Genomic DNA, 55,545 nt, shown 5'->3' on the forward strand with positions numbered 1-55,545 from the left:
GCGCTGGCCGACGGCTACCCGGGGGTCGAGGCGCAGGCGAAGGACGACTGGATCACCACCCAGACCAAGCAGGTCGACCAGCTGCTGATGCTCGTCTACGCGCTGCTGGCGCTGTCGGTGATCGTGGCCGTCTTCGGGATCGTCAACACGCTCTCGCTCTCGATCGCCGAGCGGGTGCGCGAGATCGGGCTGCTGCGGGCGGTCGGCGCGACCCAGGCCCAGGTCCGGCGGATGGTCACGATCGAGGCCCTGATCACGGCCCTGCTCGGCGCCGCGCTGGGGGTGGTGCTCGGGTTCGTGCTGGCGACGGCGGTCGGGGCGACGCTCGACGGCTTCGCGCTGACGGTGCCGGTCGGCTCGGTCGCGATCCTGGTGGTGGTGGCGGCGCTGGCCGGGGTCCTCGCCGCCCGCCCGCCGGCCCGGCGGGCGGCCCGCACCGACGTGCTGGTGGCGATCGCGGACGAGTGAGCGGGTCGGCCCGCTGGACGGGCGTCGCAGCCCTCGGCCGGACGGCTTCGACCGTTCGTCCGAGGGCCCGACGACCCCCCGGACGGCGGTGTCTCCGAGTTGTCGGACGCCCGCCGGAGCGCTACCGTTCTCCCCGTTGGCGCCTGACGGTCTGGTCCCCCGCTGGGCGGGTTCCGACGCATCGACGAGCAGCGCGGCTCGATGGGAGCCGCGCACCCAACAAGGGGGGAAATCCATGTCCAGGAAGTTCACGCGCGGGATCGCCGTCGCCCTGGCGACCGCGTTCGCGGCGGCGGGCGTCACCTCGACCGCCTCGGCGGCGCCGGTGGCGACCACGTTCAAGCTCCAGCCCTCGGTCCTCGTCTTCGGACCGTCGACGCTGAAGATCCCGCTCGAGTTCCGCGGGACCCTGACCGAGCGCGGCACCGGCGCGCCGGTCGTCGGCCGCCAGGTGAAGATCACGATCGGGCAGGGCATCGTGACGGTCTGCAAGACCCAGACCGACCACGTCGGCGGCTTCGTCTGCCACGGCGACCTGCTGAACATCCTCGCCTCGGTCCTGCAGGTCGGCTGGGACGCGTCCTGGGGCGGCGACGCCACCTACGCGCCGGCCACCGGCCACGCCCCGGCGATCAACGTCAACCAGGAGCCGATCCTCTAGATCGGCCGGGCGCCGATCCTCCAACCGTCCCGCGCGCCTCCCCGGAGCGTCGGTCCCCGTTCGCGGGGGTCGGCGCTCCGGTGCGCGCCGACTCAGGCCGGCTCGACCAGCGCGAAGCGCGGGGTCGGCACGCCGTCGACCTCGACGGTCTCGGCGAACATCGCCGCCGGGCGCACCCACAGCCCGCGCTCGCCGTAGAGCTGGCGGTAGACGACCATCAGCTCCTCGGTCTCGCTGTGGCGGGCCTCGAACAGGACCTCGTACTCCGGCCCCTTGTAGTGCCGGTAGCGCCCGGGGACGATCATCGCGCCGCGGCCGCCCGCCGCCGGTAGACCAGGTAGAGCAGCCCGCAGAGGACCAGCGCCGTCGCCCCGTAGCCGACCTCGGCCCGGACCAGCTTGTCGTCGACCGGGGCGGTCAGCATCCAGGCGACGAACAGGCCGGCGGCGACCAGCCAGGCCGCCGCGGCCGTCGCCGCGTGGCCGCGGGCCAGCGCCGCTTGGTTCAGCGTCCCCGCCACCAGGTGGGCGCCCATCCCGACCGCCACCACCGCCAGGCCGACCCGGCCGTAGTCGTGGTCGGCGCCGAAGACGACGCCCATCGCCCACGGGCCGATCGCCAGCAGCCCGACCGCGACCACCGCCGCGAAGCCGACGATCGCCAGCACCGTCAGCCGGATCGCGCGCGAGAAGGCGGCCTGGTCGCTGGTCGCGTCGAGCTGCGAGAGGTGGGGGAGGAGCGACGTCTGGACCGCCTGGAACAGCTGCAGCGGCGCCCGCGTGACCAGCAGCGCGTTGAAGATCACGCCGGCCAGGACCTTGTCGTTGGCCAGCAGCGTGCCGGCGTTGACCAGCGTCTGCTCGCCGAGCTGGATCAGCGCGACCGCGACCGCGAAGCCGCCGCCGGCCCGCAGCGCGTCGCCGCGGCCGCTCGCCTCGGGCGCGGCGCCGCCGGCCGCGATCCGGCCGTGGGCGCTGCGGATCGCCCACGGGACCACCAGCAGCGAGGCCAGCGGGGCGGCGACGATCCCCAGCGCGACCGCGATCTGACCGGTCGCGACGCCGAGCAGGACCGCGATCGGGAACAGGATCCGGGCCAGCGACTCGAACAGCACCAGCCCGCCGTAGAGCCCGAACCACTGGTGGCCGGCCACGAAGCCGCGCGCGAAGTAGCTGGCGGCGTAGGCGGCCGCGGCCCCGATCAGGACCCAGAAGAGGCCGCCGTCGCCGAGCCGCTCGGGATCCTCCAGGAAGCCCTTGGCGGCGAACGCGGCGGCCAGCAGCGCGACCGCGAAGCCGAGCTGGATCAGCAGCGGCTCGCGCAGCGACGGGTGCTGCTCGCCGCGGGCGCGGGCGGTGGCGATCTGGCGCGACAGCAGCTGCTCCACCGGCCGGTAGAAGACGCACATCGCCACGAACAGGATCGACCACAGCAGCGCCACCGGGCCGTAGCGCTCCTCGCCGAGGGCGTGCGAGCCGGCGGCGAAGAAGGCGAAGGTGAAGAGCCCGGTCGACGCGATCCCGATCGACAGGATCCGGGCGCCGCGGGCGTAGGCGTCGCGTCCTTCGGCCGCCTCCTCGACGGCCTCGATCAGCGCCTCGTCGGCGACCGCCCCCGCGGGGTCGAGCGCCGGGTCGGGCGGCAGCGCCCCCGGCGGCGGCTCGTGGTGCTCGCTCACGCGCTCGGGGGTCGGGGACGGCGGCTCAGTCGCCGACGCGGACGAGCAGCTGGGTCCAGGGGAACGGCTTGCGGACCTCGACGACCTCGCCGTGCTGGCTCAGCAGCCGCTTGAAGGTGTTGGTCGACCAGTGGTTGAGGTGGCCGGGGGTGTTGCCCAGGTCCTTCAGGTACGCGCCGCGGGCCATGTTGACGCCGCGCCAGATCGGCTCGCGGGGGACCGACACCAGCAGCCAGCGCTTGGCCACCCGCGCCATCTCGGCGACGGTGTGCTCCGGGTCCGGCACGTGCTCCAGGACCTCGATCGCGGTCGCGACGTCGAACTCGTCGTCGGCGAACGGCAGGTTCTCGGCCTTGAGGATCTGGTACTCCAGGTTCGGCGCCTGGCGCTGGGCCCAGCCGGCCTGGATCGACTCCTCCTCGAGGTCGATCCCGACCACGCGCTTGTCGCCGAGCCGCAGCGCCCACTCGTGGACCAGGACGCCCTCGCCACAGCCGACGTCGAGCAGGCTCTCGGGGGCCGCGCGGACGAACAGCTGCTCGAGGTTGCGCTCGAAGCCGGCCATCAGCTTCTTCACGACCGGGTTGGTCGAGCCGTACTTGTCGTACGTGTTGCCGGTGACGATGCCGTCGCCGCTGGTGGTGACCGGCGCCCCGCCGGTCCCGCGCTTGGTCTCGGTGCTCACGGTCGGATCGCCTCGCGTTCCTCGGTGGTGGAATGCCCGCTCGACCCGCCGGGGCCCGCGTGGGCGCCGGTCGTGGCCTCCTGGCCGGTCGGATGGGCGCCGGGCTCGTAGTGGCTCGGCGGCACGCCCAGCTGCAGCTCGATCCGGCGGACCCGCTCGAAGACCCGCTGGGTGAGGATCCGCTGGCCGTGCAGCAGGTCGCCGATCACCGCCAGCGCGCCGACCATCACCGCGGCGGTGAAGAGCACGCCGCCGAAGATCAGCGACTGGACGTGGCCGGCGCCCTCGCCCTGGACCCAGCTGATGAAGAAGCGGATCCACGGCACGCAGGCCAGCAGGAAGAGCACGGTCGAGAGGGTGGAGAACACCCGCATCGGCTCGTACTGGGCGTAGATCCGGAAGATCGAGACCGTGTTGCGGCGGACGTACGCCCACATCGACGGGAACAGCCGCGACTCGCGCAGCTTCTCGTTGGTCGCGACCGGCACGTGGGTCGTGGCGACCAGCAGCTTGCCGGCCTGGATCAGCGACTCGAGCGTGTAGGTGAAGCGCGAGACGACCGCCAGCTGGATCGCGGCCTCGCGGTTGTAGGCCCGGAAGCCGGAGGTGGCGTCGGCGATCTCGGTCTCCGACGCCCGCCGGACGACCGCCGAGCCGAGCTTCTGGAGCCGGACCTTGAGCGGCGAGAAGTGCTCGATCGTGTGGACCTGGCGGTCGCCGACCACCATGTCGGCGGCCCCGTCGACGATCGGCTTCACCAGCGCCGGGATGTACGAGGCGTCGTACTGGTTGTCGGCGTCGGTGTTGACGATCACGTCGGCGCCGAGCTTCAGGCAGGCGTCGAGCCCGGCCTGGAAGCCGGCGGCCAGGCCGCGGTTGTTGGTCAGCTTGACGATGTGGTCGACCCCGCCCGCGCGGGCGACCTCGACGGTCCGGTCGACGGACCCGTCGTCGATCACCAGCCACTCGACCTCGTCGAACCCGGGCACCTCGCGGGGCAGGTCGGCGAGGGCGATCGGGAGCGTCTGCTCCTCGTTGAAACAGGGAATCTGGATGATCAGCTTCATGGGCTTCGCCGGAGGTCGAGCGCTGCGGGCTGCTGGATCGCCGCGGACTCGGCGGCGACCGGAGCGGCGGTCGACGACCGGGGTGCGTGGGACGCCGCATCGCCGCCGTGAGCAGGGGCGAGTATTCCAGAGGCGCGCGAACCACGGCACGCTCGCCCTCGCCGGTACGGCATGCTGCACACCTTGGGCCGCCCCGACGACACGCCGACCACGCGCCTCGCCGACCGCGTGCCCTCCTTCGCGCTGCTCGCGCTCTGCGCCGGGCTGCTGGTCCTGTTCCTCGCCTATCCGACGTACCCGAACTACGACAGCTACTACGCGCTGCTCTGGGCGCGCGAGCTGTGGGACGGCCAGGCGCCGGTCTTCGACGCCTTCCGGGCGCCGACCGAGCACCCGCTGGCGATCCTCTTCGGGATGGGGCTGACGCCCTTCGGCCGCGACGTCGACCGGATCCTGGTGCTGGCCGCGATGGCCTCGGTGGCCGCGCTCGCCGCCGGCATGTACCAGCTGGGCAAGGTCGCGTTCAACCGCTGGGTTGGCCTGGCCGCCGGCGCGCTGCTGGTCGTCAACTGGGACCTGATCCTGCTCGCCGTCCGCGGCTACCTGGACGTCACCTACATGGCGCTGGTGGTCTGGGCGGCGGTGCTCGAGGCGCGTCGCACCCGCCGCGGCTGGCCGGTGCTGCTGCTGCTCGGGCTCGGCGGCCTGCTGCGGCCCGAGGCGTGGGTGCTGTGCGGGCTCTACGGCCTCTGGATGGCGATCGGCCCCCACGGCGGCCCGCAGCCGACCGCCGACCGGATCCACTGGCGCAACGCGCTGCGCCCGCGCGGGCTGCTGTGGCTGGGCGTCAGCGTCGTCCCGACCCTGATCTGGGTCGCGACCGACTACGTCGTCACCGGCCACCCGCTCTTCTCGCTCCAGCACACCTCGGGCCTGGCCGAGGAGCTGGGCCGGACCCGCGGGCCGCTGGAGATGCCGATGGCGACGATCTCCTTCCTCAAGTCGCTCGACGGGCTGCCGCTGTTCATCGCCGGCCTGGTCGGGCTGGTCGGGGCGGCGATCGTGGTCCCGCGGCGGCTGGGGATGCCGCTGGTGCTGCTGGTCGCCGGCGTCGCCACCTTCCTGGCGATCGGCGTCGGCGGCTTCTCGGTGATCGACCGCTACCTGCTGGTGCCGGCGGTGCTGCTGCTGATCTTCGCCGCCTTCGTGCTCGTCGGCTGGACGATGCTGCCGGACGGCGGGCTGCGGCGGTGGTGGTCGCGGGCGGCGATCCTGGCCGCGATCGGCACCGTGATCGTCGGGATCGGCAACGTCGACCCGGGCTCGATCGACAACGACCTGCGCTTCCGCGGCGGCGCCCACCACGACCTGGTCGAGGTCCTCGACCAGCCGGCCGTCCGCCGCGCGCTCCGCTGCGGGCCGCTCTGGACGCCGAACCACAAGCTGGTGCCCGACGCCCGCTGGGTGCTCGACGCGCCGGCCACCAAGGTGCTGCCGCGCTCGGTCCTGCGCGACCTGGCGGCGAAGCCGAACGGCGACCCCAGCGCCGACCGCGACGCCGCCCGCGCGGCCGTCCCCGACGCCGCCCGCGGCGGCCAGCCGCGCAGCGGGGTGCTGCTGCTGCCGACGTCGCGCCAGGCCCTGGTCCGCCAGGCGGTCGTCTTCGAGAACATCGACAAGCCGGACGACGCGATCGCGCTGCCGGGGTTCCAGCGGATCGCCACCAGCACCCACTACGCGGTCTACGCCCGCTGCCCGGGGGCCGCCGGGTCCTAGATGTCGCTCGATCCCCGGATCGTCAAGGACGACGCCTGGGGCGGGCGGCTGCCCGGCTCGGAGCGGCTGCGGTGGGGGATCGCCGTCGGCCTGCTGGTGCTCGGCGGGCTGGTGCTGCGGCTGTGGGGCGCCACCCACGGGCTGCCGTGGGCCTACAACGCCGACGAGAACGGGCACTTCCTGCCCCAGGCCGTCGGCATGTTCCGCGGCGACCTGAACCCGCACTACTTCGTCAACCCGCCGGGCTTCACCTACGCCACCCACCTGCTGCTGTGGCTGCGGTTCGGGGGCGCCGACCAGGTCTGGTCGGCCTACGCCAACGACCCCGGCAGCGTGATCGTCGTCGGCCGGATCGCCTCGGCGCTGCTCGGCGTCTCGTCGGTCTGGCTGATCTACCTGGCCGGCACCCGGCTGCTCGACCGCCGCACCGGCCTGCTGGCCGCGGCCGTGCTGTCGGTCGCCTTCCTGCCGGTCTTCTACGGCCACCTGGCCCTCAACGACGCCCCGACGGTGGCCCCGATCGCGCTCGGCCTGTGGGCCGCGGCCGGGGTCCTGCGGCTCGGCCGCGACCGCGACTACCTGGTCGCCGGGCTGGCGGTCGGGCTGGCCGCCGCGCTCAAGTACACGGGCGGGATCGTGCTGGTGCCGCTGGTCGCGGCGGCCGCCGTCCAGGCCGTCCAGCCGGGCGGGCGGGTGCCGGCGACGCGGGGGATGATGCTGGCGCTGATCGCCTTCGCGATCGGCTTCGTGGCCGCCAACCCCTACGCGCTGCTCGACTTCGACGACTTCTGGTTCGGGATCTCCCACCAGTCCTCGGCGGCCGGCGAGGGCACCACCGACAAGCTCGGGATGACCCAGGACAACGGCCTGGTCTTCTACGTCTGGTCGCTGACCTGGGGCTTCGGGATCGTGCCGCTGATCGCGGCGATCGGGGCGCTGGTGCCGCTCTGGCGCGACGAGCGGCGGGTGCTGCTGGTGCTGCTGCCGGCGCCGCTGCTGTTCCTGCTCTTCATGAGCACCCAGGGCCGCTTCTTCGCCCGCTGGCTGCTGCCGGTCTACCCGATGCTGGCGCTGCTGGCCGGCTACGGGATCGCACGGGTGGTCGGCTGGTGCGCCGAGCGCCGGCCCGACCTCCGCCACGTCGCGCTGGTGGTGGCCGGGATCGTGCTCTGCGGCCAGGGACTGCTGGCCAGCGTCCACGTGGCGGCGGTCCTCTCGCACCGCGACACCCGCAACGAGACCCGCGACTGGATGGTCGCCCACGTCCCCGCCGGCTCGCGGATCGTGCTCGAGCCGGTGGTGCCGACCGAGTGGCTCTCCGACCCCGGCCGCCCGAGCGGCGAGCAGAACGGCCAGCGCTGGCAGCGGTTCCCCTTCAGCCGCAGCAAGTTCGACTTCGCCGGCCGGCCGGCGCCGAAGCCGGGCCAGGCGGTCTACCTGGAGAACTACGTCCGCTCGCTCTACCCGGCGCTGATCGACGAGTACGAGCGGCGCGGCTACTGCTGGGTGATCACCGGCTCGACCCAGCGCGGGCGGGCCGAGGTCGAGCCGCAGGAAGCGCCGCGGGCGATCGCCTACTACCGCGAGCTGGAGCGGCGCGGGACCAAGGTCTTCGAGGCCTCGCCGTACCGCCCCGGCGCCGACCCGGTCGACTTCGACTTCGACTTCTCGTTCGACTACTACCCGCGGGCCTACGAGCGCCCCGGGGCGACGATGATCGTCTACCGGCTGCACGGCGGCCGCTGCGCCCCGCCGACCGCGCCCGCGGCTGGCGCCACGGCGGCCCCGCCGGCCGGCTGAGCGGCGGAGCGGGGGCCGCGCGACGGGCTCCCTATCCTTGGTGCCCGATGCCGATCGATGCGCGCGACGAGGCCCTGCTGGAGCGGGCGGTGGAGCTGGCCGAGCGCGGCCGGCGGCACGTCAGCCCGAACCCGCTCGTCGGCGCCGTCGTCTCGCGCGACGGCACCACCCTCGGCGAGGGCTGGCACGCCCAGGCCGGCGGGCCCCACGCCGAGGTCGCCGCGATCGCCGCCTGCGGGGGCGCCGACCTGACCGGGGCCACGATCCACGTCTCGCTCGAGCCCTGCTGCCACACCGGCCGCACCCCGCCCTGCACCGACGCGATCCTCGCCGCCGGGCTGCGGCGGGTGGTGGTCGCCGCCGACGACCCGTCGGCCAAGGCTTCGGGCCGCGGGCTCGGGATCCTCCGCGACGAGGGCGTCCAGGTCGATGTCGCCGGCCGCGAGGGGGCGGGCGCGGCCGCCGGCCGGCGCGCGCGGCGCCAGAACCAGCCGTTCCGCAAGCACGCCCGCACCGGGCTGCCGTGGGTGATGCTGAAGACGGCCACCAGCCTCGACGGCCGCCTGGCCACCCACGCCGGCGACTCGCGCTGGATCAGCGGCGGCCCCTCGCGCGACCTCGCCCACGGCTGGCGGGCCGAGGTCGACGCGGTGATCGTCGGGATCGGCACCGCGCTGGCCGACGACCCGCAGCTGACCGCCCGCGTGCCCGACGTCCCGCGCCAGCCGCGGCGGGTGGTCTTCGACTCCGAGGCGCGGCTGCCGCTCGACGGCAAGCTGGTGGCGTCGGTGGCCGAGGCGCCGGTGACGGTGATCGCCAGCCGCGCCGCCAGCCGCTCGGCGACCGACGCGCTGCGGGCCTCCGGGGTCGAGGTGATCGTCGTCTCGGGCCAGAACGAGCACGGCCGGGTGCGGGCGGGGCTCGAGGAGCTGGGCCAGCGCGACGTCACCTCGGTGATGCTCGAGGGCGGGTCGCACCTGGCGGGCGCCTTCTTCGACGCCGGCGAGATCGACGAGCTGCGGATGTTCGTCGCGCCGATCGTGCTCGGCGGCCGCCAGGCTCCGGGGATTCTCGGCGGCGAGGGGGTCGAGCGGATCGCCGACGCCGCCCGCCCGCTGGAGATCACCCGCGAGCCGATCGGGGAGGACCTCTTGACCATCGCCCGACTGAAGGAGTGGTGAGCGCGTGTTCACCGGCATCGTCCAGGACCTGGGGACCGTCGAGACGGTCGAGGAGACCGCCGACGGCGTGCGGCTGCGGGTCGCGACGCCGCTGGCCGGCGACCTGCGACCGGGCGACTCGATCGCCGTCAACGGCTGCTGCCTGACCGCGGTCGGCGAGAGCGCCGACGGCGCCGCCCCGTCGTTCCTGGCCGAGGTGATGAACGAGTCGCTGCGCCGCACCAGCCTCGGCGCGGCGGCGACCGCGGGCGCGCGGGTCAACCTGGAGCTGGCGATGGCCGCCGGCGAGCGCTTCGGCGGCCACATCGTGCAGGGCCACGTCGACGCCACCGGCCGGGTGGTCGAGACCCGCCCCGACGGCTTCTCGCGGGTGGTCCGGATCGCCCCCGACGACCCGGCGCTGCTGCGCTACGTGGTCGAGAAGGGCTCGATCACGATCGACGGCGTCTCGCTGACGGTCTCGGCGATCGACGACGCCTGGATCGAGGTCTCGCTGATCCCCGAGACGCTGGAGCGGACGACGCTCGGCCGCGTCGCTCCCGGCGACCCCGTCAACCTGGAAGTGGACGTGCTGGCCAAGCACGTCGAGAAGCTGCTCGCCCTGAAGGAGCGACCGTGAGCCAGACCGCGCCCCGCACCCTGGAGAAGCCGTTCGACCGCGTCGAGGACGCGATCGAGGACATCCGCCAGGGCAAGATGGTCATCGTCTGCGACGACGAGGACCGCGAGAACGAGGGCGATCTCGTGGTCGCCGCCGAGTTCGCGACGCCCGAGGCGATCAACTTCATGGCCAAGGAGGGGCGCGGCCTGATCTGCCTCTCGCTGACCCCGGAGCGCTGCGACGAGCTCGGCCTCGACCTGATGGCGGCCAAGAACGAGTCGCCGTTCGAGACCGCCTTCACGCTCTCGATCGAGGCCCGCGAGGGCGTCACCACTGGGATCAGCGCCGGCGACCGGGCGCAGACGATCAAGGTCGCGATCGACCCGATGTCCGGTCCCCGCGACGTCGTCGTGCCGGGCCACGTCTTCCCGCTGAAGGCGAAGCCGGGCGGGGTCCTGGAGCGGACCGGCCAGACCGAGGCCTCGGTCGACCTCGCGCGGCTCGCCGGCCTCAACCCGTCGGGCGTGATCTGCGAGATCATGAACGAGGACGGGACGATGGCGCGGGTGCCCGACCTCGTCCCCTACGCCGAGAAGCACGGCCTGCGGATGATCACGGTCGCCGACCTGATCGCCTACCGCCGCAAGCACGACCGGCTGGTCGAGCGGGTGGTCGACATCCAGCTGCCGACCGGCTTCGGCGAGTTCACCGCGGTCGGCTACCGCTCGCTGGTCGACGACAAGCACCACATGGCGCTGGTCAAGGGCGACGTCGACGGCCAGTCCGACGTGCTGGTGCGGGTCCACTCCGAGTGCCTGACCGGCGACGTCTTCCACTCGCTGCGCTGCGACTGCGGCGAGCAGCTGGAGTCGGCGTTGGCGATGATCGAGGAGGCCGGCCGCGGCGTGCTGCTCTACCTCTCGCAGGAGGGGCGCGGGATCGGCCTGCTGAACAAGCTGCGGGCCTACAAGCTGCAGGAGCAGGGCTACGACACCGTCGACGCGAACCTCAAGCTGGGGCTGCCGGCCGACCTGCGCGACTACGGCATCGGCGCCCAGATCCTGGTCGACCTGGGGCTGTCGTCGATCCGGATCCTGACCAACAACCCGAAGAAGATCCGCGGCCTCGAGGGCTACGGGCTGTCGGTCACCGAGCAGGTGCCGATCCAGCACGCCGCCAACCCGCACAACGAGGCCTACCTGCGGACGAAGCAGGAGAAGATGGGCCACATCCTCCACCACCAGGGGCTCGACCTCGACGGCAAGATGCTCCAGGAGGAGCACAACCGCGACGCGGCCGGGGCGCCCGATCCGCACGCGCCCGACGCGCCGGAAGCGCCCGGTGGGCCGGAGCCGGAGGCCGGGGCATGAGCGCCCGCTACGCGATCGTCGCGGCGACCTTCTACCGCGACCTCGCCGACCGCCTGATCGCCGGCGCCCAGGCGGCGTTCGCCGAGGCCGAGGAGGGCCTGGTCGCCGCCGGCCCGGCCGACGTCTTCGAGGTCCCGGGCGCCTTCGAGCTGCCGCTGGCGGCGAAGTACCTGGCCGAGACCGGCCGCTACACCGGGATCGCCTGCGTCGGGGCCGTGATCCGCGGCGAGACCGACCACTACGACTGGGTCTGCGCCGAGACCGCGCGGGGGATCCAGGACGTCCAGCTGAGCACCGGCGTGCCGGCCGCGTTCGGGGTCCTGACCGTCGACACGATGGAGCAGGCGCTGGCCCGCTCGGGCGGCGACAAGCGCGACTCCGGGCGTCACGCGGCCGACGCCGTGCTGGCCCTGGCGCGGATCCGCCGGGGGCTCGCCGGGGCCTGACGGCGGGCGGTGGGCAGGGGCCTCGACGGGCGCTAGCATCGGGGACGTGGACGGCGAGGCTGTCGCACTGCTGGTGATCTTCCTGCCGCATGCGGTGGGAGGCGCCTTCCTGGGCTGGCGGCTGATGCCGAAGAGCGCCCGCGAGGAGCTGCGCGGCTGGTGGCGCGACGCGGGCGACGACGGCGGCGGGGGCGGCCCCGGGCTGCCCCGCAGCGCCGGACCACGTCCCGGGGGCGGCGGCAGCGAGCCGCCGCTGCCCGACGCGACCCCCTCCCACGTCCGCCTGCGCGAGCCGGGCCGGCTCTCCGAGCGGGTCCCGAACCCGCCGCGGCGCCCCGCCCATCCGGCCCGCCCCGAGCGGACGCCGGAGCGCGAGCCGCGCTGAGCCGCGGCTGGGGGAGGCGCCACGCGTCGGCGGCGCCGGATCGCTACCCTGTTCGGTCCTATGGCGAAGGTCTGCATCTCCTGCGGCAAGGGCCCGGCCTTCGGCCAGAGCCGGAGTCACTCCATGCGCGCGACGAAGCGCCGCTTCGACGCCAACCTGCAGAAGGTGCGGCTGCTCGTGAACGGCGCACCGACGCGTGAGTACGTCTGCACGCGCTGCCTGAAGGCCGGCAAGGTCCAGAAGGCCGTCTAGCGCCTGTCCGGCGCTACCGGATCCAGGAGACGCCCGGCGGTGCCGGCCGCGGATCCCAGCATCGTTCGCTTCCGCCACATCGTGGCGGGGGCCCTGGCGCACCTCGAGTCGCGGCGCCAGGAGATCAACGACCTCAACGTCTTCCCGGTCGCCGACGGCGACACGGGCGACAACATGGCGCTGACCATGCGGTCGGTGCTCGACGAGCTCGACCTGATCGTGGCCGACGACTGCTCGCTCGACGAGCTCGGCCGCGAGGAGCTGGTCCGGCGGCTGGCGCGGGCCGCGCTGCTCGGTGCCCGCGGCAACAGCGGCGTGATCCTCTCGCAACTGATCCGCGGCGCGGCCGAGGAGCTGGTCGCGCGTCCGGGCGAGCTGATCCGGCCGCCGCTGATCGCCGCCGCCCTCGCCGGGGCCGCCCGCCGCGGCTACGACTCGGTCCGCCAGCCGGTCGAGGGCACGGTCCTGACCGTCGTCCGCGAGATGGCCGGCGCCGCCTCGCACGCGGTCGCGCTGTTGGAGCCGGGGCAGCTCGGCGCGCTGGCCAGCGAGGAGGAGCAGTCGGCCGCCCTCGCCGCCGTGATCGCGGCCGCGGTCGGGGCCGGGCAGCAGGCGCTCGACGAGGGTCCCGAGCTGCTGCCGGTGCTGAAGGAGGCCGGCGTGGTCGACGCCGGCGGCTTCGGGCTGCTGGTGCTCTTCGCCGGCGTGATCCGGGTGCTGCTGGAGGACCGTCCCGGCGGCGACTTCGACATCCGCCACTACGACGCCGCGCAGCTCTCCGACGACGCCGCGCACGCGTCGGAGACCTACCGCTACTGCACCAACTTCGCCGTCACCGGCCCGGCGCTCGACGCCCGCCGCGCGCGCCGCGAGCTGGCCGAGCTGGGCGACTCGATCATCGTCGTGGTCGGTGACGAGCAGACGCTGAAGATCCACGTCCACACCGACGAGCCGGACCGGGCGATGGCGCTCTTCGAGGGCGAGATCTCGCGGGTCGACGTGGCCGACATGGACGCCCAGGTGGCGGCCCGGGTCGAGCGCGGCCTCGCCGCCCGCAGCGCCTCCGCCCCCGACGGCGCGCCGGATGATCCCGGTGAGGTCGCAAGCGGCGCGATCTCGGGGACGGCGAGCGGCCGCACGGCGCTGATCGCGGTCGTCGCGGGGGCGGGGATCGCCGAGGCGTTCCGCTCGCTCGGCGCGGTCGTGCTCGACGGCGGCGCGACGATGAACCCCTCGACGGCCGACCTGCTGGCCGCGGTCGAGGCCGCGGGCACCGACGAGGCCGTGCTGCTGACCAACAACTCGAACGTGCGGATGGCCGCCGACCGCGCGGCCGAGCTGGCCGAGCGGCCGGTGGTGGTGGTCCCGACCCGCTCGCAGCAGGCGGGGCTGGCGATCGCCGTCGGCCACGACCCGGCCCGCGCCGCCGGCGAGAACGCCGCCGCCCTCGGCGAGCTGCTCGACGAGCTGGCGACCGGTGGCGTCGCCCCCTCCGCCCGCGAGGACCCGCAGGGCCGCTTCGCCGTCGGCGACGCCCTCGGCTACGTCGACGAGCAGCTGGTGGCCTGGGGCGCGCCCGAGCCGACCCTCCGCGCCGTCCTCGACCGGCTGGCCGAGGACCGTGAGCTGCTGACCGTCCTCTCCGCCGACGACGCCCCGCTCGACGAGGCCGCCGTCGAGGCCCTGGCCCCCGACGGGGTCGAGCTGGAGCAGCGCCCCGGCGGCCAGCCCGCCTGGTGGTGGCTGGTCGCGGCCGAGTAGGCGGCCGATCCCGGCCCCACCGCCCACGCATCCGCCCGGTGCGCCACGATCCGGGGCCGTGCCCGCCGCGTCCGACCCTGAGCCGCCTCCGCCGTTCGCCGGCGACGCCGAGCTGCCGGCCGACCGGGCCGGGCTGGCGGCGGCGCCGCTGCGGCGGCCGCGGCCCTCGCACTGGGGGCGCGACAGCGGCTTCAGCGGCAAGAAGGCGCTGGCCGCCGCCGCCCACCTGGGGATCGAGACGATCGGCGGGCTGCTCGCGCATCTGCCGGTCGAGAGCGGCGAGGTGACGACGATCTCGCGGCTGCGGCCGGACGAGCGGCAGACGGTGATCGTCGAGGTCCGCAGCATCCGCAGCCGACCGGTCCGGCGGCGGGGGATGCGGCCGCTGGTCGAGGCGCTGGTCGCCGACGGCACCGGCACGCTCAACGTCGCCTTCTTCAACCAGCCGTGGCTGGTCGAGCGCTACCCGCCCGGCACCCGGCTGCTGCTGAGCGGGACGCCGAAGGGCCCGCGCGGGTTCTCGGTCGCCCAGCACGCGCCGACCAGCGACCAGGTCGCGGCCGCCGAGCCGGTCGACGCCGGGCCTGCGATCGCCCGCTACCCGACCACCGAGGGGCTGACCTCGATCGAGATCATGGCCCGGGTCGGCGAGCTGCGCGAGCACCTGCACGACGCGCTCGAGCCGCTGCCCGCCCGCCTCCGCCGCGACGAGCGGCTGCCCGACCGGGTCGCCGCGCTCCACGCCGCCCACTTCGGCGACCACGAGGCCGGCCGCCGCCGCTTCGCCTTCGACGAGCTGCTGCTGGTCCAGCTCGAGTACCTGCGCCGCCGGCGCCGCCACGGCCGCGGCCGCCGGGCCCCGCGGCTCGACGGCCCCTGCGAGCTGACCGACCGCTGGGTCGAGGAGACCCTGCCGTTCCCGCTGACCGGCGACCAGCGGAAGGCGATCGGGGCCAACCTCGCCACGCTCGCCGGCCCGCCGCCCCCGTCCGACGACGACGACCCCGCCGCGCCGGGCGCCACCCCCCTCCAAAGGCTGCTGATGGGCGAGGTCGGCTCGGGCAAGACGGTCGTCGCCCTCCACGCGATGCTGCGGGCGGTCGAGTGCGGCCACCAGGCGGTCCTGATGGCCCCGACCGAGACCCTCGCCGAGCAGCACTTCCGCACGATCCAGTCGCTGCTGCCCGACGCGCTGGTGCCGGTCGGGCTGCTGACCGGATCGACCCCCGCCGCCCGCCGCCGCCCGCTGCTGGAGCGGCTGGCCAGCGGCGAGCTGCCGCTGATCGTCGGCACCCACGCGCTGCTGGAGGACCCGGTCGCCTTCCGCTCGCTGGCCGTGGCGGTGGTCGACGAGCAGCACCGCTTCGGCGTCCGCCAGCGCCAGGCCCTCGAGCGCAAGGCCCCCGGCCCCGAGTGGACCCCGCACGTGCTGCACATGACGGCCACGCCGATCCCGCGGACGATGGCCCTCTTGGCCTACGGCGACCTCGACGTCGTCGCCCTCCGCGAGCTGCCGAAGGGCCGGCGGCCGATCGCCACCCACGTCTGCGCCAGCGACCGCGAGCGGGCCCGCGCCTACGCCCGGATCCGCGAGGAGGTCGCCGCCGGTCGCCAGGCGTTCGTCGTCTGCCCGCTGGTCGAGGACTCGGAGAACCTGGAGGCCCGCTCCGCCGTCGCCGAGTACGAGCGGCTGCGCAACGGCGAGCTGCGCGACCTGCGGCTGGCCCTGCTCCACGGCCAGATGAAGCCGGCCGAGAAGCAGCAGGCGATGGAGGCGTTCGCCGCCGGCCAGGCCGACGTGCTGGTCGCCACGACGGTGATCGAGGTCGGGATCGACGTCCCCAACGCGACCGTGATGCTGGTCGAGAACGCCGAGCGCTTCGGGATCAGCCAGCTGCACCAGCTGCGCGGCCGCGTCGGCCGCGGCGAGCACCAGGCGATCTGCCTGCTGTTCGGGCCCAAGGGCGCCGCGCGGCTGCGGGCGCTGGCCGAGCACGTCGACGGCTTCGCGCTCTCCGAGGTCGACCTGGCCCTGCGCGGCGAGGGCGAGCTGCTCGGCACCCGCCAGTCCGGCCTGGCCCGTTTCGCCACCGCCCGCCTGCCCGACGACGAGGACCTGCTGCTGCGCGCGCGCCAGGTCGCCGAGGCACTGGAGCGGGAGGATCCGGAGCTGGAGGACCCGCGCCACCTGCCGCTGCGCGACGCGCTCGACCGCTGGCGGGCGACGATCGCCGACGCCGGCGACGAGGCGATCGCCGCCTGAGCCGCGGCGCCCGCTACCGTTCGCCACGATGCGGGTGATCGGCGGGCGATTCGGGGGCCGGCGGCTCGACGCGCCACCCGGCACGGGCACCCGGCCGACCGCCGACCGCGTCCGCGAGTCGCTGTTCTCGATCCTCGGCCCGCTCGATGGCGAGCGGGTCCTCGACCTCTTCGCCGGCAGCGGCGCGCTGGGGCTGGAGGCGCTCTCGCGCGGGGCCGAGGCGGTCACCTTCGTCGAGCGCGACCGCCGCGCCGCGGCCGTCCTGCGCGACAACCTCGGCCGGCTCGGCGTGGGGGAGGACGAGGCCCGCGTCGACGCCGCCGACGCCGTCAGGCACCTCCGGGACGCAGCGACGCGCGGCGATGCATACGATCTCGTCCTGCTCGACCCGCCCTATCGCGACGCGGACCGGCTCGGACCGATCCTCGACGCGGGACTGCGGCCGCTGCTGCGGCCCGGGGCGCGGGTGGTGACGGAATCCGACCGCCGCCATCCGCTCGCCCTGACGCTGCCGTTGACGGACGAGCGCCGATACGGGGACACCCTGATCCGCATCCACGGAGCATGAGCAGCCAGAAGCGCATCGCCGTCGTCCCGGGCAGCTACGACCCGGTCACGTACGGCCACCTGGACATCATCAAGCGCGCCGCGGGCCTGTTCGACGAGGTCGTCGTCGCGGTCGTGAACCAATCGGTCCGCAAGAGCAAGGCGATGTTCACCATCGACGAGCGGCTCGGCTTCATCGAGGACGCGCTCCAGGCGGAGGGGATCACCAACGCCCGCGCCGACCCGTTCTTCGAGCTGGTGGTGGCCTACGCCCGCCGGATCGGGGCGACGGCGATCGTCAAGGGCCTGCGCCAGGCCTCGGACTTCGAGTACGAGATGCAGATGGGCCACCTCAACCGCCAGCAGGCGGAGGAGATCGAGTCGGTCTTCGTGATGGCCAGCCCGCAGTTCGCCTTCCTCTCGTCGAGCTGGGTCAAGGAGCTGGCCCGCTTCGACGGCCGGATCGACGGGCTGGTGCCGCCGCCGGTCCAGGCCGCGCTCGCCGAGCGGGTCGCGACGCTGCGCGAGCAGGGCTGAGCGGCCGCCGTCCGGTCCGCCGGTCGCGGCGGGCGGTGGGCGCCGTCTTGCACGCTCGCGCCCGCCGATTGGCGGCACGTACGCGATCCGTCACCATGTCAGCAGTTCCGCTGTCCGCGGGATTCGCGTCGTCGGGAAGGAACTGACGCCGCGACCGCGAAACGGAAGGCTGCCATGGACGTTCTGGTCCTCATCGACAAGCTCGACGATCTCGTTCACAACGCGAAGCCCGTTCCTCTCACGGATCAGGTGCGCGTCGACCGCGAGGAGATCTTCGACATCCTCGACCAGATGCGCGCGACGATCCCGGAAGAGATCAAGCAGGCGCGCTGGATCGTCAAGGAGCGTCAGGAGATGCTCGCCGAGGCCAAGCGCGAGGCCGAGCGGATCATCAAGGAGGGCAAGGAGCAGCAGGTCGAGCTGGTCTCCCAGCAGGAGGTCGTCAAGCTCGCCGAGCGCGAGGCCGACGACATCGTCGACGAGGCGCGGGCCCGCGAGCGGGAGATCCGCCTGGGCGCCGAGGACTACGCCGACGAGATCCTCAACACCCTCGAGGTCAACCTGATGAAGTTCATCGCCGCGGTCCGCCGTGGGCGTGAGCGGCTGCAGGGCAAGGACGACGCCGAGCTGGAGCCCGCCGAGCGCTAGCCGCCCGGCGGTGCGCGGCCCGGCCGCGCGCCGCGAAGAGCGAGGGGGACACGGATCCCCCGTACGGGCGGTCGTCGGCCGCCCGTCGACGTTCTAGGGTCGGCAACCTCGAACCGTTCCGACCCGAGGAGGGGCCCCGTGGCTCCACGATTCCGGACGCGCCGCGGGGGGACCGTCGCGGCGCTGCTCGTCTCCGCCGCCGCGCTGGCCGCCGTCCCGGCACCGGCCGGCGCGACGCTGGTCTACACCAAGGGCACCGCCCACCAGTCGGTCTGGGTCGCCGCCGACGACGGCAGCGGCGCCCGCCGGATCGCCGCCGGCTCGACCGCCCACGTCTCCGACGACGGCAGCCTGGTCAGCTGGGCGACGCCGATGACCAGCGCCGGCGACGCCACGCTGCGGGTCGCCCCGGCGGCCGGCGGCCCGGCCCGCGACCTGCTGCCGCACTTCCAGTGGGGCGCCTTCGCCTGGTCGCCCGACGGTCGCTGGATCGCGGCCACCACCGGCCGCGAGCTGGGCCGGCGGCGGCTGGTGCTGGTCGACGTCGCCAGCGGCCGCCGGCGGACGATCGCCCGCGGCTGGTTCAGCGGCGCGTCGTTCTCGCCCGACTCGACCCAGCTGGTCTACGACCTGCGCACGCGCGACGACAGCTTCCCGCGCTCCGACCTGCACGTGGCGACCGTCGCCGACGGCCGCTCGCGGCGGCTGACCAGCGACGGCCACAGCCAGGTGCCGGTCTGGGGCCCGACGGCGATCGCCTACGCCCGCTGGGCGCGCCCGACCGGCCGCCACCGCCACGAGGACGGCCCGAAGTACAACCTGCGGCTGATCCGGCCCGACGGCAGCGGCCGGCGGACCCTGACCCGGCAGCGGATCCCGTGGCTGCTCTCGGGCCTCTTCCCGACCGCGTTCTCGGCCGACGGGCAGCGGCTGCTGGCCGAGTTCGGCGGCCAGGACACCTCCTACGCGGTCGCGGTCGACGTCGCTAGCGGCCGCACCCGCCGGCTCGGCGACGAGCGCGGCCCGATCGGCGGCGGGCTCTCGCGCGACGGCTCGACGATCCTCGCCGTCGAGGGCGGGCTGGAGGACACGGCGACCGCCCGGGTGGTGGCGATCCCCTTCGACGGCGGACCGCGGACGCTGCTGGCGCGGGGCGGCTACGACCCCGACTGGAACCGCTGAGCCGGCCTCAGCCTGGATCCACCGGTGGTCGGTTGAGCCTCGGCGTGGAGGGCCAAGACGGTGGTCGGGCCGCAGGTGATGACGGTCGGTGACCATCAGATCCTGTGGCGTGGCCACCGTCGCCGGTCATCCGCGGCGAGGCGACCCGAGGATCGGTGGATCCAGGCTCAGGCCGCGCGCGCCGACCACCACCGCACCAGGTCGGTGACCTGGTGGGGGAGCGGGTCGGCGCCGCGGCGGCGGGTCATCACGACCCGCAGAGCGCCGAGCGGGTCGAGCCCGTCCTGCTCGGCGAGCGACGCGGCCGCGGCGACCACCGACCGCTGCCAGCCGGCGCGGCAGTGCAGGTAGACGACATCGCCGGCCTCGCGGGCCTCGCGGACCAGCGCCGCGGCCCGCTCCAGGTGACCGGGCAGCAGGTGGCCGAAGTCGGTCACCGGCACCCGCTGCTCGGCGATCCCGTGGGCGGCGTAGGCGGCGGCGACCGCCTCGTGCTCGCCGTCCCCGTACTCGGGATCGTCGACCAGGCTGACGACCCGGGTCACGCCGCGGGCGGCCAGCTGCGCGACGTCGTCGCCGTCGCGGGGCAGGGCCCCGACGTGCAGCCCGTCGGCGACCTCGTCGAGGCCGTACTCGGTGAACCAGCGCGACACGCGAAGGACGCTAGAGCACCGCGGGCGCGGACGCCGCATGCGTGGCCGGACGGACCAGTCCTCCGGCGGCTACCTCCGAGTAGGATTCGGCGCCATGGCTCTCCCCGCCCCGCTCGAGAAGGTCGCCGCGTCCGCCGGCAAGACGGCGTTCACGCTCCAGCAGCTCACGACCGCCGGGGTCGTCGGGCCGATGGCGCCACAGAAGGTGCCGAAGATCCTGCGGGCGCTGCGCGGCTTCGGGCCGACGCCGGCCGCCGGCTACACGATGAACGCGGTCCGCCGGCCGGACAACCTGGCGCTGATCGACGAGACCGGCTCGCTGACCTTCCGCGAGGTCCACGAGCGCTCGAACGCGCTCGCCCACGAGCTGCGGCGGCTGGGCGTCAAGGAGGGCGACAGCCTGGCGGTGATGTGCCGCAACCACCGCGGCTTCGTGGAGACGATCGTCGCGGCGTCGAAGCTCGGCGTCCACCAGCTGCTGCTGAACACGATGTTCAGCGGCCCCCAGATCAAGGACGTCCTGGCCCGCGAGAAGCCGGTCGTGGCCGTCTACGACCAGGAGTTCCAGGGCCTGGTGGCGCCCGGCGCGGCTGACCTCAAGCGGGTCGTCTGGACCCACGCGAGCGCCGGCGAGCACACCACCGGCGAGCCGACCGCCGAGCAGCTGATCGCGCGCGGCGACCGGGGCGACCTGGCCCCGCCCGGCGAGCGCGGCCGGATGGTGATCCTCACCTCGGGCACCACCGGGACCCCGAAGGGCGCCGCCCGCCAGCAGCCGAAGTCGCTCAACCCGGCGGCCCAGATCCTCTCGCGGATGCCGCTGCGGTCGGAGGAGCGGACGATGCTCGCCGCCCCGATGTTCCACTCCTGGGGCTACCTGCACTTCACGATGGGCTTCGCGCTCGGGTCGACGCTGGTGCTCCAGCGCCGCTTCACCCCCGAGGCGACGCTGGCCGCGATCGCCGAGCACCGCTGCCAGGTGCTGCCGGTGGTGCCGGTGATGCTGCAGCGGATCCTCGAGCTGCCGGACGAGGAGATCGCCAAGCACGACCTCTCGTCGCTGCGGATCGTCGCGCTCTCCGGCTCGGCGCTGCCCGGCGAGCTGGCGATCCGGGCGATGGACCGGCTCGGCGACGTGCTCTACAACCTCTACGGCTCGACCGAGGTCGGCTGGGCGACGATCGCCGACCCGGTCGACCTGCGCGCCGCGCCGGGCACCGCCGGCCGCGCCCCGCAGGGCACGCTGGTGCGGCTCTACGACGACCAGGGTCGTCAGGTGACCGCGCCCAACACGGTCGGCCGGATCTTCGTTGGCAACGACATGAAGTTCGACGGCTACACCGGCGGCGGCGGCAAGGACGTGATCGACGGCCTGCTCTCCTCGGGCGACGTCGGCCACTTCGACGACGACGGCCGGCTGTTCGTCGACGGCCGCGACGACGACATGATCGTCTCGGGCGGGGAGAACGTCTTCCCGCGCGAGGTCGAGGACCTGATCGCCGACCTCGACGGGGTCAAGGAGGTCTCGGTGCTCGGCGTCCCCGACCCGTCGTGGGGCGAGCGGCTGCGGGCGTTCGTGGTCCTCGACGAGGGCGCCAGCCTCGACGAGGAGGCGATCAAGGGCCACGTGAAGGCCAACCTGGCCAGCTTCAAGGTCCCGCGCGAGGTCGTCTTCCTCGACGAGCTGCCGCGCAACGCGACCGGCAAGGTCCTCAAGCGGGAGCTGAAGGAGCTGCCGGTCGCCGGCGACTGAGCGGCGGCTGGCGCGCCCCCGCTCATCCGGCCCGGTCCGTCGTCGGGCTGTGCCAGGGTGGCCACGGTGAGGGCGATCAGGGGCAGGCGGGGAACCACGCTGGCGGCCGCGGTGGCGGTCCTGGCGGGCGGCGGGACGGCGGCGGCGCAGGCCGCGCCGCTGCTGCCGCAGCCGGCATCGGTGCGGGTGGTCACCAGCGGCGACGACCGCGGCCCGGTCGACCTGCGCCGCACCAGCCTCGTGCAGGAGGGCGACGAGCTGGTCTGGCGGGTCCTGACCGCCCACCCCTGGAAGGCCGCCGACCTGCGGGCGGGGGCGGGGCGCCGGATCTGCCTCTCGACCCACCGCCGCGACGACCGCGAGTCCTCGCGGCTCTGCGTCGGCTGGAACGGCCAGCGGCTGCGGGCGCGGCTGGCGACGATCGGCGCGAGCGGCCAGCCGCTTCGCTGGACGGCGTCGGCGGCGCGGGTGCGGCGGATCGACGGCCGCACGATCGAGGTCCGCGGCCCGATCGCGGCGCTCGGCCACCGGCTCGGCCCGGTCCGCTGGAGCGCCAGCAGCCAGTGGACCGGCGGCGACGCATGCCCCGACGCCGGCGACTGCCGCGACCGCGCGCCGGCCCGCGGCGTCGCCCGCTACGAGGTCCGCCGCCCGGTCCCCGTCGGCTGCACGCCGCAGGGACCGCTGACCGTCCGCCAGGCGCCGCCGCGGTCGGAGAAGGAGGTCGCGCTGACCTTCGACGACGGCCCCTGGCTGCTGACCGGGCAGTTCCTCGATCGGCTGGCCCAGCTGCACGTGCCGGCGACCTTCTTCATGATCGGCCGCCAGGTCGAGGCCCAGGCCCCGCTGCTGCGGCGGATGCTGCGCGACGGCCACGCGCTCGGCAACCACACCTGGAGCCACCAGAACGTGGCCGGCGGCAACGCCGGGCAGATCAGCTCGACCAGCCAGGCGATCGAGCGCGCGACCGGCTCGGCGCCGTGCGTCTTCCGGCCGCCGGGCGGGGCCACCAGCGCCACCCTCGCCGGCCAGGTGCGGTCGCTGGGGATGGTCGACGTGCTCTGGTCGGTCGACACCGACGACTGGCGCGGCCCGCCGAGCAGCGACGCGATCGTCGCCCGCGCGCTGGCCGTCCAGCCGGGCGGGATCGTGCTGATGCACGACGGCGGCGGTCCGCGCGGCAACACGCTGGCGGCGCTGCCGCGGATCGTCAGCGGGCTGCGGGCCCGCGGCTACCGGCTGGTGACGGTGCCGCAGCTGCTGCGTCTGCCGCAGCGGTTCGGCTACCGCCGCGTCGGCGCCTGAGCCCGGCTGCCGCGCCCGGCGCCGGGCTACCCTGTGGCCATGGCCCCCGATCCCGAAGCAGAGCTCGAGGAGCGGCTCGACCTCGCGACCCTGCGGATGGCGCCCGGCGACGGGCGCCGGCTGGAGCTGCCGGTCGCGCTCGACGGCGTCCGCCTGAGCACCCAGGGCTACGTGCCCGAGCCGGCGACGCCGACCGCCCGCCTCGACCTCTCGCGGATGATCGGCGGCGGCTACGCGCTGCGGCTGCGGTTCTCGACCCGCGTCGCCGGTCCCTGCATGCGCTGCCTGCAGCCGACCGCGGCCGAGATCGACGTCGACGTCCGCGAGCTGGAGCAGAAGGGCCGCGACGAGCAGCTCGACAGCGACTACGTCGAGGGCGACGAGCTGCTGCTGGCCCGCTGGGCGAACGACTCGTTCGTCTTCTCGCTGCCGAGCCGGATCCTCTGCCGCGAGGACTGCCGCGGCCTCTGCCCGGAGTGCGGGGCGGACCTGAACGCCGACCCCGACCACCGTCACGACCAGGGGCCGGATCCCCGCTGGGCGGCGCTGAAGGGGCTGCGGTTCGACGACGAGGGACGGCTGGTCGAGGGGCAGTGAGGGACGCGGCGGGGTAACGCCCGCCGCGGTCCGGACAGGTAGGGGGCGTGGACGACGACGATCTCCAGCGCCCCGCGGACCGCGAGCGGTTCGCCGCGCTCTACGCCGAGAACGCCCAGGCGCTGCTGGGGTACGCGCTGCGGCGCTGCCCGACGCCGGAGGACGCCGCCGACCTGGTCTCGGACGTCTTCCTGGTCGCCTGGCGGCGGCTGGACGAGGTCCCGGCCGGCGCCGACGCCCGCCCGTGGCTGTTCGGCACCGCGCGGCTGACCCTGGCCAACCAGCGCCGCGGCGCCGCCCGCCGGACCCGGCTCGGCCAGGAGCTGCGCCGGCACGTCGGCGCGGCGGCGGGGGAGGACCCGGCCGGGGCACTGGTCCGGCGCGAGCGCGACGGCGAGCTCGAGCGGGCGCTGGCCGCGCTCTCCGACCTCGATCGCGGGCTGCTGACGCTGATCGCCTGGGAGGGCCTGACGCCGGCCCAGGCCGCGGTGGCGCTGGGCCTGCGGCCGGCCGTCGTGCGGGTCCGGCTGCACCGGGCGCGGCAGCGGCTGCGGCGGACGCTGGAGGAGCAGGAGGCGGCCGCCACCGCCGTCGTCGGCCCCGCCCGCCCCGTCGCGCCCGCGCCCGCGGGCGAGCGGGGACCGATCAGCGACCGCGAGGAGCGCCCCGCATGACCACCACCGTCACCCCCGATCCGCTCGGCGACCTGGGTCCGCGCCTGCGCGACGGCGACCCGCTCACCGACGGCCGCGCGCCGGAGCTGCCGCCGGAGCTGCTGGCCGCCGCCGCGGACGAGATCGCGGCGACCCCGCGGACCACCGCCGGTGCCGCCCGCCGCCCGCGCTCGCGATCGCGATCGCGCCGGACGTCGCTGGTGCTGGCGCTGGTGGCGCTGCTCGGCGTGCCGTCGGCCGCCGTCGCCACCTACGTCGGGATCCACAGCGGCTTCTTCCCCGGCCGCGACGACAGCGAGTCGACGCCCGGCGAGGAGTACCTGGACACCAGCAGCCCGGGGATCGTGCGGGTCGTCCGCGGCCTGACCGCCGGCGTGCCGCTGCCGCCCGGCGACGGCTGGGGGCCGCTGCTGGCCCGCTACCCGGCTGACGAGGGCCTGATGCAACGGAGCGGGATCGGGGTGGTCGTCGAGGGCTACGCCCGCTGCCGCTGGGACCGCGCCTACCTGCGGGCCGACGCGGCCGGCGACCTTTCCGGCCGCGAGCGCGCCGCGCGGACGCTGCTGGCCAGCGCCGGCTGGCGGTACACCGTCGCCACCGACGGCGGCGGGGTCGCGGCCCAGTACCGGCGGCAGGGCCGCGCGGCGCTGCGCGGCGACGCCGGTCCGGTCCGCCGGCACTGGCGGGCGAACTGCGGCGGCTGAGCAGCTCGCTGGCACGAAATGACCGCTGCGGTCCCAAAATGACACCGCAGATCATCCCGACGCCCGATTCCGTACCATTCCGATCCTTATGGCCGTCCCCAAGCAGAAGCAGTCGCACGCCCGTACCGCGAAGCGGCGCGCGCAGCACAAGGCTGCCCGCCCGACGGTCAACGAGTGCCCGCAGTGCCACAGCCCCCGGATCCCGCATCGCGTCTGCGGCACCTGCGGCTACTACGACGGCCGCGTGGTCGTCGCGCCGAAGAGCTCGACCGACTTCTAGTCCCGGGACGGTAGGCTGGCCGACGCCGCCCGCCACCGGTTCCCGACCCGGCCCGCTCGCCGCGCGCGAACGGGCCCCTCGCGTCGCCCGACCATCATCGCCGGCCCCTGCGCCGGCGCCGGTCCGTCCCACGCGCCCACCACCGCACCCCGTTCCCCGCCCGTGACCGTCACCGTCGCCGTCGACACCACCGGAGCGGACCTCGGACCAGCCGAGGTCGCCGAGGGTGCCCTGATCGCCGCCCGCCAGCGGATCGACATCCGCCTCTACGGCCCCGCCGCCGAGCTGCGGGCCGTGGTCGGCGACGTGGCCGGGATCGAGGTGATCGACGCCCCGATCTCGATCGCCAAGGCCGCCGACCCGGTGACCGCCGTCCGCGGCAACCCAGAGGCGTCGATCGTCCAGGTCGCCCGCGCCGTCGCCGCCGGCGAGGCCGACGCCTTCGTGGTCGCCGGCGCCACCGGCCCGGCGCTGGCCGCCGGCCTGCTGCACGTCCGCCGCGCCAAGGGCATCCACCGCCCGGCGCTGGCGCTGCCGCTGCCGATCCCCGGCAAGGCGCCCGTGACCCTGGTCGACGTCGGCGCCAACGTCGAGTCGCGGCCCGACCACCAGGTCCAGTTCGCCTTCATGGGCGCCGCGCTGGCCCGCACCGTGCTCGGGATCGAGCGACCGCGGGTGGCGCTGCTCTCCAACGGCGAGGAGCCGACCAAGGGCACGCCGGACGTGGTCGAGGTCCACGGCCTGCTGCGCCAGCGGCTGGCCGACAACCCCTACGTCGACTTCGTCGGCAACATCGAGGGCACCGACGTCACCGAGGGCGCGGCCGACGTCGTCGTCACCGACGGCTTCACCGGCAACGTCACGCTGAAGCTGATCGAGGGCGTCTCGCAGACCGTCGTCCGCGAGATCCGCGCCGCCGCCAAGTCGAACCCGATGGCGATGGTCGGCGGGCTGCTGCTGAAGCCGGCGCTCGGCCGCTTCCGGCGCGAGATCGACCCCGAGGGCCCGGGCGGCGCCTACCTGCTGGGCCTGCGCTCGCTCGGCGTCGTGCCCCACGGCCGCTTCACCCGCAACGGCTTCGCCGAGGCGATCGTGCGGGCCGCCCGCGGGGTCGAGCGCGACGTCGTCGAGCTGGTCCACCACGACCTCCAGGCCGCCGGCGCGCTGCGCCGGACCGGCGGGGCGGCGGGGGCCGAGATCGCCACCGCCCGCCCCACCAGCTAGCGTTTCCCGACCATGACGCGCGACGAGGTGTTCGAGATCGTCCGGCGCCATCTGGCCGACGAGCTGGAGGTCGACCCGGAGGCCATCGCCGAGACCACCCGCCTGCGGGAGGACCTCGAGGCCGATTCGCTGGACCTGTTCACGCTGGTCCAGGAGCTGGAGGACACCCACGGCGTCCAGCTGCCCGAGGACGAGGCCGCGCAGATCACCACCGTCGGCGAGGCCGTCGACGCCGTCCTGCGGCACCTGCCCGCGGCCGCGTAGGCGGTCGCCGTGAACGAGAGCACCGCCACCGACCGGCTGCGCGACCTGCTCGACGCGCTGCCGGACGGCCTCCGCCGGCAGGTGCTCAGCCACGCCTCGTGGACCAGCCGTCGCGCCGACAGCTACGAGCGGCTGGCCTTCCTCGGCGACAGCGTGCTCGAGCTGGCCGTCTCGACCCACCTCTTCCGGACCCTCGACGCCGACCGCTTCGGCGCCGGCCGCCTGACCGAGGTCCGCGCCGGCACCGTCTCCGGCGCCGCCTGCCGCGGGGTCGCCGAGCGGCTGGAGGTCCCGCGGCGGATGGCCGAGATCGCCCCGGCCAACCTCCAGACCCGGGTCGCTGACCTGACCCGCACCGAGCGGGTGCTGGCCTCGGTCTGCGAGGCGGTGATCGGCGCCTGCTTCCTGGAGCACGGCTACGAGACGACGGCGCTGGCCGTGGTCGAGGCCTTCGCGCCCGAGCTGGAGGAGTCGCTCGACCACCCCGCCGACCACAAGAGCAAGCTGCAGGAGTGGCTGATGGCCCGCGGCCGCGCGGTCGTCTACCGGGTGGTCGAGGAGCTGGGCGAGCCGCACGCCCGCACGTTCGTGGTCGAGGCGACCGTCGAGGACGCCGTCGTCGGCTCCGGCCGCGGTCGCTCGAAGAAGCTGGCCGAGCAGGAGGCGGCCCGCGAGGCGATCGCCACCCTCGGGGTGTCCGCCTGATCCCCCCGGCCAGATGCACCTGAAGTCCGTCACCCTCAAGGGGTTCAAGTCGTTCCCCGACCGCACCCGCCTGGAGTTCGACCCGGGCGTCTCGGTCGTGGTCGGCCCCAACGGCTCGGGCAAGAGCAACGTCACCGACGCCGTCCTCTGGGCGCTCGGCGAGCAGCGGCCGCTGGCGATCCGCGGCCAGTCGATGCAGGACGTGATCTTCGGCGGCGGCAAGGGCGTCCAGGCCCGCAGCGCGGCCGAGGTCGAGCTGGTGCTCGACAACTCCGACGGCACCGTCGACCTGCCCGTCTCCGAGATCTCGGTCGTCCGCCGGCTCGACCGCTCGGGCGAGGGCGGCTACCGGCTGAACGGGGCCAAGTGCCGGCTGACCGACGTCCAGGAGGTGCTCTCCGACACCGGGCTCGGCAAGGAGGCGCACTCGGTGGTCTCGCAGGGCCGGGTCGAGGCGATCGTGACCTCGAAGCCGAAGGACCGGCGGCTGCTGATCGAGGAGGCGGCCGGCCTCGGCAAGCACCGCAAGCGCCGCCGCCGGGCGCAGCTGAAGCTGGAGCGCACGCGCGAGAACCTGGACCAGGCGCTGCTGGTCGAGCAGGAGGCCCGCAAGCAGCTGGGGCCGCTGAAGCGCCAGGCCGAGGCGGCCGAGCTGCACGAGCGGCTGGAGCGGCAGACGACGGAGGCCCGCTGGGAGCTGGTCCGCGACGGGCTCCGCGAGCGCCGCGCCCAGCTGGCCGCCGCCGAGCAGGAGACGACCGCCGCCCGCGCCGAGCGCGAGGCCGCCCAGGGCGAGCTGGACGCCGTCGTCGCCGAGCGCCGCGAGGCCGAGGAGGCGCTGGCCGAGCAGGCCCAGCGGCGCGACCGGCTGGCCCAGCGCGCCCGCCGCGCCGCCGCCGCGGCCGACCGGATCGAGCTGCGGCTGGAGCGGGTCGCCGACCGCCGCCAGAACCTGGCCGAGCGGATCGAGCGCCGCCAGGAGCAGCTGCTGGAGCTGCGGGCCGCGGCCGCCGCCGACAAGCCCGACGAGGCCGGCAACGCCCGCATCTCCGCGCTGGAGCAGGAGCTGGAGGCGCTCAACCGCGAGCGCCAGGAGACCCTGGAGCGCGAGCTGGAGGTGCTGGAGGCGGCCCGCGTCGTCGCCGAGGGCAAGGTCGTCGAGGCGACCGCGGCCGCCGACGCGGTCAAGGCCGAGGCGGCCGAGGTCGAGACCCGCGGCGAGGCGATCCGGACCCGCCGGCGGGCGCTCGAGCAGGCCGCCGAGGCGGCCCGCCGCGAGGCCGCCGCGGTCGGCGCCCAGCTGGCGAAGGCGAACCAGTTCCTGCGCGCCCACGGCGCGGGCAGCCGCGGCGCCTCGCTGGCCGACGGGCTGCGGGTCGCCGACGGCGCCGAGCTGGCCGTCGCCGCCGCGCTCGACGGCCGCCTGGGGGCGAGCGTCGCCGACGACCTGCCCGCGGCCCGCGGGCTGCTCGACGGCGGCGGCCGCGACGGCGCCCGGGTGCTGCTGGCCGGCGACGCCGGGCCGGGCGACGGTCCCGACGGCGCCAGCGGGCCGGGCATCGCCGACGCCCGCCGGCTGGCCGACGAGGTCAGCGGCGACGCGGCCGGGGTCGCGATCGTCCGCCGGCTGCTGGCCGACGCCTGGCTGGTCGAGGCGCTGCCCGACGCCGCCCCGAAGGGCTTCGCCGGGATCCTCGCCACCCCCGAGGGCCACGTCTGGGACGTCGGCAGCGGCGAGCTGCACCGCTCGCCCCAGGGCGGCGAGGAGCGGGTGCTGGCCGAGCGCAACCGCCGCGACCGGCTGGTCTCCGAGAGCGAGCGCGCGGTCCAGGCCGAGCAGGCCGCCGTCGCCGACGTCGAGGCGCTGCGCGACGAGGTCGCCGAGCTGGCCCACGAGCGCGAGGAGGCCGAGCAGCGGACCCGCCAGGCGCGGCGCGCGGTCGTCGACGCCGAGGAGGCCCTGCGCGACGCGACCCGCGCGCTCCAGCGCCGCCGCGACGCCCCCGACGAGGGGCCGACCGCCGTCCGCCGGGCCCAGATCCTCGGCGAGCTGGCCGCCGAGCGGCGGACCGCCGAGCGGCTCCAGCGCGAGCGGGCCGAGCGCGAGCAGCGGGTCACGACGCTGGAGACGGCGATCGCCGCCGACGAGGCCGTCGTCCCCGCCGGCGAGCGGCTGACCGAGGCGCTGGCCGCCGCCCTGCGCGCCGTCCGCGACCGTCACGCCCAGCTGGAGCAGGCGGTCGCCGAGGACCGCGCCGCCGGCGACGACGTGGCCGGCCGGCTGCGGGCCTGCGCCCAGCGCGAGGCCGACCTCAACCAGCGGCTGCGGCGGATCGGCGACCGGCTGACGACGGCCGAGGTCGCCGCCCAGCGGGCCCGCGACCAGGAGCACGAGATCGGGCTCGAGCTGGGCCAGCTGGCCGAGCGGCTGGGGCTGCCCGCCGAGCCGGCCGAGGAGCCGCTCGACGCCGAGACCGCCGAGCAGCTGCGGCAGCGGATCGCCCGGCTCCAGAAGCGCCGCGAGACGCTCGGCCCGGTCAACCCGCTGGCCCAGGCGGCCTACGAGGAGGCCCGCGAGCACGTCGACGAGATCGAGGCCCAGCGGACCGACCTCGAGACGGCCCTGCGCGAGCTGCGGGCGTTCGTCCGCGACACCGACCGCCAGATCCGCGAGACCTTCGAGCAGACCTTCGCCGCCTGCGCCCGCAACTTCGAGGAGCTGTCGCGGCACGTCTTCCCCGGCGGCTCCGGCCGGCTGCGGCTGGTCCGCGAGACGGAGGACGAGGCCGACGGCGAGGGGGAGGGCGAGGAGTCGCTCGACGACGCCGACCAGGACGAGGTCGAGCGCGAGGACGACGTCGGAGTCGAGATCGAGATCACCCCGGCCGGCAAGTCGATGAAGCGGCTGACGCTGCTCTCCGGCGGCGAGAAGACGATGACCGCGATCGCCTTCCTGTTCGCCGTCTTCCTGGCCAAGCCGAGCCCCTTCTACGTGCTCGACGAGGTCGAGGCCGCGCTCGACGACCTCAACATCGACCGCTTCCTGCAGCTGCTGCGGCGCTACAAGGACCGCGCCCAGTTCATCGTCGTCACGCACCAGAAGCGGACGATGGAGGTCGCCGACGCCCTCTACGGCGTCTCGATGGGCGGCGACGGCGTTTCGAAGGTCGTCTCGCGCCGGCTCGACCAGCGCGACGGCGACCAGACGCCGCACCTGCCCGGGCTCTCGGCCGCCGGCTGAGCCCGGATCCGGGCTGACCCCACGCTAGGGTGGGCGGCCGATGCCCCCGGCCGCCGGCCACCGCGCGCTCTACGCGTCGTTCGACCGCTTCCCGTCGCGCAAGGGCTCGGCCGTCCACATCGACCGCTTCGCGCGGACGCTCTTCGACCACCACGGCGGCGGGCTGCTCTACGTGCTCGGCGGCGACGGGCTGCCGCCGTACCAGCGCGAGGGCCCGGTCGAGGTGGTCCGCTTCGAGCGTCCGGAGCCGCGCTTCCTGGCCCGGGCGCTGGCCTTCGGGGCGCGGCTCGACGTGCTGCTCGACGACCACGCCAAGACGCTCGAGCTGTGCCACTTCCGCGACCCCTGGAGCGGCCTGCCGATCGTCGAGCGGTTCGCCGACCGCCCGCCGGGCGCGCGGCCGGCGCTGGTCTACGAGGTCAACGGCCTGCCCTCGATCGAGCTGCCGTTCCTGTTCCCGCGGATCCCGCGCGCGACCCTCGACCGGGTCGCCGAGCTGGAGCGGCGCTGCCTCGACGCGGCCGACGCGGTGGTCACGCCGGCCCACGCGATCGCCGCCGCGCTGGCCGCCCGCGGGGTCGGCCGCGAGCGGCTGCACGTGATCCCCAACGGCGCCGACCTGCCACCGGCGACCGCCCGCCCGGCCGCCGCCCCGCCGCGCTACCTCCTCTACTTCGGGGCCGTCCAGCCGTGGCAGGGGCTCGACACGGCGCTGCGGGCGCTGGCCCGGCTGGAGGACCTGGACGACCTCGGCCTGGTCGTCTGCTCGTCGGTCCACCGCCGCCGCACCAAGCCCTACGTCAAGCTCGCCGAGCGGCTGGGCGTCGCCGATCGCGTCCAGTGGCACGTGGCGCTGCCCGAGGCCGAGCTGGCGCCGTGGCGCGAGCACGCGGCGCTCTCGCTGGCCCCGCTCCGCGACTGCGAGCGCAACGTCGTCCAGGGCTGCTCGCCGCTGAAGCTGCTGGAGTCGATGGCCTCGGGGACGGCGGTGGTCGCCTCCGACCTGCCGGCGGTCCGTGAGCTGGTCGACGACGGGGTCGAGGGGCGGCTGGTCCACCCCGACCGGCCGGCCGAGCTGGCGCGCGCGATCCGGGTCCTGCTCGACCACCCCGAGCGGGTCGCGGAGATGGGCCGCGCCGGCCGCCGGCGGGTCGCCGCGGGGCTGACCTGGACCCACGCCACCGACGCCCTCCGCGACTGCTACTCGACGTTGGCGGCGCGACGTGATCGAATGCGCCCCGTGCCCGCGATCGGACTCGACGACGCGCCGGCGGTGCGCCCGTGACGGGCGTCCGCGCCAGCCTCGGCGCGCTCTCCGCCGACCAGCGCGAGCTGCTGCGGACGAAGGTCGTCCAGGGCGAGCGATCAGCCGACGAGTGGCACGCGCTGCTGGCGCCGCTGCAGGTGCTCGACGGCCAGGCCGACGCCGCGCGCTCGCGGGCGGGCAAGGCGCTGCTGTGGCTCTACCTCGGCGGCGGGCTGCTGGTCTTCGTGCTGCTCTTCCTGGCGCCGCTGGTCGCGCTGGCGCTGCTGGTGCTGGTGACGGTCCCGATCGTCGTCCTGCACCTGCGGCGCGGGCGGCTGAAGCGGCTCGACCTCGGCGACGCGGCGCTCGGGCTGGCGCTGCCGCTGCTGCCGCTGCTGGCCGAGGACGCCGCCGACGACGCGCCGCTGACCCTCGGCCTCGACCTCCGCGGGCCGACCGCCGACGAGAAGCAGACGGGGTCGAGCGACCCCTACGCCCGCGGCGCCTACCACCGGATCGTCGACTTCTTCTACGCCGACCCGTTCCTCCACGCCCGGGTCCGCTTCGCCGACGGCGCCGACGTGCGGCTGGAGGCGGTCGAGCACGTCCGCCGCTCGCGCCGGACCAAGCGCAACCCGCGCGGCAAGATCAAGACCAAGGTCAAGGACAAGCGGCGGGTCCAGCTGGACGTGGCCGTCGCCTTCCCGGCCAAGAACTACGCCGCCGCCGGGCCCGGGGGCGGGGCGCTGCCGCCGACCGACCGCGAGCGGATCGCCGCCCGCGACGGCCGCACCGTCGTCCGCGAGCGGCGGGTGGTGAAGGCCAGCGGCGCCGGTGGACCGATCGATCCGGCCCACGTCGTCGACCTGCTGGCCCGCGCCTACGGCCGCGTCGAGCCGGCCCGGAGGAAGAAGCTGTGACCGCCGGCCTCGATCCCTGCGCCGGCAAGCGCGGGTTCTTCACGCTCCGCGACTGCGACCGGCCGGCGACGGCCACCTGCGACCTCTGCGGGCGCCGGATGTGCCACGAGCACCTGGCGCCGCGGGTCGACGCCCGGGTCTGCGTCGAGTGCGCGGCGCGCCAGGCGGAGGAGGCCGCCACCGCCGACCTGAGCGTGGTCGAGCCAGCCCGCGGCCGCGGGCCCGACGCGGTCCTCGACCCGGTCCACGCCCGCGCGCGGACGGCCCGCTACCGCCGCCGCTACTACGACGACCATGGCTACGAGCCGGTCTGGTGGGCCAGCCACGACAGCTACTGGGCCGGCGACGGCTACCGCTGGCACGAGCAGGACGACTTCGCGGACGACGACGGCGGCGGGTTCGGTGACTCCTGAGCTGCGTCCGCTGTGGGTGACCGAGACCTACCCGCCGGCCCGCGGCGGGATGGCGCAGTCCTGCGACCGGATCGTGCGCGGCCTGCGCGGCGCCGGCGCGACCGTCGACGTCCTCCACGTGGTGCCGCGGGCGCGACCGGGCAGCGCGCCGTTCGCGATCCAGCGGCAGGCCGGCGGCCGCTACCTCGCCTGCCCGGTCGACGACGACCCGCCGCACGCCTTCAACCGCGCCTGGTCGGCGCTGCGGGCCGACCCGGTCAGCGAGCAGCTGACCCACGTGGTCGCCTTCGGCGGCACCCGGCCGATCACCGTCGCGCCGGTGCTGGCCGCCTGGCTGGGGGTGCCGCTGGTGACGCTGATCCGCGGCAACGACTTCGACGCCGCGGTCTTCTCCGCCCGCCGGCGGCCGCTGCTGGCCGACGCCCTCGGCCGCTCGGCGCTGGTGGCGGCGGTCGCGCGCGACAAGGTCGAGCGGATCTCGGCTCTCCACCCCGAGGTGCCCGTCCGCTGGATCCCCAACGGGATCGACCTCGAGGACTGGACGCTGAGCCCCTCCGACCGCGCCGCCGCGGCCGACTGGCGGGCGGCGACGGTGCCGGCGGGGCGGCGGGTGCTGGGCCTCTTCGGCCACCTGAAGCCGAAGAAGGGCGGCACCTTCCTGCTCGACGCACTGGTCCGCTCGGGGCGGGCGGACGCCTTCCACCTGCTGCTGGCGGGCGAGCTGGACCCGGCGATGGAGGCCTGGCTGGCCGAGCACCGCGAGCAGCTCTCGTGGACGGCGCTGCCGTTCCTCGACCGCTACGAGCTGCTGCCGTGGTACGCCGCCTGCGACTGGGTGGCGATCCCCTCGTTCTACGACGGGCTGCCGAACGTGCTGGTCGAGGCGGTCGCGCTCGGGATCCCGGTGATCGGCTCGCGGGTGGCGGGGATGGCCGACGTGCTGACGGACGGCGAGACCGGGCTGCTGTTCGAGGCCGGCGACGAGGCCGGCTGCGCCTGGGCGCTGGAGCGGGCGGCGACGCTCGACCCGGCCGCGCTGGCCGACGCCTGCCGGGCGCTGGCGGTCGAGCAGCTCGACGCCCGCGACGAGACGGCGCGCTACCTGGCCGCGCTGGCCGACGTCCGCCGCGAGCCCCGCCCGGCGGCGGAGACCGCGGTCGCGGGAGGCTGGTCGGCGTGACCGCGGGCCGGGTCCTGTACTACGCGATCGGCGGCGGGCTCGGCCACCTGGTGCGGGCCCGGCGGGTGATCCGGACCCTCGGCCTGGAGGACCGCGCGGCGCTGCTGACCGCCTCGCGCTTCGCCCGCGACGAGCGGGTCACCGGCGGCCTGCCGGTGGTCCGGGTCGCCCAGGGACTGGAGCGCGAGCCGCGGCGGATCCGCGACCTGATCGCCGTCCAGCAGCCGAGCGAGCTGGTGGTCGACGCGTTCCCGCTCGGGATCCTCGGCGAGCTCGACGGGATCGAGGGCGTGCCGATCCGCCACGTCGCCCGCCGGCTGCGCTGGTCGCGCTACCGCGAGCGGATCGGGGCCGGCCGGATCCACTTCGCCGTCACCCACCTGCTGGAGCCGCTGGAGCCCGAACACGAGCGGTTCCTGCGCGAGCGCAGCGACGTGGTCGAGGAGCTGACGCCGGAGCGCGAGCAGCACCGGCCGCGGCGGGCGGCGCCGGGGCCGCATTGGCTGGTCGTCCACAGCGGCCCCGACGAGGAGACGCTGGAGCTGGTGGCGACCGCCCGCGAGCACCAGCGGATCGAGGGCGTCGACGTGCCGCTGGTGCTGGTCTCCCCGCGGCGCCCGCCGGGGCTGCCGCGCGGGGTGGTCTGGCGCGACGTCCACCCGGCGGCCTCGCTCTACGCCGCCGCCGACCGGCTGGTGACCGCGGCCGGCTGGAACGTCGTCGACGAGGCGGCGCCGTTCCGCGAGCGCCACCACGTGGTCCCCTTCCGGCGGCCGCTCGACGACCAGGCCGCTCGCGCCACCCGCGTCCGCCGCGAGCGGGCCGGGCTGCTGCCGCGCTGAGCGGGCGCCGGAGGCCGGGCTCTGGGCCTCGGGCTCAGCCGGCGGCGCCGAGCGCGTCCCGCTCGGCCGCCACCTGGACGGCCAGCCCGGCGGCCAGGGTCCAGCCGGGCTCCCAGCCGAGCGCGCGCCGGGCGCGGGTCGTGTCGGCGGCGGTGTGGCGGACGTCGGCGGCGTGGGCCGCGGCCGGGACGGTCCGCAGCCGCCCGCCGCAGAGCGCCCGCACCTGGGCCAGCGCGTCGGCCAGCGTCACCCGCTCGCCGCCGCCGAGGTTGTAGACCTCGCCCGCCGGCCCGCGCTCGGCGGCGGCGATCGTGCCCGCGACCGCGTCGGCGACGTAGGTGAAGTCGCGGCTCTGGCGGCCGTCGCCGAAGACCAGCAGCTCGCCGCCGCCGAGCGCCGCCGCGATCGCCCGCTGGAGCGCCATGTCCGGCCGCTGTCCGGGGCCGTAGACGGTGAAGTAGCGGAGCGCGACCACGTCGAGGCCCTGGGCGCCGTAGGCGGTCGCCAGCCCCTCGGCCATCAGCTTGGTCGCGCCGTAGGGAGAGATCGGCCGCAGCGGCGCGTCCTCCGGGGTCGGTAGCCGCCGGGGGTCGCCGTAGACCGAGGACGACGAGGCCAGCACCACCCGCCCGACGCGGGCCGCGTGGGCGGCCTCCAGCAGCCGCTGGGTGGCGCGGACGTTGTCGTGCAGGTAGTCGTCGAAGGCGGTCCGCCAGCTGGCGCGGGCCGAGGCCCGGCCGGCCAGGTGGAAGACGACGTCGACCCCGCTCACCAGCGGGTCGAGGTCGAGCGTGGCGATGTCGCCGGTGACGTCCGCTCCCGGCCGCCGGTCGACGCCGATCGTTTGCCAGCCGCGTTCCCGCAGCGTCGCCACCAGGTGGCTGCCGATGAAGCCGGCGGCGCCGGTGACCAGGGCCCGCATGCTTCAGCCGAGCCGCTTCTCCAGCCAGTGGGTCGCGCGGGCGTTGCCGTTGTAGTCGGGCACGTCGCGGTAGCCGGCCGAGCGGTACAGGTGCAGCGCGTCGGGCTGGTCGGGCCCGGTGTCGAGCCGCACGACGTCGTGGCCGATCGCCCGCGCCTGCTCCTCGAGCGCGGCCAGCAGCGCCCGGGCGACGCCGCGGCCGCGGGCGTCGGGGGCGACGTACATCCGCTTGATCTCGGCGATCGGGCGCGGGGCGCCGCCCTCCTCGACCGCGACCTCGATCGTCTTGACCCCGCCGCAGGCGACGGCCCGGTCGTCGATCCGGCCGACCAGGAAGGCGCCGCCGGGAGCGGCCAGCTCGTCGGGGTCGGCCGAGGGCCAGGGGCCGGTCGGCGGACCGTAGAGCGCCTCGATCTCGGCCAGGAACGCGTCCAGCAGCCCGGTGCCCGGCTGCGCGTCGGAGCGCTCGACGGTGAAACGGACGGGGGAGGCGGGCACGCGCCGATCCTACGCGGCGCTATCGTCGGCGGCGATGGCGCGCGAGTGGACCGAGCTCTTCACCCTCGACGAGGCGCGCGCCGGTGCGCTGACCGCGGCCGCCGACGCGCCCGAGAAGCGCGGTCGCTTCTTCAAGCGGCTGCGCCAGAACCTGAAGAAGACCCGCGACGCGCTCGGCGCCGAGCTGACGCAGACGCTCTTCGACAACCTCGACGACGAGACCTGGGAGCGCCTGGAGGAGGCGCTGATCATGGCCGACGTCGGGGCCAAGGCCACGGCCGAGATCGTCGGCCGGCTGGAGCAGGAGGCGACCACCGGCGGCACCACCGATCCGGCGGCGCTGCAGGACCGCCTGACCGAGCTGCTGGCCGAGGCGGCGCGGCCCGACGGCGAGGCCACGATCGACCTCCGCCACGGGCCGACGGTGATCATGGTCTGCGGGGTCAACGGCACCGGCAAGACGACCTCGATCGGCAAGCTGGCCCACACGCTGGCGACCCAGCTCGGCCAGAAGGTCGTGCTCGGCGCGGCCGACACCTTCCGCGCGGCGGCGGTCGAGCAGCTCCAGATCTGGGGCGAGCGGGCCGGCGTCGAGGTCGTGGCCAGCGTGCCGGGCGGGGCCAGCGACCCGGCGTCGGTGGCGTTCGAGGCGGTCCGCCGCGGTCGCGAGGCCGGGGCCGACGTGGTGATCGTCGACACCGCCGGCCGGCTCCACACCCAGCTGCCGCTGATGGAGGAGCTGGCCAAGGTCCGGCGGGTGATCGAGAAGCAGATGCCCGGTGCCCCGCACGAGATCCTCCTGACCGTCGACTCGACCACCGGCCAGAACGGGCTCCGCCAGGCGAAGGAGTTCTCGCAGGCGGCGCCGGTGACCGGGATCGTCCTGACCAAGCTCGACGGCAGCGCCAAGGGCGGGATCGCGATCGCGATCGCCCAGGAGCTGTCGATCCCGGTCAAGCTGATCGGGATCGGCGAGGCGCTGGAGGACCTGCGCCCGTTCGACGCCGACGACTTCGCCAGCGCCCTGATCCGCCCGGACGAGCGCGACCCGCTGGCCGCGGGCTGAGGGCGGCCGCCGCGGGCGACGGTCCGCGCTCGCTGGCGCGGCTCCGCTCCCGGTAGATTCCGCGGCAATGGAGGACTGGATCGTCTGGCTCCTGATCGCGGTCGGCTTCGGCGTCGCCGAGGCGCTGACGCTGTCGCTGTTCCTGGCCCCCTTCGCGGCCGGGGCGGCGGGGGCGACGATCGTGGCCGGCGCCGGCGGTGACTTGGCCCCGCAGGTGGTGGTCTTCGCCGTCGTGACCGCGGTCTGCATGCTGCTCTTCCGCCCGATCGCCCGCCGCCACCTGCGCCAGCCCTCGACCACGCGGACCGGCACCGCGGCCCTGATCGGCCGGACCGCGCTGGTGCTGCAGCCGCTGACCGGTCCCGAGGGCGCCGGCCAGATCCGGCTCGAGGGCGAGGTCTGGACCGCGCGGACCGAGGACGGGGCCGAGATCCCGGCCGGCCACACGGTCACGGTGCTGGAGATCCGCGGCGCGACCGCGATCGTCACCGACTGACGGCCGCCGCGCCAGCGACTAGTCTCCGGCCTCCCCGACGCTGAACCCAGGAGCTTCCCGTGGTCATCGCCATCCTCGCCATCCTCGCGCTGTTCGCCCTGCTGCTGGCGGCCAAGACGGTGCGCATCATCCCCCAGGCCCGCGCCGGGATCGTGGAGCGGCTGGGGCGCTACCAGCGCACGCTCGATCCGGGCCTGCGGATCACGGTGCCGTTCATCGACCGGCTGCTGCCGCTGCTCGACCTCCGCGAGCAGGTCGTCAGCTTCCCGCCGAACGCGGTGATCACCGAGGACAACGTCTCGGTCGGCATCGACACGGTCCTCTACTTCCAGATCACCGATCCGAAGGCGTCCACCTACGAGGTCGCCAACCCGATGCAGGCGATCGAGCAGCTGACGGTGACCACGCTGCGGAACGTGATCGGCGGCCTGACGCTGGAGCAGACGCTGACCTCGCGCGACGAGATCAACGGCCAGCTGCGGACGGTCCTCGACGAGGCGACCGGCAAGTGGGGCATCCGCGTCGGCCGCGTCGAGCTGAAGGCGATCGATCCGCCCGGGTCGATCCAGGAGGCGATGGAGAAGCAGATGCGGGCCGAGCGCGACCGCCGCGCCGCGATCCTCAACGCCGAGGGCGTCAAGCAGTCGCAGATCCTCACCGCCCAGGGCGAGAAGGAGTCGGCGGTGCTGAAGGCCGAGGGCGCCAAGCAGTCGGCGATCCTCCGCGCCGAGGGCGAGGCGAAGGCGATCGGGACCGTCTTCGAGGCGATCCACGCCGGCCGGCCCGACCAGGAGTTGCTGAGCTACCAGTACCTGCAGATGCTGCCGGAGCTGGCCAAGGGCGAGGCGAACAAGGTCTGGGTGATCCCGTCCGAGTTCACGAAGGCGCTGTCGGGGATCGGCGGCGTGCTGAACCCGGGCGACAAGCCGCCGACCAGCGGGCCGGCGGCCTAGCCGCCCTCCGCGCGACCGCGACCGCGACGCTCGTCGCCGCGGTCGCGCCTCCGGTCGCCGTCGCGCGCCATGCACTGGATCCAGCGCAGCGTCGACCTGCCGCTGCCGCCGGCGGTCGCCTTCCCGCTGACGGTCGAGCCGGGCACGATCGACCGCTGGCTGGTCCAGGTCCGCGAGGTCCGGCCGCGCGGCTTCCTCCACTTCCGGCCGCGGGTCCGCCACGGCGGGATCGCGCTGGTGCTCGACGTCCGCGTGCGGCGGGCGATCGTGCCCGAGCTGCTCGAGGTCGAGGTCGACTGGCGCGCGGTCACCGCGCGGGTGGTGCTGGAGCTGGAGGCGACCGGCGACGGCGGCTCGCGGGCGACGATGCGGATCGGGCTCGACCTGCCGCTGAGCCTGCGGATCGCCCGCCGCGGGATCGCCGCCGAGCTGTCGCGGATGATGGCCGCCGACCTCCGGCGGCTGCGGCGGCTGGCCCGCGAGCAGGCGGGGGAGGCGGTCGCGGTCGAGCCCGACGAGGAGGACGACGAGGTCGGGGCCGAGCCGCCGGCCGAGGAGTGGGACGACGTCGACGGCCCCGACCCCGACCCCGACCCCGACCCGCTCCGCTGACCAGCCGCCGACCCCGCGCGGCCCGCGCCGTGCGACACTGACGGGCCCGTGTTCGACGCGCTCTCCGAGAAGCTCCAGGCCACGCTCGACGACGTCCGCCAGCGCGGCACGCTGACCGAGGCCGACGTCAACGCCGCGATGCGCGAGATCCGTCTCGCGCTGCTCGAGGCCGACGTCAACTTCAAGGTCGTGAAGTCGTTCACGAACACGGTCAAGGAGCGCTGCCTCGGCGCCGACGTGCTCGGCCAGCTGAACCCCGGCCAGCAGGTGGTCGGGATCGTCCACGAGGAGCTCGTCGGGCTGCTCGGCGGCGAGTCGATCGAGCTGGAGTTCTCGCCCCGGCCGCCGACGGTGATCCTGATGTCCGGTCTCCAGGGCTCGGGCAAGACGACCGCGGTCGCGAAGCTGGCGAAGTACCTCAAGGAGGAGAAGGGCTCCTCGGTCGCGCTCGCCGCCTGCGACGTCCAGCGCCCGGCCGCGGTCGAGCAGCTGCGGCTGGTCGGCGGCCAGGCGGGGGCGACGGTCTACGACCGCGGCACCGAGCTGCCGGCGCTCGACGTCGCGCGCTGGGCGCTCGACCAGGCGAAGCAGGACGGCAAGGACGTCCTGATCGTCGACACCGCCGGCCGGCTCCACGTCGACGCCGAGCTGATGGCCGAGCTGGTGGCGATCCGCGACGCGGTCCGCCCGCAGACGGTGCTGCTGACGGTCGACGCGATGACCGGTCAGGACGCGGTCAACGTCGCCGAGCAGTTCTCGGCCGCGGCCGGCTTCGACGGCGTGGTGATGTCGAAGCTCGACGGCGACGCCCGCGGCGGCGCGGCGCTGTCGGTCAAGGCGGTCACCGGCAAGCCGATCCTGTTCGCCTCGACCGGCGAGAAGCTCGGCGACTTCCAGGTCTTCCACCCGGACCGGATGGCGCAGCGGATCCTCGGCATGGGCGACGTGCTGTCGCTGGTCGAGAGCGCCCAGCGCCAGTTCGACGAGGCCGACGCGAAGGACCTGGAGCGCAAGTTCCGCCGCAACGAGTTCACGCTCGAGGACTTCCTCAAGCAGATGAAGATGATCCGGCGGATGGGCCCGCTCTCGAAGGTCCTCGGGATGCTGCCGGGCGTCGGGTCGCAGCTCCAGGGCGCCCAGATCGACGACCGCGAGATGGACCGCGTCGAGGCGATCATCCTCTCGATGACGGCCAAGGAGCGGCGCAACCCGGAGCTGATCAAGGGCTCGCGGCGGCTGCGGATCGCCAAGGGCTCGGGCACCAGCGTCCAGCAGGTCAACCAGCTGGTGAAGAACTTCCAGCAGATGCGCAAGGTCATGAAGCAGATGACCAAGGGCGGCATGCGCGACATGGCCGGGCTGCTGAACCAGGCCGGCGGCCCCGGCGGACCGGGGATGCCCGGTGCCGGCGGGGGCAACGCGGCCGGTGTCCGCGGCGGCAGCCGGGCGGCCCGTCGGCGGCGGCGCTAGACCGCACGTCGCCGATCGGCCCCCGTCCGCTAAGGTTCTCTGCCTTGGCGCCAGGCGTTCGTACCCGCGTGCGCCGTTCCCAAGACCTGTTTTGAACGAAGGACGTCCGTGGCTGTCGCACTGAGGCTCACCCGCGTGGGGGCCAAGAAGAACCCCGTCTGGCGCGTCGTCGCCACCGATTCCCGCAACCCGCGCGATGGGCGCGTGATCGAGACCATCGGTCGCTACAACGCCCAGACCGAGCCGTCGACGGTCGTCCTCGACGAGGAGCGCATCCAGCACTGGCTCAGCGTCGGCGCCCAGCCGTCGGCCGCGGTCAAGAAGCTGATGCGCATCCAGGGCATCAAGGCCTGATCCGACTCATCCGCGGGAGCCCCCGGTGATCGACGAGCTCCTGGCCGACCTCACCCGCGCGATCGTCGACGATCCCGACGCGGTCGAGGTCGAGCGGATCGAGGAGGAGGACGACGGCACCGTCGTCCTCGAGCTGCGAGTCGCCGAGGGCGACTACGGCAAGGTGATCGGCCGCGGCGGCCGCACGGCGTTCGCGCTGCGGACCGTCGTCAAGGTCGTCGCCGCCCACCAGGACCGGCGCGTCCTCGTCGACATCGTCGACGACGAAGGCTGAGGCGTGGCCCCCGCGGCCGCGCCCGGTGACGCCTCCCCGCAGGCGCCGCCCGGCTTCGTCAGCGCCGGTCGGGTCGGCCGTCCCCACGGCCTCGACGGCAGCTTCTACGTGACCCGTCCGCGGGCGCGCCTGCTGGCCGTCGTCGATCAGGTGCACGTCGCCGGCGCCCCGCGCCCGATCGACCGCCGCACGGGCACCGACGCCAAGCCGCTGCTACGCCTGGCCGGCGTCGCCAGCCGCGAGGCGATCGACGCCCTCCGTGGTGAGGAGCTGTACGTCCCCCGCCAGGCCACCCCGGACCTGCCCGAGGACGAGTACTGGCCCGAGGACCTGGTCGGCCTGACCGTCCGCTCCCGCAGCGGCCGGCCGGTCGGCGTCGTCGAGGCCGTCCGCGAGCTGCCCTCGTGCGACGTGCTCGAGGTTCGTCGCCCCGAGGGCGAGGAGCTGCTGGTCCCGCTGACCCATGACGCGGTTCCGGAGCTGGACGTCGCCGGCGGCACGGCGACGGTCGACCTGGAGTTCCTCGGCGAGGAGGAGCCGGCGGCGGGTGAGGGCGAGGGCGCGGCCGGCCCCGCCGAGGAACCGGACGCGCCGAGCCGCGGCTGAGGCAGGATGGTCCGGTGCAGCTCGACGTCCTGACGCTCTTCCCCGAGTGGTTCGGCTGGTTCCGCGGCCAGCGCCACGTGCGCAACGCCCTCGAGGCCGGCCACGAGCTGCGGACCTTCAACCCCCGCGATCACACCGAGCTGTCGGGCCGCCAGGTCGACGACACCCCGTTCGGCGGCGGCGCGGGCATGGTCCTGCGCGTCGACGTGATGGACCGGGCCCTCTCGGCGATCTACGACCGCGATCCGGTCGAGCTCCGGACCCAGCGGCGCGTGATCGCCCTGACCCCCGGCGGCCGCGTCCTCGACGACCGCTTCGTCGACGAGCTGGCGGCCGAGGAGGAGGGCATCACCCTGCTCTGCGGCCGCTACGAGGGCTTCGACGAGCGGATCGTCCAGCACTTCTGCTCCGACACCCTCTCGATCGGCCGCTACGTGATCGCCGGCGGCGAGCTGGCCGCCATGGTCGTCGCCGACGCCGTCCTCCGCAAGCTCCCGGGCGCCCTCGGCCACGAGGACTCGGCGGTCGAGGAGAGCTTCAGCGCCGCCCTCGGCGGCGACCCGGAGTACCCCCACTACACCCGCCCGGCCGAGTACCGCGGCTGGCGGGTGCCCGACGTGCTCCTCTCCGGCCACCACGGCGAGATCGACAGCTGGCGCCGCGCCCGCAGCCACGAGCGCGGCGACGAGGGCTCGCGCCTCGACCGCGACGACGACCTGCCGCCGGGCGCGCCGCCCGCCGCGGGCGGTGGGGGGCCGTCGGCGGCCGGTGGTCTGACTGCTGCGGGCGGTGGGGTGTCGCCGGCCGGTGGTCCGGCTGCTGCCGGTGGCGGGCCGTCGGCGGCTGGTGGTGCTGACGCGTCGCCCTCGACGCCCGACGGCGCTCCCGCCGACGACTGACGTCGTGGCGCAGGCGTCGGTGGCCTCCGCGGCGTCGGCGGAGCCCGGCCAGCTCGGCGTCCCGGCGCGTCCTGCGTTCCCGCACCCCGTCCGCGTCGGGTCACGTCGGGGGCCCGGGGGAGGGGCACCGCGCGGCAGGGCCGTCCTCCGCTAACCTGGTGCATCTTGCCCGGTTCGCGCGCTGAGTTGCGCTCCCACGACCTCCGGGCCCCTCGCCGATGACGACCGTGATCGAGAAGCTCGAGCGCAGCCAGCTCCGCTCCCACCCTGATTTCCAGCCGGGCGACCGCGTTCGCGTCCACTTCCAGGTGGTCGAGGGCAACCGTCGGCGCACCCAGGTCTTCGAGGGCATCGTCATCAAGCGCCAGGGCCACGGTGCGCGCGAGACCTTCACGGTCCGCAAGCAGTCGTTCGGGGTCGGCGTCGAGCGGACGTTCCCGCTCAGCTCGCCGAAGATCGAGAAGATCGACGTCGCCGCCCGCGGTGACGTCCGCCGCGCGAAGCTCTACTACCTGCGTGGTCGCGTCGGCAAGGCCGCCCGCGTGCGGGAGAAGCGCTACGTCGCTCCGGACGAGACCGCGGCCGCCGCGGCCCCGGTCGACGAGGCGCCCGCCGCCGAGGAGGCCCCGGTCGAGGAGGCCGTGGTCGAGGAGACCACCGCCGAGGCCCCGGTCGAGGAGACCCCGGCGGCCGAGGCCTCGGAGGCCACCGAGGCCCCGGAGGCGGCTGCCGCCGAGGCGCCGGCCGACGCGGACGCGGCGTCCGACGACGCTCCCGCCCAGGCCTAGGCTCCAGCCGAGCCCGACCCCGACCGCACCACCGTGGCCGACCAGACTCCTGCCGGCCCGCCGCCCCCCGCGGGCGTCCTCGACGAGGAGGCGCGCCGGACGCAGCAGGACGCTGCCCGGCGCGTCAGCGCACCGAAGAAGAAGCGCCGGATCAACCCGATCGTCGAGCTGGTCGGCCTGGTGGCCGTCGCGCTGCTGCTGGCGCTCGGGATCCAGGCCTTCATCGTCAAGCCGTACCAGATCCCCAGCGGATCGATGATCCCGACCCTCACCGAGGGCCAGCGCGTGCTGGTGAACCGGATCTCGACCCGGCTCGGCAGCGATCCGAAGGTCGGCGACATCATCGTCTTCCACCCGCCGCGCGGCGCCGAGCCGTCGAAGTCCGGGTACCAGGGCTCCGACGACGTCGAGGGCCTCTGCGGTGTGCCGCGCAACCTCGACGCCGGCCAGCCCTGCGCCCGCAGCCTGGGCGGCGAGTGGAGCGACGAGAACTACATCAAGCGCGTCGTCGGCGGCCCCGGCGACACGATCGCCGTCCGCAACGGCCGGGTGATCCGCAACGGCAAGGCCACGCGCGAGCCGTTCATCAGCTCGACCTGCGACGGCGAGGGCACCGGCACCGCCTGCCAGCTGCCGAAGCCGATCACCGTGCCCAAGGGCATGTACTTCATGATGGGCGACAACCGCGGCGAGTCGAACGACAGCCGCTACTGGGGCCCGGTCCCGCGCGACTGGATCGTCGGCGAGGCCTTCGCGACCTACTGGCCCCCGGGCAAGATCGGCGGCCTCTAGGCCCCGACCGCAAGGCCCGGCGACCAGTCGCCGCCGGGCCGCCCGCACGAGCAACTGGCGTCGCGCCGACGGCGAGGCGCCAGGAACGCCGTCCGGCCCGACGCCCGTCCGGCCGGATCGGCAGAGTGTGAGGGCGTGAGTCGCGGCCGCAAGCTCGTCGAGCACGATCGACGCCTCGGCAGCCGCCTCGTGGCCGGCGCCGACGAGGCCGGTCGCGGCTGCCTGGCGGGCCCGCTGGTGGCCGGCGGCGTCCTGCTCGACCTCGACCGGATCGGCCCCCGCGAAGTGCGGGCGCTGGGCAGCCTCGACGACTCCAAGCGCCACACCCCCGAGGAGCGCGAGCGGCTGCTGTCGGTCGTGCTGCGGATCGCCGTGCGGGTCGCGGTGGTGACCCGCAGCGTCGAGGGCCTCGACGCCCGCGGACTCCACGTCACGAACCTGGAGGCGCTGTCGACCGCCGCCGGCCGCGTCGCCGAGCCCGGCACGCTCTGCGTGATCGACGGCTTCCGCGTGCCCGACAACGGCCATCCCCAGCGCGCGATCGTCGGCGGGGATCACCGCAGCGCCGCCATCGCCGCCGCCTCGATCGTGGCCAAGGTCACCCGCGACCGGTTCATGCGCCGCGCCGCCGCCCGCCACCCCCACTGGGGCTTCGACGTCCACATGGGCTACGCCACCTCCGCGCACCGCGAGGCGATCGAGGCCCACGGCATCTCGCCGCTCCATCGCCGCTCGTTCCGCTCGGTCGCCTACGCCGCGGCGGGAATCGAGATTCCGCGCGACGAGGCAGGGCGGCCGCTGGCCGCGACCGCCGCCGCCGAGTCGCTGCCGATCGCGGCCGACTGACGAGCGTCGACCGGCGCGGCCCAGCCGGGCCGGGCATACGGGGACGCGGGTCGTCAGAAGGCGCCCTCCAGATGGTCCAGGCGCAGCAGCCGATCCCGCTCGTCGACCAGCACGGCGATCGCGTCGAAGCGGACCTCCTCCGCAGGTGGCCGATCACGACGCTCGGTGGCCAGCCAGGCGCTGGCGAGCCGGCGGACCTGCTGCTGCTTGCGCTCGTGCAGCGACGTCCACGGCGCCACCTCCGCCGTCGTCGCCCGCCGCGTCTTCACCTCGCAGAAGACGAGCGTGCGTCCGTCGTGCGCGATCAGGTCGATCTCGCCCCAGCGGGTGCGCAGGCCGTGCTCGAGGATCGCGAACCCGCGCCGCTCGAGGTGGCGGCGGGCGAGGCGCTCGCCCAGGGCCCCGATCCGCGGGCGGTGATCGGGGCGGGCGGCGGGTCGGTCGGTGGGGCGAGAAGCGGGGGAGGGCACGGACGAAACGCTAGGCCGTCGCGGCAGACGCGTGGGTGCCGCACTGCGCCAATTCAGCGTCGTTCCTGTGCAATTTCGTGACGTCGGCGACGGCACGAAATTGGCACGAATACGCGGCCGGATTGGCACGAACCACCCCCTGATCCGGCACAGCGGTCGGGGCTACCTTCGGCCCATGCTCGCTCGCGTCCCGACGTTCACCATCGACGGCCTCGAGCCGCGGTTGGTCGCGGTCGAGGTCGACGTCCGCCCCGGCCTGCCCTCGTTCACGATCGTCGGCCTCGGCGATCTCGCGGTCCGCGAGGCGCGCGAGCGTGTCCGGGCCGCGCTCGGCAACCAGGGCTACGACCTGCCCCAGCGCCGGATCACGGTCAACCTGGCGCCGGCCAGCCTGCCGAAGGGCGGCCCGGGATTCGACCTGCCGATCGCGATCGGCGTGCTCGCCGCCAGCGGCCAGCTCGTGGCGCCCGACCTGGACCGGGTCGCCGTCGTCGGGGAACTGTCGCTCGGCGGCGCCATCCGTCCCGGGCGCGGGGCGCTCGTCGTCGCCGAGGGCGCGCGGGCCGCCGAGCTGCACGCGGTCGTCCTCCCGCGCGGGCAGACCGCCGAGGCCGCGCTGGTCCCGGACCTCGCCGTGCGCGGGGTGACGACCCTGCGCGAGGCGGCGGCCGCCGTCGCCGACAGCGGCCGCGACGACCGGCAGCCGTCGCTGGAGGCCGAGGCCGCGCCCTGGGACGGACCGGACATGGCCGACGTCCGCGGCCAGCGGATGGCCCGGCGCGCGCTGGAGATCGCCGCCGCCGGATCGCACAGCCTGCTGCTGGTCGGTCCGCCGGGAACCGGCAAGACCATGCTCGCGCGGCGGTTGCCGGGCCTGCTGCCGTCGCTGGACGCGCGCGAGGCGCTCGAGGTGACCCGCATCCACAGCGTCTGCGGCCTCCACGACGGACGCGGGCTGGTGACGGCGAGGCCGTTCCGGGCGCCACACCACGGCACGTCGTCGGCCGGATTGGTCGGCGGCGGCAGCGCGGGCGCGATCCGTCCCGGCGAGGTCACCCTCGCGCACCGCGGCGTGCTCTTCCTCGACGAGCTGCCCGAGTTCCGCCGCGACGCGCTCGAAGCGCTGCGGCAACCGCTCGAGGACGCGCGCGTGGTGCTCGTGCGAGCGGGCTGCACGCGCGGCTTCCCGTCCCGGGTCCTGCTCGTCGCCGCCGCCAACCCCTGCCCGTGCGGCCACCACCCGGCGCCGCGATGTCGCTGCACCCCGGCCGATCTGGAGCGCTATCGCCGCCGGCTCAGCGGACCGCTGCTCGACCGGATCGACCTGCACGTGGCCTGCCCGCGGCCGTCCGGGGCCGAGATCGCGGGCCCGCCCGCGGATTCCTCGGCGACGATCCGCGCACGGGTCGAGACGGCCCGGACCTTCCGCAACGAGCGGCGGGCGGCGGACGGGCCACGTCCGCTCGACGTCGACCTCGACGGCGACGCCCGCGCGATGCTGGAGCATTGCTACGCGTCGGGCGCGCTCTCAGCCCGCGGGCGGGCGCGGGTGCTGCGGCTCTCGCGGACGATCGCCGACCTGGACGGGACCGTGGCGATCGCCGACCGGCATCTCGCCGAGGCGCTGCAGCTGCGCCAGCAGGTGGCGGAGGACGTGCCGGAGCAGGCGGCATGACGGCCTGCGCGGCGTGCCTGCGGCGCACCCGGTTGCTCGCGGAGCTGAGCCCGATGGTCGAGGAGCGGTTCCGCCGCGACCGGCCGGCGCGGCTGCTGGCGCTCGACGACGAGTCCCTGATCAGCGAGCTGTGCGGCCGCGGCGGGGCCGATCCCGCTGAGCTTCGCGCGCCTCGGCAGGGGGACGACGAGCTGCTGACGGCTGCGGCGGAGCAGCAGCGGCGTCACGGCGTCGCCGCGATCTGCCGACACGACCCGGCCTATCCGGTGCGGTTGCTCGACCTGCCCGATCCGCCGGCGGTCCTGCACGTGCTCGGCGGCGTGCCCCGACTCGACGCGACGCTCGGCGGCGAGCGGCGACGGCCGGTGGTCGCCATCGTCGGCGCCCGCCGCGCGCCGGAGGAGGGCCGTACGGTGGCTCGGGGGCTGGCGGCGCAGCTGGCTGGCGTCGGGGTGACCGTGGTCAGCGGGATGGCCTTCGGCGTCGATGCGGCGGCCCACGACGGAGCCCTGACCGGGGGACCGGCCGACCGGCGCACGACCGTGGCGGTGCTCGCCGGCGGGGTCGAGCGCGCGCACCCGGCCAGCCTGCGACCGCTCTACGAACGGATCGTGGACCGCGGGGCGGTGGTCAGCGAGATGCCGGCCGGCACCACCCCGCGGCGGTGGGGCTTCCCGGCGCGCAACCGGCTGATCGCGGCGCTGGCCGACGTCGTGGTCGTCGTCGCCGCGGCTCAGCGCTCGGGGTCGTTGATCACCGCCGACCTGGCGGTCCAGCTCGAGCGGCCGCTCGGCGTGGTCCCGGGGTCGGCGCTCGACCCGCGTCATCTGGGCACCAACGGGCTGTTGCGGGGCGGTGGCGTCCATCCGGTGCTGGACGCCACCGACGTGCTGGCGCTGCTGGGCACCGTCCTGCCGGGCGGCCCGGGGAGCGCCCCGATCGCGCTCGACCTGCTGCACGGGCTCGACGGGCCGGCGCGGCGGGTCGGGGAGGCGCTGCTGGCCGGACCCCGGACGCCCGAGCAGCTGCTGACCGACCGCGAGCCCGTCGACGCCGATGCGGTCCGTGCGGCGACCGACGACCTGCTGCTCGGGCTGGGGCAGCTGGAGGCCGCGGGCCGGCTCCGGCGGGGCCTCGACGGGGCGGTCTCGCTGCTCCCGCTGCCCGCGCTGGCGGGCGTCCGGCCAGGTGACGGCGACGGCGACGCCCGGTCGCGATAGCCTCGGTTCCAGATGTCCGTCCGCACCCCCGTCTGCCTGACGATCGCCACCTCCGACTCAGGGGGCGGCGCGGGGATCCAGGCCGACCTGAAGGCGTTCGCCGCCTCGGGCGTCCACGGGACCAGCGCGATCGTCGGGCTGACCGCGCAGAACACCGTCGCGGTCACGCGGATCGTCCAGATCGACCGGCAGACGATCGTCGAGCAGGTGCGGGCCGTGGTCGAGGATCTCGGCGTCGACGCCGTCAAGATCGGCATGGTCGGTGCGACGCCCACGATCGAGGCCGTGGCCGAGGCGCTCGAGCTGGTTCCGGCCGACGTCCCCGTGGTCCTGGACCCGGTGATGGTCGCGGAGTCCGGAGCGCGGCTGCTCGAGGTCGACGCTCACCGCGCCCTGGTCGAGCGGCTGCTGCCGCGGACCACCGTGGCGACCCCCAACCTGCCCGAGGCGCGGGCGCTGGTCGAGGGTCCGCAGGCGCGCGAGGCCGGCGGTCCCGACGACGACGCCGAGCAGCTGGCGACGGCGATCGCGGCGCTCGGGCCGGCCAACGTCCTGATCACCGGCGGCCACCGCGATCGCGCCGAGGACCTGCTGCGGCAGGCCGACGGCTCGATCACCCTGCTGCGCGGGGAGCGCCACCCGGACGGAGCGGCGCACGGGTCCGGCTGCACCCATTCGAGCACGCTCGCGGCGCAGCTCGCACTCGGTCACGACCTCGTCACCGCCGCCCGTGCGGCGCGCGCGATCGCCGGCGAGGCAGTTCGTCGCGGGCTCCGCGACGTCGGGGCGGGGGCCGGGCCGGTCGACGTGCTCGGGCTGCCCGAGCTGCGTCGTCGCAGCGCCGAGCGGGTCGCGGCGGTCACCGCCACCGTCGCCGAGCGGGTCGGCGCGCCATGACCGTGCTCGCGATCGTGGCCGCGGTGGCCTTCGTGCTGCTGCCGCTGATGCTCACCGCCGAGGCCTGGGGCCCAGCGTTGGCCCGTCGGGTCGCGGCGCTGCGCACGTGGATCGAGCGCGGACGGACCGGGCGGGCCGAGCGACGGCGGTCGGAGGCGACCGCCCAGGAACTGCTGCGCACCTGCCTCGACGACGAGAACTGGGCGATGTACCGCGATCTCGGCTTCGTCCGGGTCTGGGGCCGCAGCGGGCGGGCGCCCGCGCCCTCGGGACGCCGGCCGCCGCCCGGCGTCGCCTACGCCTACCTGCTCTACCCGCACGGGCCTTACGTCGTCTTCCTGCCCCAGACGACCACGCTGCTCGGGGAGTGCCGGGTGCAGCTGGCCGGGGTCGACCCGACCGATCCCCTGACGCCGAGCGACGACGTACTGGCGCACTGGATGGCCCTGACCGGCGACGAGCACGGGGTGATCGCCTCGGCGCGGATCGCCACGCCGGGCACCGAGCTGGCCCGGCGACGGGTTCGCCGCGACCTGTGGCGGCTGCGGGAGTGGGAGCGGGAGCGCCAGGAGGCCGCAGCGGCCGCGACGCGCGAGTCCGTCCCCGGGCGGCTGGCTCGGCGTCGCCGCGCCGCCGGCTGACCAGCGGCGCGCCACCGCGCCGCCCGACCGCCGGACCATCGCCGCCCGACCACCGGCCCGCCGCCGCCCGTCCACCACGGCCCGCCCTCCGATTCCCGCAAACTGCGCGAATCCAGGCGTCGCGCCCGGCCCGTCGGGGCCTGCCTCGGCGACGACACCTGCGAAGATTCGGGGTCGTGGAGACCACGCCACAGGCCGATCCGTCGGTCCCTCCGGCCGATGGGCTCGAGGACCATCTGCCCGTCGTCGAGCCGGACCGCGACCTCGACGACTGGGGCCGCTCGGCGCGCTTCAGCGGGCTGCTCGACCGCACCGTCTGGGAGGCCGCGCACAAGGTCTGGTTCCGGATCGACCTGGAGCAGGCGGCGCGGATCCCGAACCGCGGCGGCGCCGTCCTGGTCGTCAACGGCGGCGGCGTCGCGTCGCCGATCGGGCCGCTGCTGGCCAAGGCGATCCGCGAGGACCACCCGCGCCGCCGGCAGGCGCGGATCTGCGTCGCTCCGGCGCTGCTCGACCAGCCCGGCCTGACGGTGCTGCTCCCGCGCGCCGGTGCCGTCCGCGCCCACCCCGACGACCTCCACCGGCTGCTCGCCGACGAGGGCGAGCTGGTCGTCCTCCCCGTCCGCAGCGACCGGCTCGGGGACGACGACGCGGCCGGCCGGCTCGCCCGCGAGCCCGCGATCGTCGCCGCCGTGCGGGCCGGCGTGCCCGTCGTTCCGGTCGCCGCGGTCGGCGCCGATGATGCCCAGCCGGTCCTCGGCCGCGTGCCCCTGCCCGGAGGCCGCCGGCTGCCCGTCACCCTGACCTTCCCGCACCTCGGCCCGCTCGCCTTCCTGCTCTACCTGCCGGCCAAGCTGCGCCTGCGCGCGCTGCCGGCCGTCGCCACCGGCGGCAGCGGCGACGTCCGCCAGCAGGCCGTCCGGGCCGCGGTCACCGTCGCCCGGGCGCTGCGGACGACCACCGACGAGATGGCCGGCGAGCGCGGATCGCGGTGGCTCGGATGACCGACGACGCCAGCGGCCTGCGGATCCTCGTCACCGCCGCCGCCTCGCGGCTCGGCGCCCTGATCGTCGGCGAGCTGGAGCGCCGGCCGGAGGTCGCGACGGTGATCGCGGTCGACGAGCGTCCACCGGCCGCCCCCTTCGGCACCGCCGAGTTCGTGCGCCTGGGGGACGGCTACGCCCAGCTGCCGCGGGTCGTCCGCGCCGCCTCGGTCGACGTGCTCGTCGACGTCCGCGCCGCCGCCGCGGTCGCCCGCCTCGACGACCGCGCCCTCACCGGCCACGAGCCGATCAGCGAGCGGATCGCCGCCGCCTGCACCGAAGCCGGCTCGCCGCTGCGTCGGCTGGTGACCGTCGGATCGGTCCATCGCTACGGCTGGCACCGCGAGCTGCCGGCCTTCGTCAGCGAGGAGACCGTCCCGCCCGAGACCCCGCGCGGGCCGCTCCAGCGGGCGCTGGCCGCGATCGAGCAGGAGGCGCAGGCCGCCGCCGATCGCCACGGCCGCCTGGAGCTGACCCTCGTCCGGCTGGCCGACACGGTCGGACCGGCCGGCACCGGCCTGCTGCAGGCCGCCGACCGGCTGCCGCTGCTGCCGACCGTGCTCGGCTTCGACCCGCCGCTCCAGGTCGTCCACGAGGAGGACGCCGCCCGCGCCGTCGCCCACGTCGTCCGCCACCAGCTGACCGGGCCCTACATCGTCGCCGCCGACGGCACCCTCTCGCTCTCCGAGGCGTTGCGGGAGCTCGGGCGCTCGTCCGCCCCGTTGCTGCCGCCGTGGGGGGTCGGGCTGCTGGCCGGGGTTCTCCAGCGCGCCGGCCTGCGGACCGCGCTCGACCTGGCCGGTCAGCTGCGCCACGGCCGCGGCCTCGACAACCGGCGCTTGAAGGCCTCCGGCTTCTCCTTCCGCTCGACGACCCGCGAGGCGCTGCGCTCGGCCGCCGGCGTCCGTCGCCGGCGCCGCGTCCTCCATCCGGGCGAGCCCGCCCCCTACGACCCCGAGGTCGAGGCGTTCCTGCGCTACAGCCCCTCGGTCCGCGACGGCGACGCCCAGCCCGCCGACGGCGACGGCGGCGGGATCGGGGCGCTCGAGGTCGAGGCGCTGATCGCCCTGCTGCCCTCGCTCGACGGCGAGGCGCTGCGGGCGCTCCGCGCGCACGAGGACGCAGGCCCCGGCCGGCGCCGGATCCTCGACGAGATCGACCTCCTGCTCCAGCGCAGCTGAGCGTCGCTGGACGCGGCCTCAACGCCGCGTTGGACGCTCGTCCCATCCCCGCCGCCGAGTACCCGTGACGGGCGACCGGTGTACGTTGCAGACGGAGACGCGGTTGCAATCGGGGTTGCCGACGGCCCTCGCCGCTACCATTCCATCCTGCCGCCATGCGCCAACGGACCCTCATCGCTCTCGCGAGCATCCTGCTCGTGCTGTTGATCGCCTGCGGCGGCGTGCTCGTCGCCGATGCCGCGACCGGCAGCAAGATCCCCAAGGGCGTCAAGATCGGCGGCGTCGACGTCGGCGGGCTGAGCGAGAAGGACGCCCGGGCCAAGGTTCAGACGGAGATCGTCGACAAGCTGCGGCAGCCGGTGCGGGTCGTACACTCCGACAAGGAGTGGACCCTGACCCCGAAGACCGCCAAGGTCCGCGTCGACATCGACGCCGCGGTTCGCCAGGCGATGCGGGCGGCCGACGAGGGCAACGCCTTCTCACGGGTCTACCGGCGCGTCACCGGCGGCACCGTCGACCGCGAGATCGAGACGACCAGCTCGTACTCGAAGAAGGCGATCTCGCAGCTGATGGACCGCGTCGCCCGCGGCCTCGACCGCGATCCGCAGGAGGCCTCCGTCAGCCTCGACAGCGGCAAGCTCGACGTCCATCCCGGCCGAGTCGGCCTGCGGCTCAACCGCGCGCGGGTCTCGGCCCTCGTCCGCAAGGCGGTGCTCGACCCCTCGGCGCCGCACCAGGTCTCGGCCTACACGCACAAGCAGCAGCCCAAGACGACGACCGCCGAGGTCCGCAAGAAGTACGGCACGGTGCTGGTCGCCAACCGCAACACCTTCAAGCTGACGCTCTACAAGAACCTGCGGCCGGTCAAGACCTACGGGATCTCCGTCGGCTCGGTCGGCCACGACACGCCCGCCGGCCAGTACACGATCGGCAACAAGGCCGAGAACCCCGCCTGGCACGTGCCGAACTCGGCCTGGGCCGGCAAGCTGGCCGGCACCGTCGTCCCGCCCGGCCCGTCGAACCCGATCAAGGCCCGCTGGCTGGGGATCTACGACGGGGTCGGCATCCACGGCACCAGCGACGACGCCTCGATCGGCACCAACGCGTCGCACGGCTGCCTGCGGATGCACATCCCGGACGTCATCGACCTGTACCCGCGGGTCCCGGTCGGCACGCCGATCTGGATCCTCTGAGCCGGGGCCGGACCCCGCCCGCGCCTAGCTGTCGAACGGCGACGGCGCGACCTCGGCCGGCCCAGCCGGCCCGCCGTCGGCGCCGATCGCCGGCCCGAAGGCGACGATCTCCTCGGTCGGGACCTCCGACCAGCCCTGCTCCAGCAGCAGGGAATGGTGGTCGCCGTGCCGAAAGGCCACCGTACCGAGCCAGATCCCGCGCTCCTGCTTGCGGAGGACCACGTACCACAGGGTCGAGGCGTCGACGTCGCTCCGGATCGGATGCCAGGGGCGCGCCGGCGGGTCGATCCCGTTGTGCAGGTTGGCCGCCATCAGCTGACGCTTGGTCGCCACCCGGCCGGATTCGAAGTCGATGAAGAACGACGTCACGGAACCAGAGGATAGGCCCCCGCTGCCCGAGGCCTGGGCCGAGGCCCTCGACCTGCTCGAGGCGGACCAGCGCCGGCGCGGCGCGGCCGAGCGGACCCGGATGGCCTACGCCGGCGATGTCGAGCGGTTCGCCCGCTGGTGCGCGGAGCGCGGCGTGCCGGGACCGCAGCAGGTCGAGGTCCGCACGATCCGCCGCTACACCCAGACCCTGACCGAGCGCGGCGTGGCCCCGACCACCGTGACCCGGGCGCTGGCCGCCCTCCGTGGCCTCTACCGCGCGCTCCAGCGGGCCGGGCGGGCGTCGGCCAACCCGGCCGAGCTGGCTCCCGGTCCGCGCCGGCCGCAGCGGCTGCCGCGGGTGATGAAGCCGGCCGAGGCGGCGACGCTGCTCGACCGGATCCCGGCCGACGACGACGCGCTCGCCCTCCGCGACCGGGCGATGCTGGAGCTGGCCTACGGCGGCGGGCTGCGGGCCGCCGAGCTGGTGCGGCTGGACGGGCTCGACATCGATCTCGACGGCCGTCAGCTGCGCGTGACCGGCAAGGGCGAGAAGACCCGCACCCTGCCGCTCGGCGACCCGGCGGCGGCGGCGATCGAGCGCTACCTCGGTCGCGGTCGGCCGGCGCTGCGCGATCCGGCCCGTGACGAGCCGGCGCTGCTGCTGTCGCGGCGCGGCCGGAGGCTGTCGACCAGCGACGTCCGCCGCCGGCTGCACCTGTGGGTGCAGGAGGCCGGGCTGCCGGGAGATCTCCATCCGCACGCCCTCCGTCACAGCTTCGCCACGCACCTCCTGGACGGCGGAGCGGACCTTCGTGCGATCCAGGAGCTGCTGGGACATGCGCGTTTGTCCACGACCCAGGTCTACACTCGGGTAGAGTCCAAGCGGCTGAAGGCGGCGTACCGTCGCAGTCATCCACGAGCGTGAGCCGCGGGGAGGGGATGGTCCCCGCCGTGGCGAGCCCTCACGAATCC

The 55,545-nt window shown here is 75.2% G+C and carries 61 protein-coding genes (2 of these 61 cut by a window edge); 52 read left to right on the forward strand and 9 right to left on the reverse strand.

The features are described from left to right. Positions 1-468, forward strand: the final stretch of a protein-coding gene (locus SH587_RS07305; RefSeq protein WP_320669928.1) for an ABC transporter permease. Its footprint begins 2,082 nt before the window's first position; the window shows 468 of its 2,550 coding nt (coding positions 2,083-2,550); the start codon falls outside the window, past its left edge; it ends in the stop codon at positions 466-468. 235 nt (positions 469-703) lie between these two features. Further along, on the forward strand, positions 704-1,129 hold the full coding sequence (locus SH587_RS07310; RefSeq protein ID WP_320669929.1) for a hypothetical protein: 426 nt from the start codon (positions 704-706) through the stop codon (positions 1,127-1,129). A 92-nt stretch (positions 1,130-1,221) separates the two neighbouring features. On the opposite strand, the gene SH587_RS07315 is transcribed toward SH587_RS07310, so the two are convergent. The 4 genes from SH587_RS07315 to SH587_RS07330 are packed head-to-tail and all read right to left on the reverse strand — an operon-like array spanning position 1,222 to position 4,559. Next, complete coding sequence (locus tag SH587_RS07315) at positions 1,222-1,434, reverse strand: DUF1653 domain-containing protein (protein ID WP_320669930.1); 213 nt, start codon at positions 1,432-1,434, stop codon at positions 1,222-1,224. After that, the gene (locus tag SH587_RS07320) at positions 1,431-2,807 is read right to left on the reverse strand and encodes a lipopolysaccharide biosynthesis protein (RefSeq protein ID WP_320669931.1); all 1,377 of its coding nucleotides are present in this window, start codon (positions 2,805-2,807) and stop codon (positions 1,431-1,433) included. The genes SH587_RS07315 and SH587_RS07320 overlap by 4 nt, the downstream gene beginning before the upstream one ends. Before the next feature lie 25 nt (positions 2,808-2,832). Further along, positions 2,833-3,492 (reverse strand): class I SAM-dependent methyltransferase, encoded by a 660-nt coding sequence (locus SH587_RS07325; RefSeq protein WP_320669932.1) that lies wholly within the window; start codon positions 3,490-3,492, stop codon positions 2,833-2,835. Next, the gene (locus tag SH587_RS07330) at positions 3,489-4,559 is read right to left on the reverse strand and encodes a glycosyltransferase family 2 protein (protein ID WP_320669933.1); all 1,071 of its coding nucleotides are present in this window, start codon (positions 4,557-4,559) and stop codon (positions 3,489-3,491) included. The genes SH587_RS07325 and SH587_RS07330 overlap by 4 nt, the downstream gene beginning before the upstream one ends. A gap of 171 nt (positions 4,560-4,730) precedes the next feature. On the opposite strand from SH587_RS07330, the gene SH587_RS07335 reads away from it, so the two are divergent. The 14 genes from SH587_RS07335 (at position 4,731) to SH587_RS07400 (ending at position 19,307) form a co-directional block, all read left to right on the forward strand. Beyond that, on the forward strand, positions 4,731-6,335 hold the full coding sequence (locus tag SH587_RS07335; RefSeq protein WP_320669934.1) for a hypothetical protein: 1,605 nt from the start codon (positions 4,731-4,733) through the stop codon (positions 6,333-6,335). Then, positions 6,336-8,135 (forward strand): glycosyltransferase family 39 protein, encoded by a 1,800-nt coding sequence (locus SH587_RS07340; protein ID WP_320669935.1) that lies wholly within the window; start codon positions 6,336-6,338, stop codon positions 8,133-8,135. It abuts the gene before it with no gap. Positions 8,136-8,182: 47 nt separating this feature from the next. Then, positions 8,183-9,316: a bifunctional diaminohydroxyphosphoribosylaminopyrimidine deaminase/5-amino-6-(5-phosphoribosylamino)uracil reductase RibD gene (gene ribD, locus SH587_RS07345; RefSeq protein ID WP_320669936.1), complete on the forward strand. Its 1,134-nt coding sequence runs from the start codon at positions 8,183-8,185 to the stop codon at positions 9,314-9,316. 4 nt (positions 9,317-9,320) lie between these two features. Further along, complete coding sequence (locus SH587_RS07350; RefSeq protein ID WP_320669937.1) at positions 9,321-9,935, forward strand: riboflavin synthase; 615 nt, start codon at positions 9,321-9,323, stop codon at positions 9,933-9,935. Beyond that, positions 9,932-11,287 carry a bifunctional 3,4-dihydroxy-2-butanone-4-phosphate synthase/GTP cyclohydrolase II gene (locus tag SH587_RS07355; protein ID WP_320669938.1) on the forward strand — a complete coding sequence of 452 codons (1,356 nt, stop codon included), beginning with the start codon at positions 9,932-9,934 and terminating at the stop codon, positions 11,285-11,287. The genes SH587_RS07350 and SH587_RS07355 overlap by 4 nt, the downstream gene beginning before the upstream one ends. Further along, on the forward strand, positions 11,284-11,733 hold the full coding sequence (ribH, locus tag SH587_RS07360) for a 6,7-dimethyl-8-ribityllumazine synthase (RefSeq protein WP_320669939.1): 450 nt from the start codon (positions 11,284-11,286) through the stop codon (positions 11,731-11,733). The genes SH587_RS07355 and ribH overlap by 4 nt, the downstream gene beginning before the upstream one ends. A 46-nt stretch (positions 11,734-11,779) precedes the next feature. After that, complete coding sequence (locus SH587_RS07365) at positions 11,780-12,118, forward strand: hypothetical protein (RefSeq protein WP_320669940.1); 339 nt, start codon at positions 11,780-11,782, stop codon at positions 12,116-12,118. Between the two features lie 60 nt (positions 12,119-12,178). Next, positions 12,179-12,370 carry a 50S ribosomal protein L28 gene (gene rpmB, locus SH587_RS07370; RefSeq protein ID WP_320669941.1) on the forward strand — a complete coding sequence of 64 codons (192 nt, stop codon included), beginning with the start codon at positions 12,179-12,181 and terminating at the stop codon, positions 12,368-12,370. Between the two features lie 39 nt (positions 12,371-12,409). Beyond that, positions 12,410-14,131: a fatty acid kinase ATP-binding subunit FakA gene (gene fakA / locus SH587_RS07375; protein WP_320669942.1), complete on the forward strand. Its 1,722-nt coding sequence runs from the start codon at positions 12,410-12,412 to the stop codon at positions 14,129-14,131. Between the two features lie 58 nt (positions 14,132-14,189). Next, positions 14,190-16,394: an ATP-dependent DNA helicase RecG gene (locus tag SH587_RS07380; RefSeq protein ID WP_320669943.1), complete on the forward strand. Its 2,205-nt coding sequence runs from the start codon at positions 14,190-14,192 to the stop codon at positions 16,392-16,394. A 28-nt stretch (positions 16,395-16,422) separates the two neighbouring features. Next, positions 16,423-16,962, forward strand: a complete 540-nt coding sequence (rsmD, locus tag SH587_RS07385; RefSeq protein ID WP_320669944.1) for a 16S rRNA (guanine(966)-N(2))-methyltransferase RsmD — start codon at positions 16,423-16,425, stop codon at positions 16,960-16,962. Then, on the forward strand, positions 16,959-17,477 hold the full coding sequence (gene coaD / locus SH587_RS07390; RefSeq protein WP_320669945.1) for a pantetheine-phosphate adenylyltransferase: 519 nt from the start codon (positions 16,959-16,961) through the stop codon (positions 17,475-17,477). Before rsmD ends, coaD begins: the two co-directional genes overlap by 4 nt. Positions 17,478-17,726: 249 nt before the next feature. Continuing rightward, positions 17,727-18,125 carry an ATPase gene (locus SH587_RS07395; RefSeq protein WP_320669946.1) on the forward strand — a complete coding sequence of 133 codons (399 nt, stop codon included), beginning with the start codon at positions 17,727-17,729 and terminating at the stop codon, positions 18,123-18,125. A gap of 138 nt (positions 18,126-18,263) precedes the next feature. Beyond that, positions 18,264-19,307 carry a TolB-like translocation protein gene (locus SH587_RS07400; protein ID WP_320669947.1) on the forward strand — a complete coding sequence of 348 codons (1,044 nt, stop codon included), beginning with the start codon at positions 18,264-18,266 and terminating at the stop codon, positions 19,305-19,307. Positions 19,308-19,474: 167 nt separating this feature from the next. Here SH587_RS07400 and SH587_RS07405 read toward each other — a convergent pair whose 3' ends face one another. After that, on the reverse strand, positions 19,475-19,960 hold the full coding sequence (locus tag SH587_RS07405; RefSeq protein WP_320669948.1) for a protein-tyrosine phosphatase family protein: 486 nt from the start codon (positions 19,958-19,960) through the stop codon (positions 19,475-19,477). 94 nt (positions 19,961-20,054) lie between these two features. On the opposite strand from SH587_RS07405, the gene SH587_RS07410 reads away from it, so the two are divergent. The 15 genes from SH587_RS07410 (at position 20,055) to SH587_RS07480 (ending at position 35,308) form a co-directional block, all read left to right on the forward strand. Then, positions 20,055-21,713 carry an acyl-CoA synthetase gene (locus tag SH587_RS07410; protein WP_320669949.1) on the forward strand — a complete coding sequence of 553 codons (1,659 nt, stop codon included), beginning with the start codon at positions 20,055-20,057 and terminating at the stop codon, positions 21,711-21,713. 66 nt (positions 21,714-21,779) lie between these two features. Beyond that, entirely contained in the window at positions 21,780-23,018 is a 1,239-nt protein-coding gene (locus tag SH587_RS07415; protein WP_320669950.1) for a polysaccharide deacetylase family protein, read from the forward strand. A 39-nt stretch (positions 23,019-23,057) separates the two neighbouring features. Further along, on the forward strand, positions 23,058-23,615 hold the full coding sequence (locus SH587_RS07420; protein ID WP_320669951.1) for a YceD family protein: 558 nt from the start codon (positions 23,058-23,060) through the stop codon (positions 23,613-23,615). A 47-nt stretch (positions 23,616-23,662) separates the two neighbouring features. Next, positions 23,663-24,289: an RNA polymerase sigma factor gene (locus tag SH587_RS07425; protein WP_320669952.1), complete on the forward strand. Its 627-nt coding sequence runs from the start codon at positions 23,663-23,665 to the stop codon at positions 24,287-24,289. Further along, positions 24,286-24,993 (forward strand): hypothetical protein, encoded by a 708-nt coding sequence (locus SH587_RS07430; RefSeq protein ID WP_320669953.1) that lies wholly within the window; start codon positions 24,286-24,288, stop codon positions 24,991-24,993. Before SH587_RS07425 ends, SH587_RS07430 begins: the two co-directional genes overlap by 4 nt. Before the next feature lie 88 nt (positions 24,994-25,081). Further along, positions 25,082-25,273, forward strand: a complete 192-nt coding sequence (rpmF, locus tag SH587_RS07435) for a 50S ribosomal protein L32 (protein WP_007577852.1) — start codon at positions 25,082-25,084, stop codon at positions 25,271-25,273. A gap of 162 nt (positions 25,274-25,435) precedes the next feature. After that, entirely contained in the window at positions 25,436-26,497 is a 1,062-nt protein-coding gene (gene plsX, locus SH587_RS07440) for a phosphate acyltransferase PlsX (RefSeq protein ID WP_320669954.1), read from the forward strand. A 12-nt stretch (positions 26,498-26,509) separates the two neighbouring features. Continuing rightward, a complete protein-coding gene (locus tag SH587_RS07445; RefSeq protein WP_320669955.1) occupies positions 26,510-26,761 on the forward strand; it encodes an acyl carrier protein in 252 nt (83 codons plus the stop codon). Between the two features lie 9 nt (positions 26,762-26,770). Further along, positions 26,771-27,466, forward strand: coding sequence for a ribonuclease III family protein (locus tag SH587_RS07450; RefSeq protein WP_320669956.1), 696 nt, complete (start codon positions 26,771-26,773; stop codon positions 27,464-27,466). A gap of 13 nt (positions 27,467-27,479) precedes the next feature. Further along, positions 27,480-30,707, forward strand: coding sequence for a chromosome segregation SMC family protein (locus SH587_RS07455; protein WP_320669957.1), 3,228 nt, complete (start codon positions 27,480-27,482; stop codon positions 30,705-30,707). Between the two features lie 40 nt (positions 30,708-30,747). Beyond that, a complete protein-coding gene (locus SH587_RS07460) occupies positions 30,748-31,992 on the forward strand; it encodes a glycosyltransferase (RefSeq protein WP_320669958.1) in 1,245 nt (414 codons plus the stop codon). Beyond that, the gene (locus SH587_RS07465; RefSeq protein WP_320669959.1) at positions 31,989-32,873 is read left to right on the forward strand and encodes a hypothetical protein; all 885 of its coding nucleotides are present in this window, start codon (positions 31,989-31,991) and stop codon (positions 32,871-32,873) included. Before SH587_RS07460 ends, SH587_RS07465 begins: the two co-directional genes overlap by 4 nt. Next, the gene (locus SH587_RS07470) at positions 32,870-33,286 is read left to right on the forward strand and encodes a hypothetical protein (protein WP_320669960.1); all 417 of its coding nucleotides are present in this window, start codon (positions 32,870-32,872) and stop codon (positions 33,284-33,286) included. Before SH587_RS07465 ends, SH587_RS07470 begins: the two co-directional genes overlap by 4 nt. Continuing rightward, a complete protein-coding gene (locus SH587_RS07475; protein ID WP_320669961.1) occupies positions 33,276-34,466 on the forward strand; it encodes a glycosyltransferase family 4 protein in 1,191 nt (396 codons plus the stop codon). The genes SH587_RS07470 and SH587_RS07475 overlap by 11 nt, the downstream gene beginning before the upstream one ends. Continuing rightward, complete coding sequence (locus tag SH587_RS07480) at positions 34,463-35,308, forward strand: hypothetical protein (protein WP_320669962.1); 846 nt, start codon at positions 34,463-34,465, stop codon at positions 35,306-35,308. Before SH587_RS07475 ends, SH587_RS07480 begins: the two co-directional genes overlap by 4 nt. Positions 35,309-35,342: 34 nt before the next feature. On the opposite strand, the gene SH587_RS07485 is transcribed toward SH587_RS07480, so the two are convergent. Both SH587_RS07485 and SH587_RS07490 read right to left on the reverse strand, forming a co-directional pair. After that, a complete protein-coding gene (locus SH587_RS07485) occupies positions 35,343-36,230 on the reverse strand; it encodes an NAD-dependent epimerase/dehydratase family protein (RefSeq protein WP_320669963.1) in 888 nt (295 codons plus the stop codon). A 3-nt stretch (positions 36,231-36,233) separates the two neighbouring features. Beyond that, a complete protein-coding gene (locus tag SH587_RS07490) occupies positions 36,234-36,728 on the reverse strand; it encodes a GNAT family N-acetyltransferase (RefSeq protein ID WP_320669964.1) in 495 nt (164 codons plus the stop codon). A 34-nt stretch (positions 36,729-36,762) separates the two neighbouring features. Between SH587_RS07490 and ftsY the strand changes: the two genes are divergently transcribed. The 12 genes from ftsY to rnhB all read left to right on the forward strand — a co-directional run bounded on the left by ftsY (position 36,763) and on the right by rnhB (position 45,884). Beyond that, positions 36,763-37,794, forward strand: a complete 1,032-nt coding sequence (ftsY, locus tag SH587_RS07495) for a signal recognition particle-docking protein FtsY (protein ID WP_320669965.1) — start codon at positions 36,763-36,765, stop codon at positions 37,792-37,794. A gap of 67 nt (positions 37,795-37,861) precedes the next feature. Then, positions 37,862-38,290 (forward strand): NfeD family protein, encoded by a 429-nt coding sequence (locus SH587_RS07500; protein WP_320669966.1) that lies wholly within the window; start codon positions 37,862-37,864, stop codon positions 38,288-38,290. A 59-nt stretch (positions 38,291-38,349) separates the two neighbouring features. Further along, positions 38,350-39,243, forward strand: coding sequence for an SPFH domain-containing protein (locus SH587_RS07505; RefSeq protein WP_320669967.1), 894 nt, complete (start codon positions 38,350-38,352; stop codon positions 39,241-39,243). A gap of 69 nt (positions 39,244-39,312) precedes the next feature. Then, a complete protein-coding gene (locus SH587_RS07510; RefSeq protein WP_320669968.1) occupies positions 39,313-39,855 on the forward strand; it encodes an SRPBCC family protein in 543 nt (180 codons plus the stop codon). Positions 39,856-39,903: 48 nt separating this feature from the next. Further along, the gene (gene ffh, locus SH587_RS07515; protein WP_320669969.1) at positions 39,904-41,325 is read left to right on the forward strand and encodes a signal recognition particle protein; all 1,422 of its coding nucleotides are present in this window, start codon (positions 39,904-39,906) and stop codon (positions 41,323-41,325) included. Positions 41,326-41,433: 108 nt separating this feature from the next. Continuing rightward, positions 41,434-41,679 carry a 30S ribosomal protein S16 gene (gene rpsP / locus SH587_RS07520; protein ID WP_320669970.1) on the forward strand — a complete coding sequence of 82 codons (246 nt, stop codon included), beginning with the start codon at positions 41,434-41,436 and terminating at the stop codon, positions 41,677-41,679. A gap of 25 nt (positions 41,680-41,704) precedes the next feature. Further along, the gene (locus tag SH587_RS07525; RefSeq protein ID WP_320669971.1) at positions 41,705-41,953 is read left to right on the forward strand and encodes a KH domain-containing protein; all 249 of its coding nucleotides are present in this window, start codon (positions 41,705-41,707) and stop codon (positions 41,951-41,953) included. 3 nt (positions 41,954-41,956) lie between these two features. Then, positions 41,957-42,559: a ribosome maturation factor RimM gene (gene rimM / locus SH587_RS07530; RefSeq protein WP_320669972.1), complete on the forward strand. Its 603-nt coding sequence runs from the start codon at positions 41,957-41,959 to the stop codon at positions 42,557-42,559. A gap of 14 nt (positions 42,560-42,573) precedes the next feature. Beyond that, a complete protein-coding gene (gene trmD / locus SH587_RS07535; protein ID WP_320669973.1) occupies positions 42,574-43,458 on the forward strand; it encodes a tRNA (guanosine(37)-N1)-methyltransferase TrmD in 885 nt (294 codons plus the stop codon). A 218-nt stretch (positions 43,459-43,676) separates the two neighbouring features. Further along, the gene (gene rplS, locus SH587_RS24620; protein WP_375341739.1) at positions 43,677-44,246 is read left to right on the forward strand and encodes a 50S ribosomal protein L19; all 570 of its coding nucleotides are present in this window, start codon (positions 43,677-43,679) and stop codon (positions 44,244-44,246) included. 33 nt (positions 44,247-44,279) lie between these two features. After that, positions 44,280-45,038, forward strand: coding sequence for a signal peptidase I (lepB, locus tag SH587_RS07545; RefSeq protein ID WP_320669974.1), 759 nt, complete (start codon positions 44,280-44,282; stop codon positions 45,036-45,038). 135 nt (positions 45,039-45,173) lie between these two features. Then, positions 45,174-45,884 carry a ribonuclease HII gene (gene rnhB / locus SH587_RS07550; protein WP_320669975.1) on the forward strand — a complete coding sequence of 237 codons (711 nt, stop codon included), beginning with the start codon at positions 45,174-45,176 and terminating at the stop codon, positions 45,882-45,884. A gap of 53 nt (positions 45,885-45,937) precedes the next feature. Here rnhB and SH587_RS07555 read toward each other — a convergent pair whose 3' ends face one another. Next, positions 45,938-46,354 carry a YraN family protein gene (locus SH587_RS07555; RefSeq protein ID WP_320669976.1) on the reverse strand — a complete coding sequence of 139 codons (417 nt, stop codon included), beginning with the start codon at positions 46,352-46,354 and terminating at the stop codon, positions 45,938-45,940. A gap of 175 nt (positions 46,355-46,529) precedes the next feature. Between SH587_RS07555 and SH587_RS07560 the strand changes: the two genes are divergently transcribed. From SH587_RS07560 to SH587_RS07590, 7 genes are all read left to right on the forward strand, one after another. Beyond that, complete coding sequence (locus tag SH587_RS07560; RefSeq protein ID WP_320669977.1) at positions 46,530-48,029, forward strand: YifB family Mg chelatase-like AAA ATPase; 1,500 nt, start codon at positions 46,530-46,532, stop codon at positions 48,027-48,029. Between the two features lie 53 nt (positions 48,030-48,082). After that, on the forward strand, positions 48,083-49,249 hold the full coding sequence (locus SH587_RS07565) for a DNA-processing protein DprA (RefSeq protein ID WP_320669978.1): 1,167 nt from the start codon (positions 48,083-48,085) through the stop codon (positions 49,247-49,249). Between the two features lie 12 nt (positions 49,250-49,261). Then, positions 49,262-50,146, forward strand: a complete 885-nt coding sequence (thiD, locus tag SH587_RS07570; protein ID WP_320669979.1) for a bifunctional hydroxymethylpyrimidine kinase/phosphomethylpyrimidine kinase — start codon at positions 49,262-49,264, stop codon at positions 50,144-50,146. Continuing rightward, a complete protein-coding gene (locus SH587_RS07575; RefSeq protein WP_320669980.1) occupies positions 50,143-50,787 on the forward strand; it encodes a hypothetical protein in 645 nt (214 codons plus the stop codon). Before thiD ends, SH587_RS07575 begins: the two co-directional genes overlap by 4 nt. A 176-nt stretch (positions 50,788-50,963) precedes the next feature. Then, positions 50,964-51,791 carry a hypothetical protein gene (locus SH587_RS07580; protein WP_320669981.1) on the forward strand — a complete coding sequence of 276 codons (828 nt, stop codon included), beginning with the start codon at positions 50,964-50,966 and terminating at the stop codon, positions 51,789-51,791. Then, positions 51,788-53,011: an NAD-dependent epimerase/dehydratase family protein gene (locus SH587_RS07585; RefSeq protein ID WP_320670062.1), complete on the forward strand. Its 1,224-nt coding sequence runs from the start codon at positions 51,788-51,790 to the stop codon at positions 53,009-53,011. Before SH587_RS07580 ends, SH587_RS07585 begins: the two co-directional genes overlap by 4 nt. Before the next feature lie 155 nt (positions 53,012-53,166). Beyond that, on the forward strand, positions 53,167-54,204 hold the full coding sequence (locus tag SH587_RS07590) for a L,D-transpeptidase family protein (protein WP_320669982.1): 1,038 nt from the start codon (positions 53,167-53,169) through the stop codon (positions 54,202-54,204). A gap of 24 nt (positions 54,205-54,228) precedes the next feature. Here the strand turns inward: SH587_RS07590 and SH587_RS07595 are convergent, their stop codons facing one another. Further along, complete coding sequence (locus SH587_RS07595) at positions 54,229-54,573, reverse strand: hypothetical protein (protein ID WP_320669983.1); 345 nt, start codon at positions 54,571-54,573, stop codon at positions 54,229-54,231. On the opposite strand from SH587_RS07595, the gene SH587_RS07600 reads away from it, so the two are divergent. Beyond that, positions 54,557-55,498: a tyrosine-type recombinase/integrase gene (locus SH587_RS07600; RefSeq protein WP_320669984.1), complete on the forward strand. Its 942-nt coding sequence runs from the start codon at positions 54,557-54,559 to the stop codon at positions 55,496-55,498. The genes SH587_RS07595 and SH587_RS07600 overlap by 17 nt on opposite strands. A 14-nt stretch (positions 55,499-55,512) precedes the next feature. Beyond that, positions 55,513-55,545, forward strand: partial view of an RNA polymerase sigma factor WhiG gene (gene whiG, locus SH587_RS07605; protein ID WP_320670063.1) — the start only. It continues 804 nt past the right edge of the window; only the first 33 of its 837 coding nucleotides appear in the window; its start codon is at positions 55,513-55,515; its stop codon lies off the right edge, out of view.

Source organism: Patulibacter defluvii (assembly GCF_034096925.1).
Lineage (GTDB): Bacteria > Actinomycetota > Thermoleophilia > Solirubrobacterales > Solirubrobacteraceae > Patulibacter > Patulibacter defluvii.

Excerpts from the sequence above, each read along its gene's own strand:
- SH587_RS07560 (WP_320669977.1), top strand. The coding sequence starts at position 46,530 with ATGCTCGCTCGCGTCCCGACGTTCACCATCGACGGCCTCGAGCCGCGG.
- SH587_RS07585 (WP_320670062.1), top strand. The coding sequence starts at position 51,788 with ATGACCGACGACGCCAGCGGCCTGCGGATCCTCGTCACCGCCGCCGCC.
- SH587_RS07600 (WP_320669984.1), top strand. The coding sequence starts at position 54,557 with ATGAAGAACGACGTCACGGAACCAGAGGATAGGCCCCCGCTGCCCGAG.
- SH587_RS07335 (WP_320669934.1), top strand. The coding sequence starts at position 4,731 with ATGCTGCACACCTTGGGCCGCCCCGACGACACGCCGACCACGCGCCTC.
- SH587_RS07455 (WP_320669957.1), top strand. The coding sequence starts at position 27,480 with ATGCACCTGAAGTCCGTCACCCTCAAGGGGTTCAAGTCGTTCCCCGAC.
- rsmD (WP_320669944.1), top strand. The coding sequence starts at position 16,423 with ATGCGGGTGATCGGCGGGCGATTCGGGGGCCGGCGGCTCGACGCGCCA.
- SH587_RS07420 (WP_320669951.1), top strand. The coding sequence starts at position 23,058 with ATGGCCCCCGATCCCGAAGCAGAGCTCGAGGAGCGGCTCGACCTCGCG.
- SH587_RS07590 (WP_320669982.1), top strand. The coding sequence starts at position 53,167 with ATGCGCCAACGGACCCTCATCGCTCTCGCGAGCATCCTGCTCGTGCTG.
- SH587_RS07460 (WP_320669958.1), top strand. The coding sequence starts at position 30,748 with ATGCCCCCGGCCGCCGGCCACCGCGCGCTCTACGCGTCGTTCGACCGC.
- SH587_RS07410 (WP_320669949.1), top strand. The coding sequence starts at position 20,055 with ATGGCTCTCCCCGCCCCGCTCGAGAAGGTCGCCGCGTCCGCCGGCAAG.
- SH587_RS07340 (WP_320669935.1), top strand. The coding sequence starts at position 6,336 with ATGTCGCTCGATCCCCGGATCGTCAAGGACGACGCCTGGGGCGGGCGG.
- thiD (WP_320669979.1), top strand. The coding sequence starts at position 49,262 with ATGTCCGTCCGCACCCCCGTCTGCCTGACGATCGCCACCTCCGACTCA.
- rpmF (WP_007577852.1), top strand. The coding sequence starts at position 25,082 with ATGGCCGTCCCCAAGCAGAAGCAGTCGCACGCCCGTACCGCGAAGCGG.
- SH587_RS07575 (WP_320669980.1), top strand. The coding sequence starts at position 50,143 with ATGACCGTGCTCGCGATCGTGGCCGCGGTGGCCTTCGTGCTGCTGCCG.
- SH587_RS07315 (WP_320669930.1), bottom strand. The coding sequence starts at position 1,434 with ATGATCGTCCCCGGGCGCTACCGGCACTACAAGGGGCCGGAGTACGAG.
- SH587_RS07330 (WP_320669933.1), bottom strand. The coding sequence starts at position 4,559 with ATGAAGCTGATCATCCAGATTCCCTGTTTCAACGAGGAGCAGACGCTC.
- SH587_RS07485 (WP_320669963.1), bottom strand. The coding sequence starts at position 36,230 with ATGCGGGCCCTGGTCACCGGCGCCGCCGGCTTCATCGGCAGCCACCTG.
- rplS (WP_375341739.1), top strand. The coding sequence starts at position 43,677 with ATGACGACCGTGATCGAGAAGCTCGAGCGCAGCCAGCTCCGCTCCCAC.
- ribD (WP_320669936.1), top strand. The coding sequence starts at position 8,183 with ATGCCGATCGATGCGCGCGACGAGGCCCTGCTGGAGCGGGCGGTGGAG.
- ftsY (WP_320669965.1), top strand. The coding sequence starts at position 36,763 with ATGGCGCGCGAGTGGACCGAGCTCTTCACCCTCGACGAGGCGCGCGCC.
- SH587_RS07430 (WP_320669953.1), top strand. The coding sequence starts at position 24,286 with ATGACCACCACCGTCACCCCCGATCCGCTCGGCGACCTGGGTCCGCGC.
- SH587_RS07510 (WP_320669968.1), top strand. The coding sequence starts at position 39,313 with ATGCACTGGATCCAGCGCAGCGTCGACCTGCCGCTGCCGCCGGCGGTC.
- SH587_RS07565 (WP_320669978.1), top strand. The coding sequence starts at position 48,083 with ATGGTCGAGGAGCGGTTCCGCCGCGACCGGCCGGCGCGGCTGCTGGCG.
- rpmB (WP_320669941.1), top strand. The coding sequence starts at position 12,179 with ATGGCGAAGGTCTGCATCTCCTGCGGCAAGGGCCCGGCCTTCGGCCAG.
- ribH (WP_320669939.1), top strand. The coding sequence starts at position 11,284 with ATGAGCGCCCGCTACGCGATCGTCGCGGCGACCTTCTACCGCGACCTC.
- SH587_RS07500 (WP_320669966.1), top strand. The coding sequence starts at position 37,862 with ATGGAGGACTGGATCGTCTGGCTCCTGATCGCGGTCGGCTTCGGCGTC.
- coaD (WP_320669945.1), top strand. The coding sequence starts at position 16,959 with ATGAGCAGCCAGAAGCGCATCGCCGTCGTCCCGGGCAGCTACGACCCG.
- SH587_RS07310 (WP_320669929.1), top strand. The coding sequence starts at position 704 with ATGTCCAGGAAGTTCACGCGCGGGATCGCCGTCGCCCTGGCGACCGCG.
- SH587_RS07445 (WP_320669955.1), top strand. The coding sequence starts at position 26,510 with ATGACGCGCGACGAGGTGTTCGAGATCGTCCGGCGCCATCTGGCCGAC.